This window comes from Lysinibacillus sphaericus (genome assembly GCF_001629735.1).
In the GTDB taxonomy this organism is placed as follows: Bacteria; Bacillota; Bacilli; order Bacillales_A; family Planococcaceae; genus Lysinibacillus; species Lysinibacillus pinottii.
In genome coordinates this window covers 173,015-230,685 of sequence record NZ_CP015224.1, presented here as the reverse complement: position 1 = coordinate 230,685, position 57,671 = coordinate 173,015, and the positions used below count along the sequence as shown (strand labels likewise).

General features: G+C 38.1%; 53 protein-coding genes and 1 other annotated feature (2 of these 54 running past the window's edge). Of the genes, 8 read left to right on the top strand and 45 right to left on the bottom strand.

The features are described 5' to 3' along the window. The 6 genes from A2J09_RS01060 to A2J09_RS01035 all read left to right on the top strand — a co-directional run. Positions 1-355 carry the 3' portion of a methyl-accepting chemotaxis protein gene (locus tag A2J09_RS01060; RefSeq protein WP_012293202.1) on the top strand. Its footprint begins 1,331 nt before the window's first position, so the window shows 355 of its 1,686 coding nt (coding positions 1,332-1,686); its start codon lies beyond the left edge, outside the window; it ends in the stop codon at positions 353-355. Positions 356-1,264: 909 nt separating this feature from the next. Next, positions 1,265-2,923, top strand: coding sequence for a peptide ABC transporter substrate-binding protein (locus A2J09_RS01055; protein WP_012293201.1), 1,659 nt, complete (start codon positions 1,265-1,267; stop codon positions 2,921-2,923). 132 nt (positions 2,924-3,055) lie between these two features. Then, positions 3,056-3,985: an ABC transporter permease gene (locus A2J09_RS01050; RefSeq protein ID WP_031418948.1), complete on the top strand. Its 930-nt coding sequence runs from the start codon at positions 3,056-3,058 to the stop codon at positions 3,983-3,985. Next, positions 3,985-4,905, top strand: coding sequence for an ABC transporter permease (locus tag A2J09_RS01045; protein WP_012293199.1), 921 nt, complete (start codon positions 3,985-3,987; stop codon positions 4,903-4,905). Before A2J09_RS01050 ends, A2J09_RS01045 begins: the two co-directional genes overlap by 1 nt. Positions 4,906-4,918: 13 nt before the next feature. Beyond that, positions 4,919-5,974: an ABC transporter ATP-binding protein gene (locus A2J09_RS01040; RefSeq protein WP_025113882.1), complete on the top strand. Its 1,056-nt coding sequence runs from the start codon at positions 4,919-4,921 to the stop codon at positions 5,972-5,974. Then, positions 5,967-6,893, top strand: a complete 927-nt coding sequence (locus A2J09_RS01035) for an ABC transporter ATP-binding protein (protein WP_012293197.1) — start codon at positions 5,967-5,969, stop codon at positions 6,891-6,893. The genes A2J09_RS01040 and A2J09_RS01035 overlap by 8 nt, the downstream gene beginning before the upstream one ends. A gap of 174 nt (positions 6,894-7,067) precedes the next feature. Here A2J09_RS01035 and A2J09_RS01030 read toward each other — a convergent pair whose 3' ends face one another. From A2J09_RS01030 to A2J09_RS01010, 5 genes are read right to left on the bottom strand one after another with little or no spacing between them, the layout of a single operon-like run. Beyond that, positions 7,068-8,891, bottom strand: a complete 1,824-nt coding sequence (locus tag A2J09_RS01030) for an oligopeptide ABC transporter substrate-binding protein (protein WP_012293196.1) — start codon at positions 8,889-8,891, stop codon at positions 7,068-7,070. A gap of 16 nt (positions 8,892-8,907) precedes the next feature. After that, a complete protein-coding gene (locus A2J09_RS01025; RefSeq protein ID WP_012293195.1) occupies positions 8,908-9,807 on the bottom strand; it encodes an ABC transporter permease in 900 nt (299 codons plus the stop codon). A 36-nt stretch (positions 9,808-9,843) separates the two neighbouring features. Further along, positions 9,844-10,806, bottom strand: coding sequence for an oligopeptide ABC transporter permease (gene opp4B, locus A2J09_RS01020; RefSeq protein ID WP_012293194.1), 963 nt, complete (start codon positions 10,804-10,806; stop codon positions 9,844-9,846). A gap of 1 nt (position 10,807) precedes the next feature. Then, a complete protein-coding gene (locus tag A2J09_RS01015) occupies positions 10,808-11,743 on the bottom strand; it encodes an ATP-binding cassette domain-containing protein (RefSeq protein WP_012293193.1) in 936 nt (311 codons plus the stop codon). After that, entirely contained in the window at positions 11,740-12,753 is a 1,014-nt protein-coding gene (locus A2J09_RS01010; protein WP_012293192.1) for an ABC transporter ATP-binding protein, read from the bottom strand. The genes A2J09_RS01015 and A2J09_RS01010 overlap by 4 nt, the downstream gene beginning before the upstream one ends. Before the next feature lie 744 nt (positions 12,754-13,497). On the opposite strand from A2J09_RS01010, the gene A2J09_RS01005 reads away from it, so the two are divergent. Beyond that, positions 13,498-14,286 (top strand): MBL fold metallo-hydrolase, encoded by a 789-nt coding sequence (locus A2J09_RS01005; protein ID WP_012293191.1) that lies wholly within the window; start codon positions 13,498-13,500, stop codon positions 14,284-14,286. Between the two features lie 73 nt (positions 14,287-14,359). Here A2J09_RS01005 and pyrE read toward each other — a convergent pair whose 3' ends face one another. The 14 genes from pyrE to A2J09_RS00935 all read right to left on the bottom strand — a co-directional run bounded on the left by pyrE (position 14,360) and on the right by A2J09_RS00935 (position 29,612). Further along, entirely contained in the window at positions 14,360-14,989 is a 630-nt protein-coding gene (gene pyrE, locus A2J09_RS01000; protein WP_031418938.1) for an orotate phosphoribosyltransferase, read from the bottom strand. Positions 14,990-14,992: 3 nt separating this feature from the next. Beyond that, entirely contained in the window at positions 14,993-15,697 is a 705-nt protein-coding gene (pyrF, locus tag A2J09_RS00995) for an orotidine-5'-phosphate decarboxylase (protein ID WP_012293189.1), read from the bottom strand. Further along, positions 15,697-16,608: a dihydroorotate dehydrogenase gene (locus A2J09_RS00990; protein ID WP_031418936.1), complete on the bottom strand. Its 912-nt coding sequence runs from the start codon at positions 16,606-16,608 to the stop codon at positions 15,697-15,699. Before A2J09_RS00990 ends, pyrF begins: the two co-directional genes overlap by 1 nt. Next, the gene (locus A2J09_RS00985; RefSeq protein ID WP_012293188.1) at positions 16,605-17,378 is read right to left on the bottom strand and encodes a dihydroorotate dehydrogenase electron transfer subunit; all 774 of its coding nucleotides are present in this window, start codon (positions 17,376-17,378) and stop codon (positions 16,605-16,607) included. The genes A2J09_RS00990 and A2J09_RS00985 overlap by 4 nt, the downstream gene beginning before the upstream one ends. Before the next feature lies 1 nt (position 17,379). Beyond that, positions 17,380-20,577: a carbamoyl-phosphate synthase large subunit gene (carB, locus tag A2J09_RS00980; protein WP_012293187.1), complete on the bottom strand. Its 3,198-nt coding sequence runs from the start codon at positions 20,575-20,577 to the stop codon at positions 17,380-17,382. Further along, the gene (locus tag A2J09_RS00975) at positions 20,570-21,670 is read right to left on the bottom strand and encodes a carbamoyl phosphate synthase small subunit (protein WP_012293186.1); all 1,101 of its coding nucleotides are present in this window, start codon (positions 21,668-21,670) and stop codon (positions 20,570-20,572) included. Before A2J09_RS00975 ends, carB begins: the two co-directional genes overlap by 8 nt. Then, the gene (locus A2J09_RS00970; protein WP_012293185.1) at positions 21,670-22,947 is read right to left on the bottom strand and encodes a dihydroorotase; all 1,278 of its coding nucleotides are present in this window, start codon (positions 22,945-22,947) and stop codon (positions 21,670-21,672) included. Before A2J09_RS00970 ends, A2J09_RS00975 begins: the two co-directional genes overlap by 1 nt. Position 22,948: 1 nt before the next feature. Next, the gene (locus tag A2J09_RS00965) at positions 22,949-23,827 is read right to left on the bottom strand and encodes an aspartate carbamoyltransferase catalytic subunit (RefSeq protein ID WP_036160943.1); all 879 of its coding nucleotides are present in this window, start codon (positions 23,825-23,827) and stop codon (positions 22,949-22,951) included. Positions 23,828-24,019: 192 nt separating this feature from the next. Further along, positions 24,020-25,330, bottom strand: coding sequence for a uracil-xanthine permease family protein (locus A2J09_RS00960; protein ID WP_012293183.1), 1,311 nt, complete (start codon positions 25,328-25,330; stop codon positions 24,020-24,022). Between the two features lie 14 nt (positions 25,331-25,344). After that, positions 25,345-25,893: a bifunctional pyr operon transcriptional regulator/uracil phosphoribosyltransferase PyrR gene (gene pyrR / locus A2J09_RS00955; protein ID WP_031418931.1), complete on the bottom strand. Its 549-nt coding sequence runs from the start codon at positions 25,891-25,893 to the stop codon at positions 25,345-25,347. 241 nt (positions 25,894-26,134) lie between these two features. Next, positions 26,135-27,046: an RluA family pseudouridine synthase gene (locus A2J09_RS00950; protein ID WP_012293181.1), complete on the bottom strand. Its 912-nt coding sequence runs from the start codon at positions 27,044-27,046 to the stop codon at positions 26,135-26,137. Then, positions 27,043-27,522, bottom strand: a complete 480-nt coding sequence (gene lspA, locus A2J09_RS00945) for a signal peptidase II (RefSeq protein ID WP_080695172.1) — start codon at positions 27,520-27,522, stop codon at positions 27,043-27,045. Before lspA ends, A2J09_RS00950 begins: the two co-directional genes overlap by 4 nt. A gap of 163 nt (positions 27,523-27,685) precedes the next feature. Next, a complete protein-coding gene (locus tag A2J09_RS00940; protein WP_012293177.1) occupies positions 27,686-29,254 on the bottom strand; it encodes a sodium/solute symporter in 1,569 nt (522 codons plus the stop codon). A gap of 22 nt (positions 29,255-29,276) precedes the next feature. Beyond that, positions 29,277-29,612 (bottom strand): hypothetical protein, encoded by a 336-nt coding sequence (locus tag A2J09_RS00935; protein ID WP_012293176.1) that lies wholly within the window; start codon positions 29,610-29,612, stop codon positions 29,277-29,279. 202 nt (positions 29,613-29,814) lie between these two features. Here A2J09_RS00935 and A2J09_RS00930 point away from each other — a divergent pair, with 202 nt between their 5' ends. Continuing rightward, positions 29,815-31,020: an AraC family transcriptional regulator gene (locus A2J09_RS00930; protein WP_031418928.1), complete on the top strand. Its 1,206-nt coding sequence runs from the start codon at positions 29,815-29,817 to the stop codon at positions 31,018-31,020. A 111-nt stretch (positions 31,021-31,131) separates the two neighbouring features. Here the strand turns inward: A2J09_RS00930 and ileS are convergent, their stop codons facing one another. The 26 genes from ileS to A2J09_RS00800 form a co-directional block, all read right to left on the bottom strand. Continuing rightward, positions 31,132-33,900 (bottom strand): isoleucine--tRNA ligase, encoded by a 2,769-nt coding sequence (ileS, locus tag A2J09_RS00925; RefSeq protein WP_012293174.1) that lies wholly within the window; start codon positions 33,898-33,900, stop codon positions 31,132-31,134. A gap of 112 nt (positions 33,901-34,012) precedes the next feature. Then, positions 34,013-34,240: a binding site (T-box leader), on the bottom strand. Positions 34,241-34,340: 100 nt separating this feature from the next. After that, positions 34,341-34,865, bottom strand: a complete 525-nt coding sequence (locus tag A2J09_RS00920; protein ID WP_012293173.1) for a DivIVA domain-containing protein — start codon at positions 34,863-34,865, stop codon at positions 34,341-34,343. Positions 34,866-34,960: 95 nt separating this feature from the next. Continuing rightward, positions 34,961-35,749: a YlmH family RNA-binding protein gene (locus tag A2J09_RS00915; protein ID WP_012293172.1), complete on the bottom strand. Its 789-nt coding sequence runs from the start codon at positions 35,747-35,749 to the stop codon at positions 34,961-34,963. Between the two features lie 232 nt (positions 35,750-35,981). After that, positions 35,982-36,263 (bottom strand): YggT family protein, encoded by a 282-nt coding sequence (locus tag A2J09_RS00910; RefSeq protein WP_025113856.1) that lies wholly within the window; start codon positions 36,261-36,263, stop codon positions 35,982-35,984. Positions 36,264-36,283: 20 nt separating this feature from the next. Next, positions 36,284-36,781 (bottom strand): cell division protein SepF, encoded by a 498-nt coding sequence (locus A2J09_RS00905; RefSeq protein ID WP_031418927.1) that lies wholly within the window; start codon positions 36,779-36,781, stop codon positions 36,284-36,286. After that, entirely contained in the window at positions 36,765-37,469 is a 705-nt protein-coding gene (locus A2J09_RS00900; protein WP_031418926.1) for a YggS family pyridoxal phosphate-dependent enzyme, read from the bottom strand. The genes A2J09_RS00905 and A2J09_RS00900 overlap by 17 nt, the downstream gene beginning before the upstream one ends. A gap of 89 nt (positions 37,470-37,558) precedes the next feature. Continuing rightward, positions 37,559-37,795 (bottom strand): PRC-barrel domain-containing protein, encoded by a 237-nt coding sequence (locus tag A2J09_RS00895; RefSeq protein ID WP_031418925.1) that lies wholly within the window; start codon positions 37,793-37,795, stop codon positions 37,559-37,561. Between the two features lie 140 nt (positions 37,796-37,935). Then, positions 37,936-38,709, bottom strand: a complete 774-nt coding sequence (sigG, locus tag A2J09_RS00890; protein ID WP_012293168.1) for an RNA polymerase sporulation sigma factor SigG — start codon at positions 38,707-38,709, stop codon at positions 37,936-37,938. Between the two features lie 114 nt (positions 38,710-38,823). After that, complete coding sequence (gene sigE / locus A2J09_RS00885) at positions 38,824-39,531, bottom strand: RNA polymerase sporulation sigma factor SigE (protein ID WP_025113851.1); 708 nt, start codon at positions 39,529-39,531, stop codon at positions 38,824-38,826. Between the two features lie 13 nt (positions 39,532-39,544). Next, on the bottom strand, positions 39,545-40,378 hold the full coding sequence (locus A2J09_RS00880) for a sigma-E processing peptidase SpoIIGA (protein ID WP_031418923.1): 834 nt from the start codon (positions 40,376-40,378) through the stop codon (positions 39,545-39,547). Between the two features lie 190 nt (positions 40,379-40,568). After that, positions 40,569-41,726 (bottom strand): cell division protein FtsZ, encoded by a 1,158-nt coding sequence (gene ftsZ, locus A2J09_RS00875; RefSeq protein ID WP_031418922.1) that lies wholly within the window; start codon positions 41,724-41,726, stop codon positions 40,569-40,571. A gap of 53 nt (positions 41,727-41,779) precedes the next feature. Further along, positions 41,780-43,063, bottom strand: a complete 1,284-nt coding sequence (gene ftsA / locus A2J09_RS00870) for a cell division protein FtsA (RefSeq protein ID WP_012293163.1) — start codon at positions 43,061-43,063, stop codon at positions 41,780-41,782. A gap of 95 nt (positions 43,064-43,158) precedes the next feature. Beyond that, entirely contained in the window at positions 43,159-43,530 is a 372-nt protein-coding gene (locus tag A2J09_RS00865) for a small basic family protein (RefSeq protein WP_012293162.1), read from the bottom strand. A gap of 3 nt (positions 43,531-43,533) precedes the next feature. Then, positions 43,534-44,253: a DUF881 domain-containing protein gene (locus A2J09_RS00860; RefSeq protein ID WP_031418921.1), complete on the bottom strand. Its 720-nt coding sequence runs from the start codon at positions 44,251-44,253 to the stop codon at positions 43,534-43,536. Between the two features lie 98 nt (positions 44,254-44,351). Beyond that, positions 44,352-45,080 carry a DUF881 domain-containing protein gene (locus A2J09_RS00855; protein WP_031418920.1) on the bottom strand — a complete coding sequence of 243 codons (729 nt, stop codon included), beginning with the start codon at positions 45,078-45,080 and terminating at the stop codon, positions 44,352-44,354. After that, on the bottom strand, positions 45,058-45,891 hold the full coding sequence (locus A2J09_RS00850) for a cell division protein FtsQ/DivIB (RefSeq protein WP_031418919.1): 834 nt from the start codon (positions 45,889-45,891) through the stop codon (positions 45,058-45,060). Before A2J09_RS00850 ends, A2J09_RS00855 begins: the two co-directional genes overlap by 23 nt. Before the next feature lie 20 nt (positions 45,892-45,911). Continuing rightward, on the bottom strand, positions 45,912-46,991 hold the full coding sequence (gene ftsW / locus A2J09_RS00845) for a putative lipid II flippase FtsW (RefSeq protein WP_012293158.1): 1,080 nt from the start codon (positions 46,989-46,991) through the stop codon (positions 45,912-45,914). A gap of 40 nt (positions 46,992-47,031) precedes the next feature. After that, a complete protein-coding gene (murD, locus tag A2J09_RS00840) occupies positions 47,032-48,381 on the bottom strand; it encodes a UDP-N-acetylmuramoyl-L-alanine--D-glutamate ligase (RefSeq protein ID WP_031418918.1) in 1,350 nt (449 codons plus the stop codon). After that, positions 48,381-49,352, bottom strand: a complete 972-nt coding sequence (gene mraY / locus A2J09_RS00835; RefSeq protein WP_036160939.1) for a phospho-N-acetylmuramoyl-pentapeptide-transferase — start codon at positions 49,350-49,352, stop codon at positions 48,381-48,383. Before mraY ends, murD begins: the two co-directional genes overlap by 1 nt. A 125-nt stretch (positions 49,353-49,477) precedes the next feature. Beyond that, complete coding sequence (locus A2J09_RS00830) at positions 49,478-51,394, bottom strand: stage V sporulation protein D (RefSeq protein WP_012293155.1); 1,917 nt, start codon at positions 51,392-51,394, stop codon at positions 49,478-49,480. Positions 51,395-51,451: 57 nt separating this feature from the next. Then, positions 51,452-53,680: a penicillin-binding protein gene (locus tag A2J09_RS00825; protein ID WP_012293154.1), complete on the bottom strand. Its 2,229-nt coding sequence runs from the start codon at positions 53,678-53,680 to the stop codon at positions 51,452-51,454. After that, positions 53,677-54,048: a cell division protein FtsL gene (gene ftsL, locus A2J09_RS00820; RefSeq protein ID WP_012293153.1), complete on the bottom strand. Its 372-nt coding sequence runs from the start codon at positions 54,046-54,048 to the stop codon at positions 53,677-53,679. The genes A2J09_RS00825 and ftsL overlap by 4 nt, the downstream gene beginning before the upstream one ends. Next, positions 54,049-54,999, bottom strand: a complete 951-nt coding sequence (rsmH, locus tag A2J09_RS00815) for a 16S rRNA (cytosine(1402)-N(4))-methyltransferase RsmH (RefSeq protein ID WP_012293152.1) — start codon at positions 54,997-54,999, stop codon at positions 54,049-54,051. 62 nt (positions 55,000-55,061) lie between these two features. Continuing rightward, a complete protein-coding gene (mraZ, locus tag A2J09_RS00810; protein WP_008173894.1) occupies positions 55,062-55,493 on the bottom strand; it encodes a division/cell wall cluster transcriptional repressor MraZ in 432 nt (143 codons plus the stop codon). A gap of 255 nt (positions 55,494-55,748) precedes the next feature. Continuing rightward, a complete protein-coding gene (gene bshC / locus A2J09_RS00805; protein WP_012293150.1) occupies positions 55,749-57,365 on the bottom strand; it encodes a bacillithiol biosynthesis cysteine-adding enzyme BshC in 1,617 nt (538 codons plus the stop codon). Positions 57,366-57,638: 273 nt separating this feature from the next. Next, on the bottom strand, positions 57,639-57,671 hold the end of the coding sequence (locus A2J09_RS00800; RefSeq protein ID WP_031418914.1) for a DUF3397 domain-containing protein. The gene runs 363 nt beyond the window's last position; 33 of the gene's 396 nt are visible here — the last part of the coding sequence; its start codon lies beyond the right edge, outside the window — the gene reads right to left on this strand; it ends in the stop codon at positions 57,639-57,641.

Genomic DNA, 57,671 nt, shown 5'->3' with positions numbered 1-57,671 from the left:
ACAAAATGTAGAAAAAGCTGTTTTAGATGGCCTCCATTCAGTTGCAGATGGTGTCAAAATCATTGGACATGCAGGACAAGCATTTGAGGCAATCGTAAAAGCCATCAATGCAATGACAGACCAAATAGAAGATATATCAGCAACTTCTGAAGAAATTTCAGCTAGCGCAGAACAAGTAGCGGCCTCTGTCGCAGAAATTGCTCACGGCGCTTCGACTAGCTCAGATAGTACTCAAATAGTAGCCGCTGCTAGCAAAGAACAGACCATCACTATGCAACAAATCAATCAGGTTGCCTCGCATCTAAGCGAAAAGTCCTTAGATTTACAGCAACAAATTAATCAGTTTAAACTTTAATGAAGCAAATGGTGCATTCTTTATACTGGAATGCACTATTTTTTATTTATTATGTTATATAAATCTTCAGAACAACAAAGCACACTGCCTCAATCAGGAAATTTATAAAGAACTTAAACATTGAAAAATCAGATTTTTAGTAATTATTTGCATAATCAATCCTCGCCAGTAAGACAAATGACATCCTCAAAAAAACAGTACAAATAAAATGGATTAAATTAGTAAAGAGTGTACAGTAATCAAGGTTTATATAGACTTTATCTTGCATGAATAAAACTTAATCTGAGTGCATATATAATATCTAACTTCTCTCCAAGGAAATTATTTCAATAGAATATATTTGGTATAACTGATTTATCATTTAATCCATTTTTTTCTTAGTATGGGTACATTTTTTCATAGATTAGCTCTATTCTTTCTTTTTCAACTTAATAGATGGATAATCCTAGAAAATTACAAAATAAGTTTCTTATATATCATTAATAGATAGAAATATTCATATTTCGAGATCACAAATTACAAGAAATTACCTGCAAACGAAACTAATTCACTTAGTTTTGCTTAGATTTTCTACAAATCTATTCAATTCCCTCAAAGTATTACATCTATGACTTTTGTATCATTTTTCAAAATTTAATATTATTATCGAAAAAATAGGAATTTTCTATATAGTAAATCATTTTTTTGTTTTTACTCTATTTTTGATATTCAGAATAGATAAATATCAAATTTTTATTATACATACACTCTATTTCATTAGCATGTTAAATCGGAAAAATTTATTATTCTCTTACTTGTCAGATAATACTATATAAATTTGAATCTTTTTTATTTTGTGCACAATGATTTTTTTGGTATATTAAATAGGAGCTTCACAAAAGGCTTAAAAATTGTATAAGGGGGATTCACATGAATAAAAACAAAAAGTTTTTATTACTAACAGTTCTTGCAGTATTTTCTTTAGTACTTGCTGCATGTGGCTTCGGTGGAGATTCGTCTGAAAAATCAAAAGACGATGGAAAAGATTCTGGTTCATCTGAAACAGCTTCAGGTGGCGAATTAAATGTAGTGGTAGCTTCTGAACCACCATCACTTCATCCTGCATTAGCAACAGATACAACTTCTGGAGTTATTCTTACAAATACTTTTGAAGGATTAACAACGCTTGATGCAGACGCTCGTCCCGTTGCAGCTGCAGCTGAAAGCTGGGAAGTTAGCGAAGACTTAAAAACATACACGTTTAAATTACGTGATGCTAAATGGTCAAACGGAGATCCAGTAGTTGCTGGTGACTTCGAATATGCTTGGAAATGGGCATTAAACCCAGACAATCTTTCTGAATATGCTTCAATCCTTTACCCAATTAAAGGTGCTACAGCATACAATAATGGTGAAGGTTCTGCTGATGACGTAGGCGTTAAAGCTGAAGATGAAAAAACATTAGTAGTAACTTTAGAAAACCCAACACCTTACTTTTTAGAATTAACAGCATTCAAAACATACGCACCATTAAACCAAAAAGTAGTTGAAGGTAATGATGAGTGGTATACAGATGCTGGTGAAAACTTTGTAACAAACGGACCATTCACATTAGGTGAGTGGAGACACAACGATACAATCGTATTAAAGAAAAACCCAGAGTACTGGGATGCTGATAAAGTGGCTTTAGACACTGTTAATATCGGTATGGTTGAATCTGAAGCAACAGCAGTAACAATGTTCAAAGGTGGAGAAATTGACTATCTTGGAGCACCATTCCAATCTGTAGCACTTGATGCTATCGATGGATTTAAAGCTGATAAATCTTTAAATATTAATGACCAAGCTTCTGTATATTGGTACAAGCTAAATACAAAAGATAAAATCACTGGAAACGCTAACATTCGTAAAGCATTAGCATTAGCAGTTGATCGTCAAGGTTTAATTGATAATGTTACTAAAGGTGAGCAAAAACCTGCATTAGGTATGGTTCCTACCGCAGTTCATGGTTTTGAAGAAGACCGTGGTTACTACAAAGATAACGATATCGAAGGTGCTAAAGCAGCACTTGAAGCTGGTATGAAAGAACTTGGTATTACAAACCCAGCAGATGTAAAAATTAATCTTTCTTACAACACTAGTGAAGCACACGCTGCTATCGCTCAATTCGTACAAGAAAACTGGACTAAAAACCTAGGAATCACTGTAGGTCTAGATAACTCTGAATGGCAAGTTTACCTAGAAAAACTTAACCAATTAGACTACCAAGTTGGCCGTATGGGCTGGGTTGGTGACTACAACGATGCTTATACATTCTTAGAAATGTATGACACTGCTGCAAACGGTAACAATGATACAGGTTGGGAAAATGCAGAATACAAAAAATTATTAGATCAATCTAATACAGAAGCAGATCCAGCGAAACGTCTTGAGCTTTTAAAACAAGCTGAAGCAATTGCTGTTTCTGAGTTCCCAGTTGTTCCAATTTACTACTACACGAACCTATCTGTAGTACAAGATTATGTGAAAGACATGAAGGCAGACATCCTTGGTAACATCTCTCTTAAAGAGGTTAAAGTAGAGAAATAATCAACAACATTTCGCTTATTTAGCTCTACAGCGAAGAGCTGCCTCGTAGCCCCTACGGCGCGAGTCAGCTCTTTTTAAAATACGAAGGCATATATTTGTCAGACAATTGACAAATAGAAGGAGGAGTTTTATGTGATTAAATATATTTTGAAAAGGCTGATGTATATACTTCTCGCGCTTTTCGTCATCGTAACTGTTACGTTTTTCTTAATGCGTCTCGCTCCTGGTAGTCCTTTTGCGAGTGAACGTAATTTCCCCCCTCAAATCGAGGAGAAGTTAAACGAAACGTATGGATTAAATAACCCTTGGTATATACAATATAAAGATTATTTAATCGATACGGCCACTTTCAATTTCGGTGAGTCAATGAAATATAAAGCGCGTTCTACAAATGATATGATTTCTGAAAGTTTCCCTGTTTCTTTAACATTGGGGATTGAGGCTATGCTATTAGCAATTGGATTCGGTGTTTTAATTGGCGTAGTTTCCGCGCTATATCATAATAAGTTCCCGGATTATTTGGCAACGTCCTTTGCGGTGCTCGGTATATCAGTACCTTCATTTATCTTAGCAGGTTTAATGCAGTATTTCTTAGCCTTTAAGCTTGGTTGGTTCCCTATCAGTGGATGGAAAGGCTTTGTTTATAGTATATTACCAGCCTTTGCAATTGCGCTCTCTCACATGGGCTTTATTGCAAAGTTAACTCGTTCAAGTATGCTTGAACAAAACAATAGTGAATATGTAAAAATGGCTCGTGCGAAAGGTATTGGTAAATGGACAATCGTTTTCCGCCATACATTACGAAATGCCCTACTACCAGTCGTAACGTATATTGGTCCCTTAACAGCTGGGGTTGTTACAGGTAGTTTCATTGTAGAGCAAATTTTCGCTATTCCTGGACTTGGTAAACACTTCGTTCAAAGTATTACAAACCGTGACTATACGGTCATTATGGGTACGACAGTGTTCTATTCCATCATCCTTTTATTTGCGGTATTAATCGTTGATATTCTATATAGTGTGATTGATCCGCGTATTAAACTGAAAGGAGCGAAAAAATAATGACACAGCAACAAATTGAAAAAGATAAGTTTAAAATTGTTGGTGGTAATCATGAAGCAACGGAAAAATTAGCTGACAAATCAGTCTCCTTTTGGAAAGAAGTATTTCTCCGTTTCTCTCATAATAAAATGGCCATTGTTGGGATCATTATTTTAATTATTGTTATTTTAATGGCTATATTCGCACCAATGCTATCTCAATATAAAGCAAGTGATCAGCTAGGTGTTTACAATGCACCACCATCTGCACAATTTTGGTTTGGAACGGATGACCTTGGTCGTGATATTTTCGTTCGTATTTGGGAAGGAGCTCGTATCTCCCTATTTATCGGAATTGCTGCGGCGGTTATTGACTTAATTATCGGTGTTATTTGGGGAAGTATTTCAGGTTTATCAGGCGGTCGCGTTGATAATATTATGATGCGTATTGCTGACGTTTTAACAGCTGTCCCTTACCTTTTAGTAGTAATCGTACTTTTAGTTGTTATGCAACCAGGTTTATTCCCTATGATTATTGCCTTGTCTATCACTGGATGGATTAACATGGCACGTATCGTTCGTGGTGAAGTATTATCTATTAAAAATCAAGAATACGTTCTTGCTGCTCGCACATTAGGTGCAAGTACAGGACATTTAATTATTAAACACTTAGTGCCGAATGCTCTTGGTGCCATTTTAGTAACGATGACTTTAACAATTCCATCTGCTATCTTCACTGAGTCATTCCTAAGTTACCTTGGTCTTGGGGTTCCTGCTCCAACTGCTTCATGGGGTACAATGGCTTCCGACGGTAATAAAGCTATAGCAAATGCACCATGGCGCTTGATTTTCCCAGCAGTATTTATCTCACTAACAATCTTTGCGTTTAACGCTGTTGGTGACGGCTTACGTGATGCTCTAGATCCAAAACTACGTAAATAAGGAGGTGGCCGAAATGAGTAAAACAATTCTAGAAGTAAAAGATTTAAAAATTAACTTTAAAACTTATGCAGGGCTTGTTCATGCTGTACGTGGTGTTAACTTTGATTTAAAGGAAGGTGAAACACTAGCTATAGTTGGTGAATCAGGTTCTGGAAAAAGTGTTACGAGTAATGCGTTAATGAAACTAATTCCACAGCCACCTGGTATTTATGAGTCAGGGCAAATTTTATTTAATGGTCGTGATTTAGTTCCGTTAACTGATAAAGAAATGTCTAAAGTACGCGGAAATGAAATTGCAATGATTTTCCAAGATCCAATGACAAGTTTGAATCCAACTATGAAGGTCGGACGTCAAATAACTGAAGTAATTTTGCAACATAGAAAAGTTTCTAAAGTAGATGCAAAAAAACGTGCCATTGAGCTTTTAACACAGGTAGGTATCCCCTTCCCTGAGAAACGTTATAATCAATACCCACATGAATTTTCAGGTGGTATGCGTCAACGTGTTGTTATTGCGATCGCCCTTGCAGCTGATCCTAAGCTACTGATTGCCGATGAGCCAACAACAGCCCTAGACGTAACTATTCAAGCACAGATTTTAGAGCTAATGAAGGAAATCCAAAAGAACTCGAAAACATCTATCATTTTCATTACACACGATTTAGGTGTTGTAGCGAACATCGCAGATCGTGTAGCCGTAATGTACGCTGGACAAATTGTAGAATATGGTACTGTTAATGATATTTTCTATAATCCAAAGCACCCATACACATGGGGTCTACTAGGTTCCATGCCTGATTTGGATAATGATACAGATGAGTTATTACGCACGATTCCTGGATCACCACCAGATCTTACGAACCCACCTAAAGGGGATGCATTTGCAGCACGTAACGAGTTCGCAATGGCCATTGATTATGAACAAGAACCACCAATGTTCCAAGTAAGTGAAACACATTTTGCAAAAACTTGGTTATTGCATCCTGATGCACCAAAGATTCCTCTTCCTGAAGCGGTTGCTAAACGTATAGAAGGGTATTTAGCAAAGGAGGCACAAGAAAATGACTAAAACTGGTGCTAAAAAAATTCTTGAAATTAAAAACCTAAAGCAGCATTTTGGTTCACCAAGTAATCCAATCAAAGCCGTAGATGGTATTAGCTTCGATGTTTATGAAGGTGAAACACTTGGTCTTGTAGGTGAATCAGGTTGTGGAAAGTCAACAACTGGTCGTTCAATCATTCGATTATATGATATTACAGGTGGCGAGATTGTTTTCGATGGGGAAAATGTTCATGGAAAAAAATCTAAAAATGAGTTAAAGAATTTTAACCGCCAAATGCAAATGATCTTCCAAGATCCTTACGCTTCTTTAAATCCTCGTATGACAGCTGGTGAAATCATTGGTGAAGCCTTTGATATCCATGGCCTTTACAAGGATAAAAATGTACGTCGTGGGAAAATTCAAGAGTTACTTGAAGCTGTAGGTTTAAACAAAGAGCACGCGAATCGATACGCACATGAATTCTCTGGCGGTCAACGTCAACGTATTGGGATTGCCCGTGCACTAAGCTTAGATCCTAAGTTTATCATTGCCGATGAGCCAATCTCTGCGCTTGACGTATCGATCCAAGCTCAGGTTGTTAACTTACTAAAACAACTTCAAAAAGAACGTGGCTTAACATATCTGTTCATTGCCCATGACCTTTCGATGGTAAAATACATCAGTGATCGTATTGCTGTAATGTACCGCGGTAAAATCATGGAAATCGGTAAAGCAGATGACATTTACAATCATCCTGTTCACCCGTATACAAAATCTTTATTATCAGCAATCCCACTTCCTGATCCAATGTCTGAGAAACGTCGTCAACGTATTCCGTACAAGCATACGGAGGTTGACGAAAGTGCATCGTATCATGAAGTAGGCGACCAACACTATGTATATGGAACTGCTGATTTAGTTAAAACTTGGGTTAATAATCGATAAGACTCACTATATATCCATCCATTGGAGCTTTCCAATGGATGGTTTTTTATAATGAATTTTATTAGGAGGTAAATGTCTTTACCCCTTTTACTTTATTTTATGCAATGTAATGCTTCTATTTTTGGAAAAAAGCAGCCTTTCTTCTATCAAGAAAGACTGCTTCTCCGATCCCAATTATTTTATTGGAGCATCTGCTGTTAATTCAATATCTTGAAGTTCTGTAGTATTTCCATATTCCACATTGTAATTTTTCACGCGCTTATTAACAGGAATAACTTCTGTTCTGAAGAAAGTCGGCACTACCATTGCTTTTTCACTCATATATTCTTGCCATGATCGGAAAGCCTTTGTACGTGTATCTTGATCCATAGCCTCTTCTGAGTCAATAGCATCTAATAATTTTGTTAATTCAGGAGATACATAGCGGCTAAAGTTAAATTCAGCACCTTCACCATATAAACCTTTAGGAGACGGGTTTGTTCCAGTTCCCCATGCTGCTTGATACATATCGATTTCTGGATCATCTGCTTGAACTTTATCGTAGAAAGCATTGAATTCAATAAGACGACCTGTTGTCAATTGTACGTCTAACCCCACTTCTTTCCAGTTTTGACGGAAGTATTCAACAATTGCTTCATCTGTTTCTGAACCAGCCATTGAAGCTAAGCGAATAGAGAATTTTTTACCATCTTTATCTTCACGAATACCGTCACCATCAACATCTTTAAAGCCCGCTTTATCTAATAATTCTTTTGCTTTTTCAGGGTCATAATTATAGCCTTCTAATGTTGCATCATAATAGGATGCAAATACTGGTGGAATTAAAGAATTTCCGCGCTCACGTAATCCTTGATAGAATTTTTCTGCAACACCTTCAACATCCATTGCATAGGCAACAGCCTGACGTAATTCAATACTATTCATTTTTGACTTTTCATCAAATACGTTTACTTTATTTGTTGTATCGTATTTTCCTAATTTAAAGCCGATATAAGAATATGATAATTCTGGTCGACCTAATAATGCTAAGTTTTGTAAATCCTTAATACTATCGTACTGATTAGTCGGGTATGATGTAGCCAGATCATATTTCCCTGTTCTTAGTGCTTCCCCAATTGAAGTTGGTGGAACAACCTCAAGTACAACTTTATCCACTTTTGGCTTGCCTTTAAAATAATGTTCGTTTGCTACAAATTGTACAGACTCACCATTTACGACTTTATCAATTTTAAATGCACCAAGTGTTACTGGATTTTTACGTACTGCATCTGAAGCAAGTAAGTCTTTCACTGGAATAGATTCTAATTGATGTTTAGGCTCTGCATATGCCCATAAGCCATCACCAATGGAGTAAATAGCTGGTGATACTTTTTTAAGTTGGATTTTAATACTCTTATCATCGACTTTTGTAATACCAGAAATTGTATCTGCTTTACCATTATGGTATTCTTCTGCACCTACAATGTTTTTAAAATCATCATCATAACGAACACCTGTATAATCTGGGTGACCAATTAGCTCATATGGGAAAATTAAATCATCAGCTGTTAAAGGTGTACCATCTGACCATTTATAATCACCTTGAATTGTGACAGTTGCTGTTTTTGCTTCTACATCAACGTCTAACTTTGCAATACCTTTGTCTGTAACAAGGAAGTTTCCATCTTGTTCAAAAAGCACATTAGACGCAAAGGCTAAAATTTCTGAATCATAAGCATCTTCGTATAGTTCCCAGTTGAAAATACCTTGGAACGGAGAGCTTGTTACAAGTCCTACGCGTAATGTACCACCTTGGATTGCGTCTCCTTCATTTGTTACTTCCATTGGTAATAATGAATCACTAGTACCTTCAGACTCGCCGGATTTTTCTGTTTCACCCGACTTTTCTTTGTTATCAGTTTCTGCGCCTTTTTCAGACCCATTGCCTCCACCACTGCAGGCTGCTAAAACTAGCATGAATGCAAATAAAATGGACAAGAATAACCAATTTTTCTTCATGTGTAAATCCTCCCCTTTATCCTAATCGTTGTTTTGCGTCAGCTGCACGTCTTAACGCTTGACCGACATAATTTATACCAAGCATCAAAACTAAAATTAATAATGATGCGGGCAACCAAATCCACCATTTTGAAGATAATACTACCGGATTTGTTGCATAGCTTACTAATGTCCCTAAGCTAGGTGTGGACGGCGGTAAACCAAAGCCTAAGAACGATAGACCCGTTTCAATACCAACATTCCCTGCAAAGTTTAACGTTAATTCTACTATTAGCAACGAGCTTAAATTTGGTAGTATCCCTTTAAACATAATGGCAAAATCACTAGTCCCCATTGTTTTCGAGGCACTCACATAATCTCTACGCCCTTCGGATAAAGCTTTACTTCGAACGAGGCGTGCAGTGCTTATCCATTGAAAGGCACTTAAAATCAAAATCAACTCAAAAACACCATATTTCGGAATAATTGTAACTAATACAATGATGATCATTAATGTCGGTAATGTCATAAGGAAATCAATGATACGCATAAATAAATTATCGATAAAGCCGCCGTAATAGCCCATTATAATGCCGAGGGCAATCCCTAAGACATTCGCAATAAGGGTAATAGCAACTGCAATTAAAATAGAATTTTTCGCGCCGATAATAAGCTGTCCATACATATCACGACCCGCTTCATCAGCCCCAAGAATATATCCATTAACACCAGGCTCTGTAAAACGCTCTAATAATTTTATTCGTAATATTTCATCCTGATTCATAAATACGGACATAATTAATATTACAATTATAAGCAAAGTAATTCCAATAAATGACAATAACGCTAATTTATCTTTTCTGAATTCACGAATAACGACTTGAATCCCTGTTGGTGGCATATTTTCAACTTTTACTACATCATTTTTTTGCTCCATTTTATTTCACCTCTCCTTATGCGTTCAATGTAACTGTTAGTCTATGCGGATACGTGGATCAACAATGCTCATAATTATATCTGACAATAGACTACCTAATAACGCTAAGAAGCCATAAAGCATAACAAGAGCTGTAATAACACTATAATCACGACTTGTTACGGAATGGATGAATAATTGCCCCATGCCTGGGAAGCCAAAAATTGTCTCTATGAAAATCGAGCCGCCTAATAAGCCTGTAATTGTAAAGCCAAGGAAGGCCGCAATAGGTAATAAAGAGTTACGGAAAATATGTCTTCTGTAGATGATTTTCATTGGTACACCTTTACTACGTGCTGTCTTAACATAATCCTGTGTCTTGGCATCAATAATTTCTGAACGTAAGTATTGAATAATCGTCGTTGTCGCTAAAATGGCATACGTCATTGCAGGTAATATTAAATGATACAAACGATTCCAATAATACTCGAGCGTTCCGGGTTCCACCCCTACATCGACTGTTCCACTCGTCGGAAACCACATTAAACGATATCCAAAGATATATAAGAAAATTAAGCCCAATACAAAAGTTGGTATTGCATAGCTTATAAAGCTATACAGGGTAATCGACTTATCATACAATGTATCCTGCTTACGTCCAGCTATCATTCCTAATGGAATAGCAATTAAATAAACAAGAATGGTGCTAAGTAGGGCAAGCCAAAAAGTGTTTAATGCACGCTCGCCAATCAATGAGGACACTGCAAGTTTATATGTATAGCTTTGTCCAAAATCTCCCTGAAAGGCATTGATCACCCAATGGTAATATTGTACATACCATGGATCATAATAACCCGCTTGAATTCTAAGTTCTTCGATACGTGCAGGGTCTGTTTCTGGTGTAATTAACCCTGTAAAAGGATCACCTGGCATTTGTTTCGCTAAGATAAAAATAATTAAGCTTAGCACAAACATTTGAGGAATCATTAAAACTACTCTTCTAGCAATTGTTTTCCACATTTCACATTCCTCCTGACATTGCAACCATATGTGTGTCTGAAATGGATTTCAGTGGATAGACTTTTCCATGCTCATCATAGTATTTATGTTGCTCTTGTTGATAATTTCCTTCTACCTGTTGTCGAATTAATTTACGCTCATTCCTAGTCTCTGGTTCGATATTCGGAATGGCTGATAAAAGGCGGTTCGTGTATATATGCTGCGGATTCTTATAAATATCATGTCTTGTACCAGTTTCCACAAAGCGTCCTTTGTACATAATAGAAATATGATCACACATATGTTTAACAACGCCTAAATCATGGGAAATGAATAAGTATGTAAGTCCATACTCATTTTGAATATCTTTCATGAAATTCAGTACTTGTGCCTGTACTGATAGATCTAGCGCTGAAACAGGTTCGTCTGCAATAATCATTTTAGGGTTACAAGCAACCGCTCGCGCAATGCCCAGACGTTGCTTTTGGCCACCCGAAAATTCATGGGGATATTTTAGTAAAACATCTTCCGACATCCCAACAATAGCAAGTAGCTCTTTAATACGTTTGCGTTCCTCTTGATCACTGAGCTTCATAAAATTCCGAATAGGCTCTGCTAGAATATCGAGAACACGTTTTCTAGGATTCATACTAGAATGAGAGTCTTGGAAAATCATTTGTATGTCTCTGTTATAGGCAGAATCACGTTTTCTCTGTTGGTTTGTCACATTTTCACCCTCATAAAAAATTTGACCAGAGGTAATCTTTTCTAGACCTATGATTGCTTTTCCTGTTGTTGATTTACCTGATCCTGATTCTCCTACTAGCCCATACGTCTTGCCCTTTTCGAACTCCATTGTTACACCGTCCACTGCATATACGCGATCAACAACGGTATTAAAAAATCCTCCACGTATTGGGTAATGAACACTTAAATCTTTTATTTGCATAAAGCTCATACAGTCCCGCCCCCTTCTTCACCTTCGAAATGAAAGTGTTTCCAGCAGGTACATCTCACAAAATGTCCTGGTGCAATTTCATGTAATTGTGGTTTTGCTTCGTGTGAAGATGCATCAATCCACGGAATACGTCCTGAAAAACGACAACCTTCTCGAGGTAAATTGATTAAAGATGGTACCATCCCTTGAATAACCTCGAGTCTTTCATTTTCGCTATGTGTTTGTGGAATTGAATTTAATAGTGAACGCGTGTAAGGGTGCCTTGGATTATTGAATAATTCCTGAACCGGTGCCTCCTCCACTACTTCACCTGCATACATAACTACAACACGATCAGCCATCTCTGCTACAACGCCTAAATCATGCGTAATGAGAATAATGCCTGTCTCTGTCTCAGTCTGTAATGCTTTTAACAGGTCCAAAATTTGGGCCTGAATGGTAACATCTAATGCTGTTGTTGGTTCATCAGCAATTAATATAGCTGGCTTACATGATAGGGCAATCGCAATCATGACACGCTGACGCATCCCCCCCGATAGCTGATGAGGAAATTGTCTAGCTACGCGTTCTGGATTTGCAATTCCAACTTGATTGAGTAGTTCTAATACTCTTTCACTTCGCTGTTGTTTTGAAAGCTTTGTATGATAGATTAACCCTTCTTCAATTTGTTCGCTTATTCTCATTAAAGGGTTAAGTGCTGATAGTGGGTCCTGAAAAATAAACCCAATGTCATTACCACGTAAGTTATTAAATTGTTGGTCATTCAATTTTGCTAAATTTTGATTATTATAAAAGATATCACCAGTAACCTTTGTATTAACCTCATTGTGCAAACCTACAATAGTAGTCGCTAACGTACTTTTACCACAACCTGATTCTCCAACTATTGCTAATACCTCATTTTTTTGAAGCGAAAGTGAGACATCATCTACAGCAGCGTGGTATGTATCTTTTATGCGAAAACTTGTAGTCAAATTTGTTATTGTTAGTAAGTCTTTTGCTGTATTCAAACAATCTCTCCTCTATAATTCAATATTCTGAAAATACAAACGATACTTTATATCAGAATCATATTTAGTTTTTCTCTCTTCTCCCCTCATTTTTATATTGGCAAGTATGATTTTAATAATTTTTTCGCCTTCAACTCGTCAGTTGCTGATAGAATTATCTGAAAATTAAACTGTGCTATTATTTTAGCTAGAAAACATGTATAAACGCAAGTCCCTTTTTCAAATTATTTCAATCCAGCTTATAAATTTCCACCAGACATCTCCCTCTAAAAAATGCTCGTTTTATATTTTCGTTTTAAGAAATATTTTACTTTATCTTTACAAAGTTATAATTTATACAAAAATAAATTATTCAAATATAACAAAAAAATTCATACCACAAATTTACTTTTACAAATAAAACACAGTTAAACTCAAATAAATGAGTGTTTTATAGCAAAAAATAACAAATTAACTTTTATAGAAAAATTATATTTCACACATTTTTATTTTCAATGAATAATTTTGGACGTTGAAGTGCTAATATTTCAAATTACTTTAAGAAAACAATTTAAAGCTTTTAGTTTATAGCTATCTACCATACTTCTTAATTATTCCTAATTGCCGAATTTTTCTTTAATATTCAATATAGAAATACTATTTAGAATATTTTAAAAGGAAATTACATGATTTTATGTTAAAATTTCCAATGACAAAGTTTTATTATATTATTTTTCATTTCAACATAAGGAAAGGTTGGCTGTCATGGCAAAAATTAATGATGCATGGTTTACTGTAGAGGAAATCAATAATGAAACGTATGCTATAAGTGAATATGGTCATTGGGAAAAGGTGCATTCCTTTTTATTGCTTGGGGAGAAACAAGCTGTTCTTATTGATACAGGTCTTGGGATTGATAATATTCAAAGGATTAGTAAACAATTAACCTCTTTGCCCATTTCTGTGATTACAACACATGTTCATTGGGATCATATTGGCAGTCACGGAGCGTTTGATGATATTTATGTTCATAAAGATGAGGTTGATTGGCTAATCCATGGTATCCCTAAATTATCTATCGAACAGATTAGAACGGATGTTGGCCGTAATATTACGATACCTACACCTAAAACGTTTAATCCTTCGGACTACAAGCCTTTTCAGGGACAGCCTTCTGGTGTTTTAGAAGATGGTGATATTATAGATATAGGGAACCGAAAATTATCTATACTCCACACACCAGGGCATTCTCCTGGCCATATTGCTCTTTTGGATCATAAATATGGCTATTTGTTTACTGGGGACTTACTATATGATCAAGCACCTATTTATGCATTTTTTCCAACTACTAGCCCCGAGGATTTAGTCCAATCTTTAGAAAAAATAGCTAACTTATCTTCGCTTACGAAAATTTTTGGTTCTCATCACACATTAGGTCTTGACCCTTCTATCTTATTAGAGGTAAAAAAGGCAGTTATTACACTTCGAAAAAACAATCTAGTACATTTTGGGACAGGTATACATCGTTTTAATGGCTTTAGTATTCAATTTTAAATACCCTCTCCCTATTTAAATAGGAAGAAAAAAGCTGTTCTACAGGTCAAATAACCAGTAGAACAGCTTTTTATTATAGCTCTCCTGCCTTTAATTTCGCATGCCACTCTTTTAAGAATGGAATATCTTCTTCTCTAATAGCACCTGATTCATTTGCTGCCTCAATCAGATAATCGAAATTAGTTAAGGAGACATATTGGATGCCAGCTTCATCAAATGCTTGTTCAGCTCGTGGAAGATTATATGTGTAGACACAAACAACTCCTAGTACTTCACAGCCTGCTGCACGCAATGCTTCAACTGCTGTAATGGAAGAACCACCAGTAGAAACGATATCCTCCACCACAACTACTTTTTGGCCCGCTGCGTATTTTCCTTCAATTTGATTGCCACGGCCATGTTCTTTCGCTTTAGAGCGTACATAGACCATTGGTAATTCTAAAATATCACTTACCCATGCTGCATGTGGGATACCTGCTGTTGCTGTACCAGCTACTATTTCAGTCGCTCCAAAATGCTCTTTAATTACAGCTGCTAAGCCAGTCGCAAGTTGTTTACGAATAACAGGGTCAGAGATTGTTAAACGTGTATCACAGTAAATAGGTGATTTTATACCAGATGCCCATGTAAATAATTCTGTTGGATTTAATTCTACAGCACCCACCTTTAGCATAGCGTGTGCAATTTCATTCTGTAATGTCATCATTTATGCCTCCCATAATTCACTTACGATTTTATATGCCGCTACTGGATCCTGTGCACCTGTTACAGCACGTCCAACAACGATGAGTGACGAACCTTCACGTTTTGCTCCATCCGGTGTGGCAATACGTTTTTGATCGTGTGCAGCGCCACCGGCTAGACGAATTCCTGGTGTTACCCGAAGAAAATCCTCTCCACACACTTCAGCTATTGCCTTAGCCTCATGTACCGAACAAACGACACCCTGTAAGGCAGCTTGTTTTGTTAGACGTGCATAATGTAGAACAGACTCCTGTAAGGATAAAGCAATTCTTTGCTCCGTCTGCATTTGCTCCTCTGTTGTGGATGTTAATTGTGTTACAGCAATTAATGCTGGACGTTCTTTGCCTACAGGTGTTCCTGCTTCTAGACCCTCTAGGGCAGCCTCCATCATTGGACGTCCACCTGCCGCATGGACATTTACTAAATTCACTCCTAGTTTGGCTAAGCCCTTCATAGCAGAGAATACTGTATTCGGGATATCATGTAGTTTTAAATCAAGGAAAACATCATGACCTAACTCTTTTACTTTGCGTACAATATCAGGCCCTTCTTGCATATATAATTCCATTCCAATTTTCACGAAAAGAGGCTCATGGAAGTGCTTTAAGAAATCGAATACTTCTTTTTCTCCTGGAAAATCTAATGCTAGTATAGGCTTAGTATTCATCAACGATGGCTCCTTCCAATAATATCTGTTATATGTTCTACCTCAAGTGCGTCAAGTTTTGCTGGTAAATCATCAATAATATTTGGGCAAACGAAGTGGTCCACAAAATTTGCAGTTCCTATTGCCACAGCTGAAGCACCTGCCGACATAAAATCAATGACATCCTGTGCTTCTGTCACACCACCCATGCCAATTATCGGAATATTAACAGCCTTGTACACCTCATAAACCATTCGGATGGCAATGGGCTTTACAGCAGGACCCGATAAACCACCTGTGCCATTTGCGATGACTGGTTTCCCTGTCCGCTCATCTAAACGCATACCTACTAAAGTGTTAATCATTGTTATGCCATCCGCGCCACCCGCTTCGACAGCTAAAGCAATGTCTACGATATTTGTTACATTCGGTGATAACTTCACATAAACAGGAACAGTGGATACAGCTTTAACCGCCTTGACAAGCTCACGTGCTGTGTCTGGATCTGTCCCAAATTGAATGCCACCACATTTAACATTTGGACATGAAATATTCAGCTCCAAAGCTTGGACATTAGGTGCTGCTGAAATACGTCTCGCTACTTCTACATAATCTGCAGTCTCTGTTCCAGCCACATTGGCGATAATTGGTACATCATAGCCCTCTAAAAATTTCAATTCCTCATTCATCACTTTTTCAATGCCAGGATTTTGTAGCCCAATTGCATTTAACATCCCTGCTGCTGTTTCAGCCACACGCGGCGTTGGATTACCTGCACGAGTTTCAACTGTTGTTGCTTTAATCATTATTGCCCCTAACTTGGATAGATCGTAAAGCTGTGCATATTCACGTCCAAAACCAAAGCAACCGGAAGCAGGCATAATAGGGTTTTTTAAATCTAAACCTGGTAATTGAATGTTTAAACGACTCATAATGCCACCGTACCTTTCGGGAAAACTGGACCATCAGAGCATACTTTGACATAGTCTTTTGCTATTTGATCGGTTGTTTTGCAGACACATGCAAAACAAGCACCAATACCACAGCCCATACGCTCTTCAAATGATAAATAACCTTCTTTTTCTGGATAGAAGCCTTCAAGTGCTTTTAACATTGGGAGAGGACCGCAAGAATAAAAGACATCAAATTCAGGTGCTCGAGACTCTAACACATTTGTCACAAAGCCTTTTGTCCCTTTAGAGCCGTCAACCGTTACATAATGCGTTTCCCCAAGGGCGCTGAATTCCTCTTCATAGAAGCATACATCTTCCGTTTGAAAGCCAAGCACATGTATTGTTTTAACACCACGTGCGTTTAATTGCTTGGAAAGCTCATGTAGTGGAGGCACTCCGATTCCCCCTCCGACTAGTAGAGCTGTTCCTCCCTCTTTTACTGCATCTACTGGGAAACCATTTCCAATTGGTCCGAGGACATTGACCTGTTGACCTTCACGATTTGTTGCTAATACTTTGGTACCACGACCCTCAGCACGATAAATCATTGTAAATTCATTGTTATCTTTATCTATATTTGCAATACTAATTGGTCGACGTAAAAGCGGCTCCAACGAATCCGACACCTTTACATGGACAAACTGGCCAGGAGTCATATCCTGAACCAGTTCACCATGAAGTGTCAGTTCGAAAATGTTTGTCGCAATTTGCTTTTGGGAGACGACCCTCATTTTCTCTTGACGTATCATATTAGTGTACTACCTCCGCTTTTGGCATTTCTTCTGCTGTAAATGTCATAGATTCAATGACACGTACCATTGCTTCTGCCGTATCTAAAGATGTGAGACAAGGTACGCCATTTTCTACAGACTCACGACGAATTCGGAAACCATCTCGAGCTGGTTGCTTACCTTTTGTTAATGTATTAACGACAAGCTGAGCTTCGCCATTTTGGATTAAATCAATCAGTGTTTGTCCCTTCGCACCAATCTTGCCAACAACATCCGTGCGCACTCCAGCAGCTTCAAATGCTTTTGCTGTTCCCTCAGTAGCTACAATGCGATAGCCTACTGTTGAGAAACGTTTTGCTAATGCGATTGCTTCTTCTTTATCCTTATCAGATACCGTAAACAATACTGTTCCTTCTGTGCGAATTTCCATTCCTGCTGCAACTAAGCCTTTGTAAAGTGCTTTTTCTAATGTTGCATCTTTGCCCATTACTTCCCCAGTAGATTTCATTTCAGGGCCTAATGTTATATCTACACGGCGTAGTTTGGCAAATGAGAACACTGGTACTTTCACAAATACACCTTTTTGCTCAGGGGCTAATCCTGTTGGATAGCCCTGCTCGACAATCGATTTCCCTAGAATTGCTTTCGTTGCAATATTAGCCATAGGGATATTTGTAATTTTACTTAAGAATGGTACTGTACGTGATGAACGTGGGTTCACCTCAATGACATATACCTCACCTTGGGAAATTACATATTGAATGTTCATTAAGCCTACGATTCCAAGACCTTTTGCAAGACGTGTTGTATAATCTACTAATGTATCTTTTTGATACTGTGTTAATTTCTGTGGTGGGTAAACTGATATAGAGTCACCAGAGTGAACCCCTGCGCGCTCAATATGCTCCATAATACCTGGGATTAATACATGTTCTCCATCACAGATAGCATCTACTTCAATTTCCTGCCCTGTTAGATAACGGTCCACTAATACCGGATGATCTGGAGATGCTTCCACTGCGTTCTCCATATAGTGCTGTAATTCTTCTTGGTTGTAAACAATTTCCATTGCACGTCCACCTAGAACATAGGAAGGACGGACAAGTACCGGGAAGCCCAGACGCTCACCAATGGCAAGTGCTTCAACTGTAGAAACCGCTGTTTCACCCTGTGGCTGTGGAATGTTTAAGTCACGTAAAGCCTGTTCGAATTTATCGCGGTTTTCTGCACGGTCGATATCCTCTAGAGAAGTTCCTAGGATTTTCACACCATTTGCAGCTAACTTATCGGCAAGGTTAATCGCAGTTTGACCACCGAATTGAACAACAACTCCAATTGGCTGTTCTAAGTCGATAATATGCATAACATCCTCGATTGTTAATGGCTCGAAGTATAATTTATCGGAAATTGAGAAGTCCGTAGACACTGTTTCTGGATTTGAGTTGATAATGATAGCTTCATAGCCTGCCTCTTGAATGGCCCATACTGAATGGACGGTAGCATAGTCGAATTCTACCCCCTGTCCAATGCGGATAGGTCCTGAACCTAGTACTACTACAGAAGGTTTTTCTGACTTAATGGATTCGTTTTCTTCCTCATATGTGCCGTAGAAGTAAGGTGTTTCAGATTCAAACTCTGCTGCACATGTATCAACCATTTTATAGACAGGAATAATACCTTGCTCTTTACGATATGCGTAGATGGCTTCTTCTGTCGTGTCCCAAAGCTCAGCAATTTTCTTATCTGCAAAGCCTAAACGTTTTGCTGTACGAAGCACTTCTTTATCATTTTTATGGTCAGCTAGCGTTTGTTCCATATCTACAATGTTTTTAAATTTGTTTAAGAAGAATAAGTCAATAGCTGACCATTCATGGATTTGTTCAATTGTCACACCACGGCGTAATGCTTCACCGATGAAGAATAAACGCTCATCCCCAGCCTTGCGGATACGTTTTTCAATCCAAGAATCCGAGTTGTCTTCAGCGTGCTTTAGCTCTAAGTGTACTTGACCTGTTTCAAGTGAACGAACCGCCTTTAACATGGCTTCCTCGAATGTACGGCCTAGTGCCATCACTTCACCAGTAGCTTTCATTTGCGTGCCAAGATTACGCTTTGCTGATTCGAATTTGTCGAATGGCCAGCGTGGGATTTTAGCGACAATATAGTCAAGAGCTGGCTCAAAGCAAGCATAGGTTGATCCTGTTACAGGGTTTTTAATTTCATCTAATGTTAAACCAACTGCAATTTTTGCTGCTAGCTTAGCAATTGGATAGCCTGTTGCTTTAGAAGCTAGCGCAGAAGAACGTGATACACGCGGATTTACTTCAATTACATAGTAGTTGAAGCTATATGGATCAAGTGCTAGTTGGACGTTACAGCCACCTTCAATTTTTAACGCACGAATAATATCTAATGAAATATTACGTAGCATTTGATTTTCACGATCCGAGAGAGTTTGAGTCGGTGCTACTACAATCGAATCCCCCGTGTGAATTCCTACTGGGTCAACATTTTCCATGTTACATACTACAATGGCATTGTCCACTGCATCGCGCATTACTTCATATTCTATCTCTTTATAGCCTGCAATAGATTTTTCTAGTAAACATTGTGTTACTGGTGAATATTTAAGACCGGATGTTACGATTTCCTCTAAATCCTGATCATTGTAGCAAATGCCGCCTCCTGTACCACCAAGCGTAAAGGCTGGACGAACAATAACAGGGTAACCAATTTTGACTACAAATCTTTTCGCTTCGTCTAAGGAATGAATAATATCAGACTCAGGTACTGGAGCACCTAATTCGTACATTAAGTTACGGAATAAATCTCGGTCCTCTGCTTTATGAATAGCATCTAGTTTTGTACCAAGGATTTCTATACCCAGCTCATCTAGAATGCCTGATTTATCTAATTCAATCGCCATGTTAAGACCAGTTTGACCACCAAGTGTTGGCAAAATAGCATCTGGGCGTTCTTTACGTAAAATACGAGATACAAAATCAAGAGAAATCGGTTCGATATAAACTTTGTCCGCAATTTCTGTATCTGTCATAATTGTGGCAGGGTTTGAGTTAATTAAGATAACACGGTAGCCCTCTTCTTTTAATGACAAACAAGCTTGTGTTCCTGCGTAGTCAAATTCTGCTGCTTGCCCGATGACGATTGGGCCTGAGCCGATTACTAAAATTGTTTCAATATCTGTACGTTTAGGCATGTTGTTTCCCCTTCCCTGCTTCTACTTCCATCATTTCAATAAATTCATCAAATAAGTGGTTTGAATCTTCTGGTCCTGGTGATGCTTCTGGATGGTATTGTACCGTAAAAATTGGATATTTTTTATGACGTACCCCTTCACACGTACCATCATTTAAGGCGATATGTGTTAATTCTAGATCAGTATCTTGTAATGATTCGATATCAATAGCGTAGCCGTGATTTTGAGATGTTAAATCTGTACGACCTGTGCGTAAATCTTTTACTGGATGATTGCCACCACGGTGTCCAAACGGTAGTTTAAAGGCTTTCGCTCCACTTGCTAAGGAAAAGATTTGATGACCTAAGCAAATCCCGAACATTGGCACTTTTCCAATTAAGTTACGTACTGTTTCTATTCCCTCTTGGACATCTTCTGGATTCCCTGGTCCGTTTGAGAGCATAATGCCATCTGGATGCCAAGCTAAAATTTGTTCAGCTGATGTATTGTAAGGAACTACTAGTACATCACAATCACGTTTATTTAATTCTCGAAGGATGCCATGTTTCATACCGTAGTCAATTAAGACCACTCGTTTACCTCGACCAGGTGATGGATAGGCTGCTTTTGGCGATACTTCACGTACATGGTGTGTTATAGCTGGTGTCGCTTGCAGTTGCGTCACAACTTCACTCACATTTACCTCTTCATTGGCCGCTGTTAAAATCGCCTTTACTGATCCTTTACTACGAATAATACGTGTTAATTTACGCGTATCAATCCCCTCTATACCCGGGATATCTTTTGATGTTAAATACTCATCTAACGTTAAATCGCAACGGAAGTTAGAAGGCGTTTTAGCAAGTTCGCGTACAACAAATCCACGTATAGCTGGCGTAATGGATTCAAAATCATCTCGGTTAATGCCGTAGTTTCCTACCATTGGATACGTCAATGTAACAATTTGACCATAGAACGAAGGGTCTGAAATAGTTTCTTGATATCCCGTCATACCTGTCGTAAATACAACCTCACCTTGTGAAGCGCGATCACTCCCAAATGCTGTACCTGTAAATACTGTGCCATCCTCTAAAACTAGTAAACGTTTTTTCATTACTCTGCCTCCTGATATACGATATTTCCTTCAAAAATTGTTAGGACCGGCCAACCTTTTGCAACCCAACCGTTAAATGGTGTATTACGTCCTTTTGATACAAAGCCTTCTGCATCAATTGTTTGTTCTTTTTGAATATCTATTAAAATCATATCCGCTGAAGCACCCACTGCTAATGTGCCATAGGGTAGATCAAAAATTTCAGCTGCCTTCACTGACATCCAGTCTATTAATTGTTTTAAAGTCCATTTCCCTGTTTCAACAAATTGTGTATATAGTAGTGGGAAGGCTGTTTCGAAACCTACAATACCAAACGGTGCCCCCACCATACCACAGCATTTTTCTTCCACTGTATGTGGTGCATGGTCTGTTGCAATACAATCGATAGTTCCATCTAGTAGTGCTGCATGCAGTGAATCTTTGTCATCAGCCCCACGCAATGGTGGATTCATTTTCCAGTTTGCATCATCGGATGGAATATCCATTTCTTCGAGTAATAAATGATGCGGACAAACCTCTGCTGTTACACGAATTCCGGCTGCCTTTGCATCTCTTACCGCACGAACAGATTCTTTTGTTGATACGTGACAAACATGGTAGCGTGCACCTGCAGCCTCAGCAAGCAGTACATCTCGTGCAATTTGAACGGATTCGCAAATGGATGGAATCCCCGGAAGATCAAGCTCCTTATTACGCTTTCCTTCATGCATAACCCCATCATAAATTAATGAATTATCCTCGCAATGGGCCACAACTACCATGTCGTGCTTGGCAGCATCCTTCATTTGCTCGTACATGGTTGAAGCAAGCTGAATTCCTACACCATCATCTGAGAACGCTACAGCTCCATATGCTTTTAACTCCTCCACATTTGTTCGAACTTCCCCAGAAATATCCTTTGTTAGTGAACCGTATGGAAGTACTCGAATCACAGCACTTTCTTTAATCAGCCCATTAATAAGCTGCATGTTTTCCACTGAATCTGGTACCGGCTTCGTATTTGGCATGGCACAAATTGTCGTAAAGCCACCCTTTGCTGCAGAGGCAGACCCTGTCGCTATTGTTTCTTTATGTTCAAAGCCTGGCTCTCGTAAATGTGTATGCACATCGACAAACCCTGGTGCTACAATCAAGCCATTTCCTTCAATGACCTCTGCATTTACTACCGTTACCTCTTGGCCAATTGCTGTAATTTTTCCATCTGCCATGGCGATATTGACTGTTTGCAGCTCACCTTGTTCATTTAACATTTGTACATTTCGAAGTACTTTTTTCATGTTATTCTCTCCCCTTTAAAATTGTTTCCACAATTGCCATCCGTGTATAGACTCCATTTCGCACCTGCTCGAAAATTCGAGAGCGTCCACACTCTACAAGCTCAGAAGCAATTTCTACATCACGATTCACTGGTGCTGGATGCATAATAATAGCTGATTCTTTCATTAGCTTTTCTCGTTCTATTGTTAAGCCGTATTCTTGATGGTAGCCTTCTTTCGAAAAGCTTTTATTTACTTTATGACGTTCATGTTGCACACGTAATAGCATAATGACATCGCTAATTTCGATTAGATCATCCCAAGAATGATGCGCTTCAAATCCTCCTGCCCATTCTTCTGGACAAAGGAAGTGCACTTTTGCCCCTAAACGTTGCAATGCATGGGCGTTTGATTTTGCTACTCGACTATGTGAGATATCTCCAACTATCGTAATATTGAGCCCTTCAAAATACCCAAACTCTTTTTTTATTGTATATAGATCCAATAATGATTGGGATGGATGCTGTCCTGCACCGTCCCCTGCATTGATGATTGCTACATTAATACCATTTAGTAGCTCATTATAATATTCATCCTCTGATGCTCGAATAATGACTGCATCTAAACCTATCATTTCTAAAGTTTTGACCGTATCGTACATGGTCTCCCCTTTAGTAACACTCGAAAATCCCGCATCGAAAGGAATGATATGACAGCCAATTTTATGCTCAGCCATTTCGAAGCTTGATTTTGTCCGTGTACTTGGTTCAAAAAATAAGTTGGCAACGTTGTATGTCCGAGATAACGATGATGTTTCACCATTTTCAAAAGCTTGCGCAAGATCTAGGATGTGGTGAATCTCTTCTGTTGTTAAATGTTCCATCGATAATAAGTTCTTCATCATGTGACCCCCATAAGGTTGTGTGTCATGAACGTCTATGTATGACGTTCTTTTCATAAAGTAAAAGCCCCGTTGATGTCATCAACGAGGCATAAGGAGGCGTGACAAACTACAGCAGGGAATCATCCTTACTTTAGCCTATCCACAACTTCCCTTTTTTTGCCTCTCTGGACAATTCATTAAAAGGTACTACTATGAATTTTTATTTTGATTGTATGGTACGGGTTTTTCGGCTTCCTTCTTACCTGGTAATATGGCATTCAATAGGACACCGATGATGGCAGCTAGTGCCATTCCTTCAATACTCAATGATTCTGAAATGACGAACTTTGCACCGCCGATCCCGATGACTAAAATCACTGAAGCAATCACTAGATTACGACTATTTCCAAAATCAATATGATTATCTACAAGCATACGTAAACCACTAGCTGCGATAATACCGAAGAGCAAGATGGACACTCCACCTAATACTGCGGTTGGAATAGTTGCAATCACTGCCATTGCTTTCCCGAAGAATGATAGTAATATGGCTACTATTGCAGCACCTGCTATAACGTACACACTATAAACACGAGTAATTGCTAGAACACCAATATTCTCACCGTAAGTTGTTTTAGGTGGACCACCGATTAATGCACTTACGAATGTGCCAAGTCCATCACCTAGTAGGGAACGGTGTAAACCAGGTTCTTTAATGTAATCACGGTTAACTACTTTCCCTAATACAAGCTGATGACCAATATGTTCAGAAATCGTTACGATCACAATCGGTACCATGACAAGTAGAATTTTTGTTGTGATTTCAAATTCATAATGTACACCTGGTAGCAAGAAGTCCGGCATAGCAAAGAATTTTGCGCTGGCAATCGGTGTATAATCTACAATGTCGACAATCATGGAGTAAATATAACCTACGATTAAGCCCATCAAAATTGGCATTGTACTTAAAATTCCTTTAAAGAAAATCGTGAAGATAATTGCTGTAAAGACTGTGACTAAAGCGGCAGAGAAATGTAAAAAGCTATATTCCCCGTTAACATTCATCGCCATATTCACGGCCGTACCCGATAGTCCAAGTCCAATAACCATAATTACTGGTCCTACTACAATCGGTGGCAAAATTTTCATTATCCACTTATAACCACTTTTCCAAATGATTAAAGATACGATTCCGTACGTGATTCCGACAGCCATTGCGCCAATCATGGCATTTCCAGGGTTTACACTGGAACCATCCTCATTCAAACCACCTGCCGCCAGTAATATTGGAGCAATAAAGGCAAAGGAGGAGCCTAAGTAAGCGGGTACCTGAAATTTTGTAATTAATAGGAAGAATATTGTTGCAATCCCACTTGTTAAAAGGGCAATTGCAGGGCTAAGACCTACTAACTGTGGCACTAAGATTGTTGACCCAAACATGGCAAACATATGCTGGAAGCTTAATGTCACTAGCTGAAGTGGGGTTGGCTTATCCTTAATATCTAATACTGCATTTGACATTTTGTTTCCTCACTTTATTGTTCGTCTTCTTTATAAATAATAACGCCATCTTCTCCATCTACATCTTGTAAATTGACAATGATGCGCTCAGAGCCAGAAGTCGGAACATTTTTCCCCACGTAATCTGCTCTGATTGGTAACTCTCGATGTCCTCTATCAACTAGAACAGCTAATTGAATTTGAGCAGGTCTTCCTAAATCCATGATAGCGTCTAGTGCTGCACGAACTGTTCGTCCTGTATAGAGAACATCATCGACTAAAATAATCTTTTGATTTTTCACTTCATGCTCAATGTCAACTTGCTCAACATGTGCTTGTTCATTTTCATGTTTCGTTGTTAAATCATCTCGGTAAAGTGTAATATCAAGCTCCCCAGTACGAATTGGTTTACCTTCGATTTTTTCAATTCGTTGTGCTAAGCGTTTGGCTAGAAAAGCACCTCGTGTTTTAATGCCAACTAAAATACATTCATCGATTCCTTTGTTGCGTTCAATAATTTCATGAGCAATACGTGTTAATGCTCGTGCCATTGATGGGCCATCTAACAATTCATTTTGAGCCAAATTCGTTTCCCCCTCTCTACAATCTATTGTGAGCATGTGTCCATAAAAAAACCTCTCGAGGCGAATAGCCTGAGAGGGTTGTATACGTGTTTAAAAAGCATGTCGAAAAAAATTTGCAGCACAAATTTTTTGCAACACTATCACATGTCCCTTCTCAGCCTCTCTGGACTGCTATTAAAGGTGAATATTTAATTAGTTTGTTCATTCACTGTCGTTAGTATAGACTTTCTTTGCGTATACGTCAATGCCTATTTCGTAATTCATTTAATAATTGCTCATAATCAGCAGGAAGTGGCGTTTCAAACTCTAAGTATTCACCTGAAGAAGGATGATTGAAGCCTAGCGTTGCTGCATGAAGAACTTGTCCACCAAAATCAATTGTCTTTTTCGGTCCATACTTTGGATCCCCAACAAGCGGGAAACCGATATAATTCATATGCACGCGAATTTGATGTGTTCGTCCTGTTTCTAGACGACATTCTACAAGCGTATAATCACCAAAGCGCTCTACCACATGAAAATGCGTAACAGCATGTTTACCATTATCGACAATAGCCTGCTTCTGACGGTCTTTCTGATCACGACCGATTGGCGCATCAATAGTCCCTTTATCATGTGCAATATGCCCATGTACAAGAGCAATATATTTACGAGTAACAGTTTTATTGACTAACTGATCCACTAACGATTCATGGGCTACATCGTTTTTGGCAACCATTAATAAGCCTGATGTATCTTTATCGATACGATGGACTATACCTGGACGCATAATCCCGTTGATACCCGATAAATCTTTACATTGATACATCAACCCATTTACTAGCGTGCCTGTCATATGCCCTGGTGCTGGATGAACGACCATACCCTTTGGTTTATTCACAACAAGAACATCAGCATCCTCATAAACAATATCAAGTGCTAGGTTTTCTGCGATTACATCAAGTGGTTCAGCTTCTGGTACATCAATAGCAATAACGTCCCCCGCTTTTACCTTATATTTTGCTTTCACAGCATCGCCATTTACCTTGATATTTCCGTCACTAATCCAGTTCCCAATCTGTGTGCGCGACCATTCAGATTGTAAGCTTGAAAGTGCTTTATCAATGCGCTCTCCTTGCTGTTGTTCTTCGATTGTATATGTTACTTCCGTCATTGTTTCACCTGTTTCTTCTCTTTTTTATCTTCCCTAATCAAGCCAATCATTAGTATAACAACAGCAATGGTCAACGCAGCATCTGCCACATTAAAAATTGGGAAATCATACTGAATAATCGGAATTAAAACATCTACAAAATCAACCACTTCTCCTCTAAATAAACGATCGATAAAGTTCCCTATTGCTCCACCAAGTAATAGCATTAAGCCCACTTGAAAAATTGGCTTCCCTTTCGCTTCTTTATGATAAAAATAGACAATGGCACAGATAACGGCAATTGTCACGATGCTAAACAGCCACATTTGCCCTTCTAGCATCCCCCATGCTGCACCTCTATTACGATGTGATAAAATGCCAAACCATGGATCTACTACAGCAATACGTTCACCATACTCCATATTTTTCACAATCAACCACTTTGTCCATTGATCCAATAATACGACAAAGGCAGCCAATCCATAATATTTATACACAAACATTCCTCCGTTCGCTCAACATCTAACCTATTCTACCATATCAGCACCATTCACAATAACTAATATCACATCAAAAATATGGCGATTCCAAATGTCTTGAAAATACAAAAAAGCTATCTCTATCACTTTTCGAGCAATAGAAATAGCCAAATTTATTGTCTTATACTGTTTCAGATTCTTTTGAATGGACTCGCTTCATAAATTCATTGACATCAGCAGGTACCTTTCGATCTAATAGTGACACAATAATAACGGATAAGAAGCCTACAGGAACCGTTACAATTCCTGGAATTTTAAACTGTAAGAAACTCGGTAAAGTTCCTGGTAAAAAAATCATCCACATAGATACGCCAAGTCCAATAAGTAATCCTGCAATGGCTCCTTTCTCTGTCATGCCTCTCCACCAAATCCCTAAAATAAATATTGGCGTAAATGTACTTGCTGCTACTGTAAAGGCGAGCGCCACTAAATGACCGATAGATGCATCCTTAACAAGGAGCCCAAGTGCCCCATATAAAATACCTAATAGTACGATAGCTACTTTTCCAGCAATGACACGCTGTTTTTGCGTAATGTCTTTTTTCATAATGTTCGCATATAAATCATGAGCGAGTGCCCCAGAGCTTGTAATAAAAAGACCTGAAAGATTAGAGAAAATAGCTGCAAATGCCCCCGCAATAACTAAGCCCAGCAACCATTTACCACCTAGAGCTAACGCTGTAGTTGGTATCACCATATTGTTTCCGCCAAGTACAAGATCACGCATAACCTCCTCACTAGCTGTTCCCGAAATGAAAATGGAACGACCAACAACTCCTAAATAAACGGCTAAAAAAAAGAATGTACTAGCAATTCCTATAGCCATCAGGGCAGATTTTCGTGCTGCTTTTGCACTTGGATTCGTATAAAAGCGCAATAAAATATGAGGGAGTCCAATGGTTCCTAAAGCTAAACCAATCGTCATGCTAATCGTTTGCCAAAATGTTGGGAAATAAAAGCCTGTCCCTGTCCAAGCAGCACCATCAAAATTAACTTCATTCCCATCTAAAGCATATGGGGATGTGCCTGAAATAGGACCGCTAAAGGAATTAATAGCTGCAAGAATTTTATCGTAATGCAAACCACTATATACCGCTGCTACTAACATGACAATAAATGCACCAAGACGAATCCATAGCTCCAAGGCTTGGTTAATGGTTGTTCCTTTCATTCCACCAATACCTACATAAAAAATCATGACTACACATGTAAAGATAATGCCAAATTCATAGGAAGTGCCAAAAAACATACTTAAAATTTGAGCAGCACCTAATAGTTGCGGAGCCGCATAAAAGCCTGAAATGGCTAATACTACCGCGACTGCTACTAGTCGTGCACGTTTACTATGAAAACGATACCCCAAAAAATCTGCTACCGTAAATGCACCAAATCGTCTCAAAGGACCCGCTACGAAAATAGCTAATAAGGTTAAACCAATGGAGAAACAAAAAGCGTAATAAGCCCCATCATATCCTAGTTGAAATGTTAAGCCTGCAATCCCAAGGAATGTGGCTGCACTTAAATAATCCCCGCCAATTGCAGAACCATTTGTAAACCACCCAAAGCTTCTTCCTCCTACAAAGAAATCCGATGCTGTTGCATTTCTTTTTGTTAAATACGTAATGTATACAATCGTTCCCATTAATGCAATGGTCATTAACATCTTTGGTTCTAAAAGAGCTTCTATCATTCACTTATCCCCCTTATTTCAACTACTTATTGGCTAGATCATATTTTTTTAGGCGCTTTTCGTACATGGAAGTATGCACATAAGCGATAATAAATGCCATTGCCATCATCACAACTGTTGTCACAAACCAGGTTACCGTCATTCCACCCCACATTTTCTTAAAGGCAAATTCCGGCGCAAACCAATTCATAACTGGGATACTAAAAATCAATATAAAATAAAATACCGATAAGCCTAAACCTGTTGTAAATTCATCTTTCATAATTTTATTTGTCGCCGCATCTAGAGGTGGAAGATCCTTTACATCAATGGTGCCTGCCTCCACATATTCGTAATCATGACTCCCGACTTCTGCCATAGCCAACTCCCCCTTTTTATTTCAGTAAATAATTATCTAAAATTTCAAATTATTATTCACTACAATTATTCTATTCTATTTCAACTTCAATATAGATATAAAATATTGCTGTATTAGTACAAAAAAATGCTATTTTAAGTTAAAATATTTCTATCAATTTTATTCTTAGGAGGCTGGTAGCATTTTAAAGGTGGTATGGTTTATGGAAAGCTCATTGGATAAGCAACAAATGAGAGATTGGTTAGAAGAAGTTTTACCAAACGCTTTAATGGAGTGTAAAGAGCCTAAACCAGAAGATGACACCATTATTGTCTATGAAGTCAATCGGTTATTTGATTGGGTTAAGATTAAGCGACTAAAAAGAAATTATCCTAATAGTATAATTGTCCCAATTGTTACAGAACACCTCACCTACTCGACTGGTATAGCAATTGAATTAGTTTTACCTGCACTTCTCATTAAACCATTACAAAAATCAAAATTTTTACGTATTGTAAAAAAGTTACACACTGCCTATCTGGAAGAAAAGGCTAGTACACTTACCATGCTTGAACTGACACAACAAATATCCCATAACCAAACTTCTCCATTTCGAGAAGCATTTTTAAAACGTCTTATACGCGGTGAGATTGATAATGAACAGGAAATCATTCAATCTGCATCCTTTTTATCGCCTAACTGTATCCCTAATATGGTGTTCTTAATACAGGGCTATATCGATGTCAATGAAAAAAAAGCTCATCCACAAGATGCAAGTAGCCTCATTACAACTGTTATTCAACAGAAATTTGCAGATAAAGCGCCGTTGTCCTTTTTACATTTTGAACGCTATTTGCTTCTTCTTTTGCGAATTCCTAATGACTATAACTCATTCAAACATTGGCCAGAGGGCAAAGCATGTTTATTAGAGGTCATCGAGACACTAAAAAAGGACCATTGTATCCATCTTTTTATGGGGGTTGGAGGTGTATTTCAGGATGCTATGCAAGTGAAGGAATCCTATAGTCAGGCACGAAAAGCTCGTAGAAAACCGCCTATTGATAACATTCATATAAGATATTATGAAGATTTAACGAAGCATCCACAGCTTCAAAAAGCTATTCAATTTATAGAAGAGCATTTTGACGAACAGCTTTCTATAAGTGAAGTTGCGAAATATATAAGCTTTAGCCCAACACATTTTAGCAGGCTATTTAAAAAAGAAACGGGTCGTAATTTTGTTGACTATGTTGCCTTTACACGTATTATCAAGACTTTACCCTTTTTACGAAAGTTTGATTATACGGTCGAAAAAATTTCCTCCACCTGTGGGTTTAATACACCGAATTATTACAGTCTAACCTTTAAAAAATATGTTGGAATATCGCCAACAGACTACCGCAATACGAAGGAAATTTTGTTTAAGTAGGATGTAGTTTTTCAAGAATCTGCAAAAACCACATGAAAAAAGCAAGCCCCCTAAAGGAGACTTGCTTATAAGCTACATAGAATGCAGATTCTTATTATTCACTGATTCCACTTATGCGTAATATTTTTCTACTACTTCTGCACAGCGAGCACATACTGTAGGATGTGCCGCATTCGCACCAACTGTTTCTGAAATAGACCAGCAACGTTCGCACTTCTCACCTGTAGCCTTCTCAACAACAATGGATACATGTTCAAGTACCAAAGCATCTGCTGGTACTTCTTCGATTGTAGCTACCTCAAAAGCAGAAACGATAGATAGTTGTGCAAAGTCAATGTTCGCATCGTTCAATAATGCCACAACATCTTCTTTTGCATATACTGTTACTTTTGCTTCAAGAGATTTACCAATCGTTTTAGCATTACGAGCCTCTTCTAATGCTTTTAAAATATCATCACGTACATCAATGATTTTTTCCCATTTTGCACGAAGATTTTCAAAATTCGCTTGTACATCTTCCTCTGGGAAATCCGTTAATTGAACAGAAGCTTCCTCTACAGTACCTTGAGCATGTAAGTATGACCACATTTCATCTGTAGTATGAGGGATAATTGGTGTCATAATTTTAACTAAAGTCATCAACGTATCATAAATAACTGTTTGCATAGCACGTCGATCTTTATTGTCAGAACCTTCAATGTAAACAACATCTTTTGCAATATCTAAATAGAATGAAGATAGTTCCACTGCTACAAAATTATTCACAACATGATATACAGCAGCGAAATCATAACGATCATATGCAGTACGAACAGTTTTTAAAACATCCTGTAAACGCATATATACATATTGATCCATTTCACGAAGCTCTGCATAGGCTACACGGTCTTTTGTTGGATCGAAATCAGCAATATTGCCATGTAGGAAACGGAAAGTGTTACGAATTTTACGATATACTTCTGATACTTGCTTCAACATATCCATAGAAATTCGCACGTCAGCAGTATAGTCTACAGAAGCAACCCATAGACGAAGAATATCTGCTCCATATTGATCCATTACTTTTTGCGGAATGATGACATTCCCTAAGGATTTACTCATTTTACGACCTTCTCCATCAAGAACGAAACCATGTGTTAAAAGTCCTTTATATGGTGCAAAACCGTTAATAGCTACTGATGTAATAAGAGAAGAGTTAAACCATCCACGGTGTTGGTCTGAGCCTTCTAAATATAAATCAGCAGGGTACTTCATGCCACGTTCTACAAGTACACCTTGGTGTGAAGAACCTGAGTCGAACCATACGTCCATAATATCATTTTCTTTTGTAAATTCACCGTTCGGACTACCTGGATGTGTAAAGCCTTCCGGTAATAATTCTTTTGCTGTTTTTTTGAACCAAATATTTGAGCCATGCTCACGGAATAGTGCTGAAATATGGCTAATTGTTTCAGGTGTAATAATTGGCTCCCCATTTTCAGCGTAGAAAATTGGAATTGGTACACCCCAAGCACGTTGACGAGAAATTACCCAATCTCCTCGGTCACGAATCATATTGTAAAGACGTGTTTCTCCCCAAGCTGGTGTAAATGCAGTTGCTTTAACAGCCTCTAAGAGCTCCCCGCGGAACGCTTCAACAGACGCAAACCATTGCGGTGTGGCACGATAAATAACTGGTTTTTTTGTACGCCAATCATGTGGGTATGAGTGTGAAATAAACCCAAGACTTTCTAATGCATCTACTTCTTTTAGCTTTTCTGTTACTAGTTTATTGGCATCATTATAAAAGACGCCCTCAAACCCAGGTGCTTCATCCGTATAGCAGCCACTATTATCAAGCGGGCTCAGAATGTCTAAACCATATTGCTTACTAATATGATAATCGTCTTCCCCGTGTCCAGGAGCTGTGTGAACACAGCCAGTACCTGCGTCAGCAGTAACATGCTCGCCTACCATTACAAGTGAATCACGATCATAGAAAGGATGTTGAGCGACAATACGATCTAATACTTCACCCTTCACTTCTTGAATAACCTCATACGCTTCCCATTCAAGTGCAGTTGCCACAGTTTCTAATAAATCTTTTGCAATGATGAATTTTTTATTAGCTACTGCAACGACAACATACATAAACTCAGGATTTAAAGAAATCCCTAAGTTTGCTGGTAATGTCCAAGGAGTTGTTGTCCAAATAACAAATTTAGCATCTGCTGGTACAACACCTTTTGCATCTTTAATAGCAAAGCTTACATAAATAGAAGGCGATTTAATATCTTTATATTCAATTTCTGCTTCAGCAAGAGCAGATTCAGAAGACGGAGACCAATATACTGGTTTTAAGCCTTTATAGATATACCCTTTTTCCGCCATCTTTCCGAATACTTCAATTTGGCGAGCTTCAAACTCAGGTTTCAATGTAATATAAGGGTTTTCCCAATTACCACGGATACCTAAACGACGGAATTGATTTCGTTGATTGTCAATTTGCTCATATGCATATTCTTCACAAAGTTGACGGAAAGCTGCTACTGACATTTCTTTACGTTTAACACCTTTATTTGTCAATGCTTGTTCAATAGGTAGACCATGCGTATCCCAACCAGGAATATAATTAACATGGTAGCCAGTCATTGAACGATGACGGGTAATCATATCCTTTAATACTTTATTCAATGCATGCCCAATATGAATATCACCATTTGCATACGGAGGGCCATCATGAAGTACATATTCAGGACGTCCTTCTGTACGCTCCATCTGCAATTTATTAATATCCATTTCATTCCATTTTTCTTGCATTTTCGGCTCATTTGCTGGTAAATTTCCACGCATTGGGAAATCCGTTTTTGGCATTAATAACGTATCTTTGTATTCAACCATAAAAAATCCTCCTTTAATTTACATAAAGCATATCGACACTATTCTCTTACGACAGTTATAGGCTTACTTATCTGAAACGATTCGCGGACAAATAAAAAAAGCCCTCATCCCACTAAGGGACGAGAAGCTTCTACTCGCGGTACCACCCTACTTGTAGCACAATCCATTAGGCTGCACTACCTCTTTCAAGCACATTAACGTCGTGCACCACGAAATAACTTACTTTTTTCAGTTATTTAGCTCGGAAGTGATATTCATTGTTAGTTGCTTGTTTGGGCTTCCACTATCCCCAAATCGCTTCACCACGCCTAACAAATACTGTCTTCGTCTCTGCTTCTATGCATATGTCTGTACAAAATAATTACTATTACAAAGTATATGAAATTCAAACAATCGCGTCAAGTTTCATTTAAATTTGATCATCTCAATGAAAAGTAAAGCTACATATCTTCTGATTCTTGCGCTTCATCTACAGATGCTTGAATCTCTGTTAAATCGATATCATACTGAAGTAAATGATCCCAATCATCCGCATTTAATAAATCGAGCTGAGCTTCGACTAGCATCTTGAAACGATTACGGAAAACTTTTGACTGTTTTTTAAGCTCATCAATTTCAATCGTTACCTTACGCGCTTTCGTTAAAGCATCATTAACGATTCGATCAGCATTTTTCTCTGCCTCTTTGACAATAAGCTTTGCCTCTTTTTGAGAATTTCTTCGCACTTCATCTGCTGCTTCTTGCGCAACAACAATAGACTTCTGTAAGGTCTCTTCTAAAGTGCTAAAATGCCTCGCTTGTTCTAAGGCCATTTCTAGTTGCTTATCAACCTCTTTTTTTTCACGCAACAAAATTTCATAATCTTTAATGATTTGATCTAAAAATTCATTTACTTCATCTTCAGCATAGCCTCTGAAAGCTTTTGTAAACTCCTTATTATGTATATCAATAGGTGATAATGGCATACAATCCTTCTCTCCTTTTCGTGTACATTCGTATTTCCTATTATACAATTCTTCCGACAACTTAGCAGTATAAATTAATGAAATTTACTTTTCTTTTAGCTTTTTTGGGCCAATCGACCGACTTGTAGACGGATTTTATCTTTTTTTGTACGGCCTTCTGTCATAATTATTTTCATACGACCGCTTCCTCTTATCGATAGAATATCCCCTTCTTGTAATTCAAAAGCAACGGCATCACGCTCTGTCCAATTTACACGCACTTTTTTACCTGTAATTAAAGCTTGTGCCTTTTGACGAGACACTTTCAAAACTGTTGCAATAATAACGTCTAGTCGCATGGAGGTAACTGTGTAAGATTCCTCTAACCATTCCTCTTCATTGATAAGGAGAGGCTCCTGTTCTTTAAGAGATTCAACATGTACCTTTACTTTACCAATGCCAGTTAAATGTAGACGCACATATTCAGCCACTTCCTGTGCAACGACAAATTGAATCTGATGGTCATTAACGCGAATATCACCGAACTTACTACGATTTAACCCTAATGATAATAAGGCTCCTAAAACATCTGGATGGCGTAATTGTACAAATTTAACGGGATACTGAAGTGTAAAAGCTGTCAGTTGAAAGTCCTTCTCTGTAGGCTCATAGTAGGCTGGATAAATGAGCATACGTTGTCTCTCTGCTTCATTAAATAGCCCTGCACATAATGTATTCATTGAGTCATCCTGTCCAATAATAGATGTCACTATAAAGCGCTGTCTTGGATCAAGAAAATCAGTCAGCTTAGGTGCATAGCGATCCTCTACCTCCCGCTGCCAGCTTATTACCTGTTCAATAAAAGGTTGCTCATCTTTCCGAAAATGCTGAATCAAGTGCTCCATCTTGTTGTCTCCTCTTTCATCGTCCCTATTTGCTTCAATAATTAGATAAACATAGTATTCCCAATCATTGGTACTTTGACATCATTGCATCAAATTTTTTCTAATTCACTCGAAATGGACCCTTTAAAATTTGTGACATCTGCTTAAAGCTTTAGGGCAACATTTCTTTGTTACGTTTTTTCTATACTCCATATAAATAAAAAACCCCCACTAAAACGTGAGGATTTTATATCTATACGAACATAAGAAATATTTTCTGAATGACTATAACAAGTCCTCTTTCAATAAAATTCAGCATAAAGATCGCCACAATTGGTGAAATATCAATCATACCAAGCGGAGGGATAAACTTTCGGAATATCCCCAAATAAGGCTCACACACTTTTTCAAGCATTCGTCCAATGGCTGAATTTTGAGCGGCAGGCACCCAAGACATTAAGATATATGCAATTAGCATAAACGAATAAATCCTAAATGCTAAAGATACATAACCAAGTATTATAAAAAAAGTCATATAAACTACAATCCTCGCTATTAATTATCGTCTAAAATAAAGTTTGTAATTTCACCAGTTACTTCTACATTATCTGGAGTGCAAAGGAAAATATCTTTCCCGATACGTTGAATATCCCCTGCAAGGGCATAGACTGTGCCACTTAAAAAATCAATAATGCGTTTACCTTGCTCTCGTTCAATACGTTGTAAATTGACGATAGCTGCACGTTTATTTTTTAAATGTTCCGCGATATCTTGTGCTTCTGCATAGACTCTAGGCTCTATTAAGACAACTTTTGCTCCCTTGGAACTCATCGCAGCTTGCAAGCTAACAATATTATTAGGAGTAGCTGTACTTTGCGGCACAATTTCATGGATCGATGCCTTACGTTCTTTAATTGTTTTTTTAGGCTTTACTGAATGAATCGGTTGCTGTTGTTGTACGGGTTGTTGCTGCTGAATAGGAGCTTGCGTGATTTCTTCTTCTAGTTCTTCTTCAAGGTAAAAGAAGTTTTTAATTTTATTTTTCATGCTCATCCTGTTCCCCTCTTTCATTTCCAACAAGAGCCGTTCCGACTCGAACAAAAGTAGCCCCTTCCTCTACCGCAATTTCAAAGTCATTAGACATGCCCATTGATAACTCGGTACAAGGTGCGTGTGCGAATCCTTGCTCGGCTATTTGCTGTTGACATTGTTTTAATTGCTTAAATACAGAACGAATAAGTGCTTCGTCTTCTGTGTTTGGTGCCATGGTCATTAAACCGACAACTTGGACTTTTGTAAAGCTTCTCAATGATTCTACAAAAGGTAATACTTCTTCCATGCTTAAACCATGTTTTGATTCTTCCCCAGAAACGTTTACTTGGATAAAACATTTAACGGGCTTTACTGCTCTTTTTTCAATTTCTTCTGCCAAACTCAAACGATCTAATGAATGTAAAAAATCAATGCTGTTAATCACTTGTTTTACTTTACGTGTTTGTAGGGACCCTATATAATGCCAATTGACATCAGCTTGAATCGCAGATATTTTACGATTTAAGCCTTCCGGTCGGTTTTCTCCTAAATGAGTCAATCCAGCTTCGATAGCTTCTTGCGTTCTTTCTACAGAAACCTCTTTCGTCACAGCTATTATTTGGACATTATTGGCTTCGCGATTGACTCTTGTTTCTGCTGCTGCTATTAAATCATTTAATTTGTTTAAATTTGCTAAGATTTTTGTCACTGTTTTTCCCAACTTTACAACATTAGTTTCTCTTATTGTAACAAGCAATGCTTGATTTATCAATGAATAGCCTGACCTATGTCAGCTATTTAGGAAAGTGCCTTGACTAGAATGACATCCTTGCCAACAACAAGCACATCTTTCATATACACTTTTCTTACAGATTCTTCTCCTTTAAAAAAACCAAGATATTTTCGGGGCTCAGCAATTAAAAATGCTGTTACATAGCCCGTTTCTTTCGATACTTCAGCATCTACCACAAATCCTATAAATCGTCCATTTCCTGCTTCAATTACTTCCTTTTGCTGTAACATTGAGAACCGCAATAAATAACCTCCTCTATCCAGTACTCTTTCACCTAAATTATTTTTCTCTATCACCAAACTTTGCTGTCTCTTTATATTTATGTATCAACTGTTCATTGAATGAAGATAAAATGCGCACCGAATAATTCGATGCGCATTTTTTATTTGTAATCTTTTTGCATTGTTTCAATTGCATTCTTTTCAAGACGTGAAATTTGTGCTTGTGAAATCCCTAATTCCTTAGCGATTTCAGTTTGTGTCTCTCCATAATAAAATCGTTTTGCCACGATCATTTGCTGACGTTCATCTAGTTTCTGCAAGCTTTCCTTTACCGACACGTAGGCAACCCATTGATCTTCTGATACATCATCATCACGTAATTGGTCCATCATATAAACAGCGTCCCCACCATCTGAATAAATGGGCTCTTGTAATGACATTGGGTCTTGAATAGCATCTAAAGCAAATAAAACATCTTCTTTTTTCATGTCAATCATGTCAGCAATTTCTTCAATCGTTGGTTCGCGCAAATTTTCGGTTATCCACTGTTCTTTTGCCTGCATTGCCTTATAGGCAATATCCCTTAAAGAACGAGATACTCGTAATGCATGATGATCACGCAGATGGCGACGAATTTCACCAATGATCATTGGGACAGCATATGTTGAAAATCTTACATTATGCTTTAAATCAAAATGATCAATGGCTTTCATGAGGCCAATACAGCCTACTTGAAATAAATCATCTGCCTGTTCACCTCTATAGGCAAATCTACCAACAATACTTAGCACTAACCTTAAATTGCACATGACAAGCTCTTCTCTGATTTCAGTTTCACCGGCTTGTAAACGAATGAAGAGCTCCTTCATTTCTTCGTGCTTTAAAATTGGCAAAGTCGATGTATCTAAGCCGCAAAGATCTACTTTTGTTCGCATATTCGATTCCTCCGGATGTTATTCTCTGACTAAACCGTGACATCAGTTTGTCCGAGAGAAACAAGAATATGCACAAAAGCTATGACCAATTTTAGGTAGGATAATTTTCCCTTTCTAAGAAATTGGCTGATTTAAATTTTCACGTAAATCTTGAATAATTTTCTTTTCTAAACGGGAAATATATGATTGTGATATCCCTAAATGATCTGCTACTTCTTTTTGCGTCATTTCTACTTTTCCATTGAGACCAAAACGGCATTCCATAATATATCGTTCACGTGCACCTAATAAATTTATGGCATGGAACATATGCTGCCGTTCAATTTTTTTCTCCACATTATCAAGAATAATGTGCTCTTCCGTACCTAAAATATCTGACAGTAATAATTCATTTCCATCTGCATCAGAGTTTAAAGGTTCGTCTAATGATACTTCACCCTTCATACGACTTGTTTTTCGTAAATGCATTAAAATTTCATTTTCAATGCATCGAGATGCGTATGTTGCAAGCTTAATATTTTTATCTGTATTGAACGTTTCAATTGCCTTTATTAATCCGATAGAACCAATGCTGATTAAATCTTCGATTGGCGTTCCCGTATTGTCAAAACGTCTAGCAATATAAACAACAAGACGTAAATTACGTTCAATTAGTGTGTCTCTAGCTCGTAAATCACCTTTCATAAAGGATGCAATGACTGTAACTTCTTCTTCTCGACTTAGTGGCACTGGCAATGAATCATTTCCCCCTATATAGTACGTTTCACGACTACGAAACTTACTCCAAAATTTTTTCAAGCTAGCAAGTAGCCTAAGAAGCAATAGTTCTCCCCCTCTATGAGTTATTTGAAAGCGCTGAAAAATGTAAAATTGCTGCTGTGCTATGTGGAAAATTTTTTGCTTTTTTTGTTAAAACGATATATTCATTCGATTTCACCTGTGAAGGCTCCCCCTTTATCAACCACTCATCAAAGCGAAAACCAAGAACAACGGTTTGTTGTTGTACGGTATTGATATGAATAAATCGAATATAACGCTGATAATCTTCTGAAAACATAGATACATTGTACGGATCTGTTTCTTGCCATTCTACTAATGATTTGCAAAAATCGGCAGGTAAATGTGGGCTTAGAGCTGTATAAGAGACGAAATGAACAGGTTTCCCTGAAAGCGGCTCGATTGCTTGGTTTCCTGTGTCCACAAAAGCTGAAAGTGGTATTATCGAACCAAAGATTTTTAAAGTTGTATCAAATACAAATTGTCCACTTAAACGTTCTAGTTTAACAAAACCCCATTGCTTATAAAATGCAACAAGATTTAAAACTGCTAGTACAAAACAAATCATTATAAAATGGTTGGCAGAAAGATTTTTTAAATAGGGTTGTAGTGCTGTTAGCAATCCGCCGATAACGATCGTTGCTGTTAAAACGATCGGTCCTTGCTTTTGGAAGCTTCGAATCTTAAAGCGAAAAGCTATACCTATGAGCAATATAAAACTAAGTACCGTTGACCACAGCATTTGACCGCCAATTACAGCTACTAAACTACTACAAAATGAACTCATTAATAATCTTGAATTCTTGACCAAAACCCCTGTTACTCTTGCGGTAAACGTGAGTATTGCTAGATTGAAAAGCGTATTAATGAGCACCAGCCATTCTCCATACATAACAGCCGCCTCCTACTTACAAAGTTAGCATGTTACTCCCACAAATATTGTCAAACAATCGCACCATTTCCTTAAAATGTTTTGACAAAATACATGGTTTCCTTACACAAATGAACATCTCGACAACAAAAATAAAAAGCTCGTATTTTACATATGTAAAATACGAGCTTTTTAGAAGTTGTTTTTTCAATTAACCGCGATTTTTGCGATTGCGTAAAAATGCTGGGACTTCAAGCATGTCATCCTGTGCATAATGTTGCTGATTTTGGCGTGGCTGCTCTTGTTGAACATGCACTTCTTGTCGTTGTTCACGAATCGGTGCTTGTTGTTGTGGAGCAGATTGTCTATTTATATTGAGCGATGGTTTTGTTGTATTACGTTGTTGCTGTAAAGCTTCCTCTGAGAAACCAGTTGCGATAACTGTAACAATGATTTCATCTTTAAGGTTTTCATTAATAACAGAACCGAAAATCATATTTACTTCTTCGTCAGATGCAGAAGCTACGATATCTGCCGCTTCTTGTACTTCAAATAAGCTAAGATTAGAGCCACCTGTAATATTCATAAGAACACCTTTAGCACCATCGATAGATGATTCTAGTAATGGACTTGAAATGGCTTTCTTTGCTGCTTCTGAAGCACGGTTTTCACCAGTAGCAATACCGATACCCATTAATGCTGAGCCTTTGTTTGACATAATTGTTTTCACGTCTGCAAAGTCTAAGTTAATAAGACCAGGGGTTGCAATTAAATCTGAAATACCTTGAACACCTTGACGAAGTACGTTATCTGCTTCTCTGAAAGCTTCTAACATTGGTGTTGATTTATCGACAATTTGTAATAGCTTGTCGTTCGGGATAACAATTAGCGTATCCACAGCTTCTTTCATACTACCAATGCCGCCGATAGCTTGTGTTTGACGTTTACGCCCTTCAAACGTAAATGGACGTGTCACAACACCTACTGTTAGTGCTCCTAATTCACGAGCAATTTGTGCAATTACTGGCGCTGCACCCGTACCGGTTCCTCCACCCATACCAGCAGTGACGAATACCATGTCTGCACCACGTAGAACCTCTTCTAATTGCTCGCGGCTCTCTTCAGCAGCCTTTTTCCCTACTTCTGGATTTGCACCTGCACCTAAACCACGCGTCAGTTTCGCTCCAATTTGAAGCCTAACTTCTGCCTTTGATAAATTTAATGCCTGTGAATCAGTGTTAACTGCGATAAAGTCAACACCCTGTACACCATGTTCTATCATTCGATTGACAGCGTTGTTACCGCCGCCACCAACACCTATGACCTTTATTACTGCAAGTTCATCTACATTTGTATCAAATTCTAACATCTCTTTTTCCTCCCACGGTAACTCGACTCTGTATCAATCATTACGCATTCTAGTTAATCAAAAAACTTATCAAATAATTTTTTTGCTTTCCCAATTACGCTTTCTTTTGGTTCTGAAGGTGCAGAATACTCTTGCTTTTTAGGCATAGCTGCTTGAGCTCCTACAGCTGCATATTCAACAGGTTGCGTATTCGTACTTTTACCGTAAAAATCATCTTCTAAATAGGCGTAACGAATAAGTCCAACCGCTGTTGCAAATGAAGGCTCTCTAACGCCAATATAATCGGGTGTATAAATTCTTACACGCGTTTGTAGAATTTGACGCGCTAACTGGGCGATACCTTCAAGTTTAGCAACACCACCCGTTATAACAACGCCACCTGGTAAATCTCTAACACCTAGACGTGCTAACTCGTCAATCACTAATTCTAGTAATTCTTCTAGGCGTGCGCCAATAATTTCTGATATATAGCGTTGACTATATTGATCAGTAGAATCTGTTCCTACAATTGGTACTTCAAAGATTTCATCGTCAGATGCATCATCATAAAAGGCATGTCCAAATTGGTGTTTGATATTTTCAGCTTGTTCTGTTGGTGTCTTTAAGACGATAGAAATATCTTTCGTTATATGATCACCACCAACTGGTATGACACCTGTATGCGTTAGCAATCCCTCTTCAAATACTGCGATTGTAGTAGATCCGCCTCCTATATCGATAAAGGCAGTTCCTTGGTTTTTTTCATCTTCAGTTAATGCAAAGTAGCCTGATGCTAATGGTTGCAAATATATTTCTCGTATACTTAAACCGGCACGCTCAACACAACGAAGTACATTGTGTAAAAGCGTTTTGGATGTCGTTATCATGGTTGCATCCATTTCTAGACGAATGCCAATCATACCACGAGGATCTTTAATTTCATCAAGGTTGTCCACAATAAACTGTCTTGGAATGATGTTAACTAATTCACGTTCAGGAGGTATTGACATGACTTGTGCAGATTCTACCACTCTGTCTAAATCATCATCTGTAATTTCTCTGTTTTCACTATTTACAGCGACAACACCTTTAACTAGCTGTAACATCGTTTGGTTAGCAGGAACGCCTAGAACGACTTCGTGAATTTGATAACCTGTCATTCGTTCGGCTTGTTCTACTGCTTTTCGAATAGATTGAACTGTTGCATCTATATCAACAATTGCTCCTTTTCGAACCCCATTCGATTTTACATTTCCGACGCCAATTACATGTAATTGTCCGTCACTCATTTCACCTATTAATACCTTGATAGAGGAGGATCCAATATCAAGTGAAATGTATAAATCTTGCTGATTCAATTCGCTGCACCTCCTTGAAAAATGCTCTTATTTTCATTCTATTGTAAATTTGGCATAATGTCTAAGCAAATCGAGTATTTTGGTCAATTTTTCTCTTAATCTATGGAAGTTTTTTCTTTCTTGTGACGTTTCTCACCCAACCGTGTTAGTAATATACGCCTAATTATTGCTATATTTTGGAACAAACGTACCCCAAAAGCGAAAATAGCTGCTAAATACAAATCTATCCCTAAATTCACACCTATAAAAGCTAACCCTGCTGCGAGAACTATATTAAAAAAGAATCCTGATACAAAAACTTTATCGTCGTACACTTGCTGTAATTGAGCACGGATACCACCAAATAATGTATCTAAAGCTGCTAAAACAGCTATTGACAGATAATTTTCATACATAGAGGGGATTTGTATATTTGTTAACAAGCCAAGGGCAAGTCCAAATATCAAACCTAAAAATGGTAGCCACATAAATTAATCTCCTTTTTTTACCTCTGCTAAGTAATCATTTGTCAATCGCTGATCAAATGCTGGAATTTGTAATTGATCAATTGGCTCTTCAATCACTAAATTAAAATTATCTAAATAAAATGAATCTATAAACGTTGAGGCTTGAAGCGAATTATACATTTTTTGAGCTGCTTTAAAATCGCTTGTCCCAACATATATATCAAATTTAGGTGTCGACAATGGTACACTATTCACCGTTGTCTTCCCATTTATGTCCCGAATGGCTGTTGTTTGAACAACACGATTGCCATCTATTGAAACACTTGTTGCATCGTTTTTAAACAGCGTATTTAATAATTGGGTTAATAAATCAGGCGATATCTCTTTGATTTCATAACCCATCTCTATTAATTCAGGTGCGGGTTCAATACGAAGTCTGACACCCGGCCCTACCACTTCTGTTAGTCCAGCCTGTTGCTTTAAACGATTCAATGTTTCATGTAAAGCGGCTTGCTGATTTACTTTTTCAGATTGCTCATAGCGATCCACTACTTCATGAAGTGAGCGAATTTCTGCCAGTAATGCGGAATGTCTTTGCTTTTCTTGTGCTAATTCCTCTCTTATTGCCCAAATATCTCGTGTATCTCGCTCTGCTGGTTTTTGTATGGTATTGTATTGTACCGCTATCATCAAACCGATAATAAATAGCACGATCGTTATTCGGGTGTACATATTTCTTCGCAAAATAGCCCCTCCTAGACGTATCGTATGCCCCTCAGAATTCAATGTAAAACTTTCCTAGAGGCTAAAATTAGACTTTAAACATGAAATAGGTCTTGTCCTTAACTTTCTACTTTTACTCTTGGCATTGTAAGTTTTTGATGTTCTTCTAAAGACACTACAATATTGTCATTTAATAATTGATCAACGACACCGCCATTTAAATTTAAAGATGCTATTAAAGTATCGGAATCTCCAACAGCTTCTATCACAAAAGGAGCGGGATGCTGTGTACCATCAATAGTTATTACAGGACCATTACATCGGATATAGGAATTGGCCATGACACGTTGCCCATTAATAGCAATTGCCTGAGCACCCGATATCTTCAGTTCATTCAACAATTTAAAAACATGACTTTCATGAACAATATAGTCATTCGGATTCAAAGATTTTGGATCATAGTCACCATCCTGGAGAGTGATCCTTATTCCTTTTCCCTCACTCTTCAATTCACCAAGTAGAAGCCGTAAATCCTCTGCTTGTTCCACAAGTTCTTTATAATCCTTCTCATTAGAAGCAAATGATTTTTCATACTTTCGAATTTGTTCCTGTAGACTATTTAGCTCATCCGATAGCTCTTTATTACGTTCTTGTTGAGTGATCAATTCCTCACGATAAGAATCTTCTTGCTCAAATAGCTCTGAATTAATCGTGCCTGCTTCCCGGTTATCTTTTGCCTGATTATATGAATAGCCGATAATAAATCCTGTTGTCACACAAACAATCAGTAATTCAAATTGTTTTCTTGAAAAAAAACTTCCTTTGCTATTCATCTTTTTGTTGTTCATCGTCTGTCACTTCCTGGTCAACCATTTCCCCATCTGCATTAGCTTCCATATCGATGCTTATTTTGTTGTACTCCTCGTTAAAAGGGCGATAATAGGAACCGACCTCTAAATCAATCACGCCTTTTTCTAAATTTGCAATTTGTGCAACAATGGAGGGGTAATAATTTAACTTCTCCGCAAGCGTCTGAATAACAGCTCGTACCTCATATCCATCATTCATATAAAGCTTTACCGCGTTCGGATTTGTATCATTACTATTCGTGTTAACCTGAGAAATTAAAGCTAATACTTCTGGTTTTAATTGTGCTAACTGTTCAACAAGTTTTTTGATTGTTTTTTCGCCAGTAATACCAATAAAAACAGGTGCATCAATTGGCGTATCATTTCCTTTTTGTTCAAAACGTTCACCATTTTCAAGCAGTGGATAATAGGTGCCGTCCCCAGCCAAATACGCAACTTTTTTCCACTCTTTCACATCAATCGTTACGCCTCGAAGCCAGTTACGTTTAACATGTGCTTCTTTTACCCATTTATCCTTCAACAGAAGCTTCTCCACATCTTCTATTTTGAAACCCCACATTGATTTACCTAGCGCCAGGGTACTTGTTTCCACATAATGTTCATTATTTGCCAGCTTAGCACCATTGACTGTTATTTTATTGATGTTACTGTATGGAGATTGAAAATAAAGGAGTACTGCTAACACAATAAAGAAAAGTAATATTAGCACGATGAATTTACGATTTGTACGCTTTTTTCGTCGCTTTTTTAGCGTAGGTATACGATCTTCTATATCAATTACTTTCTCCAAAAAGTACTCCTCCTTTATATTTATTTCGCTAATTGATAAATAATACCTATTATTAACCACATTGTGACTAAAGATGTTCCTCCGTAGCTGATAAAAGGCAATGTAACACCCGTTACGGGTACTAAACCTATTACAACAGCTATATTAAGAAACGCTTGCACCATCAGCATTGTGACTAACCCTATAATCGCATAATAGGATGTTCGGCTTTTAGCCTGTACAGCAAATCTATAGCCTGCATAAATTGTCAGTACAAAAAGTGCTAAAATAACGAGACCACCAATCAAGCCGATCTCCTCCAAAATAATAGCGTAAATAAAGTCATTTTGTGGCTCAGGCAAATATAGAAACTTTTGCCGACTTTGTCCAAAACCATGACCAAAAATTCCAGCAGGACCTATCGCCATAAGTGATTGCACTGCTTGGAATCCACTTACTAAGGGATCAGCCCATGGATCGAGGAATGCTTCTATTCGCTTTAGTCGATATGGTGCAGTCGCAATTAGTCCTACTAGTCCAGCTATACCAGCTAACATAATCATGGCATATAGCTTTAACGGGTAGCCAGCGACAAAAAACAATAAAAATACAGCAACAACAAGAATAAATACTGAACCAAAGTCAGGCTGCAACATAATCAAAACAACAGGGATTAGGAGGATTAAAGCATGGCGCCAATTAACAACTGGCGTTCCTGTTTTATGCTGCGCTAAAATATGACTCAGGTAAACAATGACTGTTATTTTCGTTATCTCTGCTGGCTGGATTGTCAATGGACCAATCCCAATCCAGCTTTGCGAGCCATTTCGCACTAGCCCAATACCAGGTATTAACACTAGAACAAGTAAGACTAACGAAAATATATAGGCCATTTTCCAAAAGGACTGCTCTCTCAAAATATTTAATCGAATTGTGATTAAAAATACAATTATGGCTACCACAAAGTATACGCTTTGCTTCATATAAAACGGCATTTTTCCACTATAATGAATGGCACTCCAATAAGTCCCCGCAGAATAGACGAAAATAATGCCGATTACTGATAGCATCAAAGTTGTGACGAGCAATAAGTAGCTTTCTTTCCCTCTCAGTAATGCCATCCTTCCAAGTCAAGTATATTCTAAAATAGTTACAGGCTCATTACAGCTTCATTACAGCATCAATAAAAACATCTCCGCGTATTTCAAAGCTGTCATATTGATCCCAACTTGCACAAGCTGGTGATAGTAAAATAATATCTCCCTCTGCTGACATCGGTGCTGCATAGTGTACAGCGTCTTCCACATTTTGAGCGATTACTGTTTGTTGGACACCACATGATTTTGCAAATTCAACAAAACGTAATCCAGTTTCTCCAAATGCGACGACGCCTTTAACATGATTCATACTAGGTCGAAGCTCCTCAAAAGAATGTCCACGATCTAAACCACCTGCTAACAAAATAACGGGCGCCTGGAATGCATCTAAAGCACTTTTTGTTGCTAAACAGTTCGTTGCTTTGGAGTCATTATAAATCTTTCGACCATTCCATTCGCGTACGAATTGAGTACGGTGTCTCACCCCACCAAAAGTCGCTAAAACCTCTTCCATTTTCCCTTTGTCACAGCCAACTAAAATACAGGCCGCCACTGCTGCTAGGATGTTTTCTAAATTATGCTTACCAGGCAGTGCTATATTTGCTCGGTCCATATACGGATCCCCTTGCCAATAGATCGTTGTATCATCTGCACTGATTCCGTGGACAGTACGCCCATTTGAACTGAACGGAATTTTTTGCGCATTGGATTTTGCCGCATAGCCAACTACAATTGGTTGGTCCGCATTATAAATAAAATAATCACTTTCATCTTGATTACGTGTCACACCAAACTTCGCTTCAGCGTAATTATCAAATGTTCCATGGTAGTCAAGATGGGCATCATAAAGATTTGTAAGTATAGAAATTTTAGGCTTAAATGTTTTAGTCCCCATCAATTGGAAAGATGACAACTCCGTTACAATAACGTTATCTTTACTAGCTTCTTTAGCAACGCCACAAGCAACTGTACCAATATTTCCTGCAATTAATGGATTTTTACTTCCGTTGTTTAACATATCAAATATTAAAGTGGTCGTTGTTGTTTTTCCATTCGAGCCTGTAATACCAATAAATGGCGCGTCACTTATTAAATACGCAAGTTCAATCTCTGTCCATACAGGAATACCGCGCTGTATAGCATCCGCTACAATGCGATTGCTATAAGGTATACCTGGGTTTTTAACGACTAATTCAAAACCTTCATCCAGTAAGTCCTCAGGATGACGACCACAAATTACGGTAATCCCCTTTTGTAATAAACCCTGTGCATCTGGGCTTTCATCAAATGGTTTGGAATCATTGACTGTTACAAAGGCGCCGAGCTCATGTAAAATTTCAGCAGCGGCCACACCGCTTTTCGCTAGGCCTAACACAAGTACTTTTTTATGTTGTAAATCTGTATAGTTTTTCATTAAAACGCCTCCGATAAAACTGCAATCAATGCTACTGCTAGGGCAGTTGACCAGAAGACAAGCACTACCTTCCACTCTGACCAACCTGATAATTCAAAATGGTGATGGATTGGACTCATCTTAAAAATACGCTTTTTACGTAGCTTAAAGCTTCCTACCTGTAAAATAACGGATAATGTTTCGATGACAAAAACCAAGCCAACTAGTAAAAGTAAAAATTCTTCTTTTACTAATACCGATACCATAGCTAATGCCCCACCTAATGCTAATGAACCCGTATCACCCATAAATACTTTTGCTGGATTCGCATTAAATAATAGAAACCCTAATAATGCTCCTGTAACAGCAAATGCAAATAAAGCGATATCTGCTTGGCTTTGGAAGAGTGCGATAACGCCAAAAGCCGCAAAAGCAATCGATGCAGTTCCTGCCACTAGTCCATCCAAACCATCTGTTAAATTCACCGCATTGGAGAACCCTACTAACCAAAAGATTAAAAAGGCAACATAGAATACACCAAGATCAACTGTCCAATCTGTAAATGGAATAGCGAGCGTTGTATCAAAAGATCCAACATACAGTAGAAAATATGCAAGGATGGCGATAACAATTTGACCAATTAATTTTTGAAGAGAGGTTAACCCTAAATTCCTTTTAAATACAACCTTCAAACCATCATCCAATAAACCTATTAAGCCAAATCCTGCTAATACTAATAAAAGTACTACGGTCTGTGTCGTTAATAAATCTAAAAAGCTTCCTACACCAACAGTTGTTAGGACGATAGAAATTAAGAAAATTATACCGCCCATTGTTGGTGTACCAGCTTTTTTCATATGTGATTTCGGTCCCTCTTCACGAATACTTTGCCCAAACTTTAGGCGTCGAAGAAGTGGAATACTAATTGGTGCCAGGATAACTGTTACTATAAAAGCAAGAGCTAAAATGGTAAGTGTTGTTGCGAGTTTCATTGAAAAATCTCCTTTAAATCTTGTTTCACTTTCTTCGTTAGGAAAAAAGCATAAACTTTCATTTATTTATTACTACCCTTCATAATAATAGTGGTTCTTTCCCATTTTTTAAAGGTAAAGTTATTTCAGTTCTCCAAATATAAATGAATGGTACCATCTTGTTTGATAACACTATCCACTTCAGGTAATTGGTTACCAATTTTAGTCCCTTCTCCATGCCATTCTATACGAAATGGATAAAACTGCTTGGCAATATCATCCTTTGTCTGACCAATAAAATTTGGTACCTTCACAGTAATCGGATCACCATATCGATAATCCTTTTCAAGCTGTTCCTTTGATTTTTCAATACCTACAAACGGTGCAACATCCTCTATTATTTGCCCAACAATAGGTGCTGCTACAACACCGCCAAACTGCGTCGTCTTTTTAGGGTTGTCGACTGCTACATAGACGACAATTTGCGGATTGTCAGCTGGCGCAAAGCCAATAAATGATACGATATATTCCCCACTCTTGTAACGGCCGTTTTCAACCTTTTGCGCGGTTCCTGTTTTACCGCCAATTCGTAAACCATCTCTAAAGGCTTGTCGACCTGAACCATTTGCTACAACTGACTCCAATGCGCCCCGAACCTTTGCAGAAGTCTCCTCACGAATCACCTGATTTTTGACAACAGGTTCAGTTTCCTGTATGACATCCCCTGTATTTGGATTAAATACTTTTTTCACAACATAAGGCGTATATAGCTTGCCTCCATTTATAGCTGCTGCTACCGCTTGAACTTGCTGAATTGGAGTTACCGCTACCCCTTGCCCAAATGAGGTTGTAGCCTGTTCAACGGGTCCGAAGGCTTCCTTAGAAAATAAAATTCCTGAGGCTTCACCAGCAATATTGGAACCAGTCTTTTGACCAAAGCCAAAATCTTTAATATATTGCAATAGTCGCTCGTTTCCTAACCGCTGCCCTAATTCAACAAAGCCTGGGTTACAGGAATTCTCCACAACTTCTAAGAAGGTTTCATGTCCATGCCCTTCACGCTTCCAACAACGTAGTCTTGCCCCAGCAACCATTGTATACCCTGGATCATAAAATGTATCATGCTCTAAATCCACTAAATTTTCTTCCAATGCAGCGCTCAAGGTAATAATTTTGAAAGTAGAACCTGGCTCATATGTCATCCATACAGGTAAATTTCGATTATAAATCGTTGGTTCGACTAATTGATATTCAGCCGGATTAAAAGTTGGATAAGAGGCTAATGCTAAAATTTCACCATTATTTGGATTCATAGCAATGGCCAATGCTTGGTCCGCTTCATAGCGCTTCATAGCCTGTGACAATTCACGCTCAACGACCTGCTGGACATCGACATCAATCGTTAGCTCAATAGTTGCTCCATCCTCACCAGCTTTCCAAGCACTCGCGACATTTGGTAGATTATTGCCTTTTGCATCTGTAAAGAGGCGAATTGCAGAAGAATTAGCCTGTAAAAACTTATCATATTCGTATTCAATACCAGCTAAACCTTGTGCATCATAGCCTGTAAATCCTAAAAATCGAGATAAAAGTGTCCCATATGGATAATCTCTAGAGTAGTCGACACCACTATATAGTCCTTCAATTTGTAAGCCTTGTAATTCAACTGCTTTTTCATAGGGGATATTTTTTCCCTCAGGCGCTAGCTTTACTAAATAGGCTTTTTTCTTCATCTTCTCTAACAGTTTCTCTTTATCCACTTCCAAAACTTGCGCAATTTTTTCAGCGGCCCCTTCAATATCTTTACTTTGAGAGGGCATAAAATATAAAGTTGGTGCAAGCTTATTAGTTACAATACTCTCCCCATCTCGATCAGTAATATGCCCTCGTTCATTAGCAAACGGTATTTCTCGGTCCCAGTTCTCTTCTGCCTTCGATGTCAGTTCTTTTTGATCTAACACTTGCAAAAAGAACAGCCTAATCACTATCGCCACTGCTGCACACATAAACAACACATATAAAATACGTAAACGCTTTTTAGAATGGATAGAAATCCACTTCATTCGACATCACACCTTGTTTTTTACAACGTATGAAATAAAGTGGACTTCTATTCAGTATTATTCATCCTCTACTTGTTCAATTTCACCCTCAGAGGCAGCTTCTACATCTTGCACAAAACTTTCAGCAGGTGTTTTGAGCTTAACAACAATCGGCGAACTATCCGTTATAACAGTCCCTGGAGATACACTTTGACTCGCTACAAAGCCCTCACCGAAAATCTCCATCTCTACCCCTGTCATGGATTTGAATACAAGTAAATTTCTTAATGACCAATTCGTAAAGTCTGGCAATATGATATCGCCATCTGTCTTTAAAAATACATAACTACCTTTTACTAGTTGTTTTGTATCTTTAGGATATTGATCTATGATTTTACCCCCGCTACCAACAATAACAGGCTGCAATCCATTGTTTCCTAGCTCTACTTCAATCGCTTCAGCACTTTGACCTGTATAATCCTTCATATCTACCTTATCCACATGCTGTACATCATCCGGATTAATATTAAGGTGCTTTAAGCTATTTAACATCACAGGATTAAACACTTTAGATACTGGCACTGATCCAAGCTCATTATTTAACTTAGGTTTTTTCACTGAGACATACATAATGAGCTGAGGATCATCAACGGGAGCCATTCCTAAAAATGAATATAGGAATTGGTTAGCGCCCCAAGCATACGTACCATCTGCTCTCGGAATTTGCGCTGTCCCTGTCTTCCCTGCAACCTCGTAATCCTCTAATATAAAATCCTTTGCCGTACCAAATTCTGATGTCAGTGTAGAAGCAAGGATTTCTCGTACTTGTTTCGCTGTATCTGCTTTGATTGGCTGTCCTTTTTCAACAGGTTCATGATTTTGAATAACCTTCCCTGTTGATGAATCAACAATGCGGTCAATTACATAGGGCTGCATCATCTTGCCATCATTCGCAATAGCAGTCATCGCTTGGATTAACTGTATAGGTGTTACGGTTGACCCTTGCCCATATGTTGTTGTCACTCGTTGGATTGGGTATTGAGATAATATTGTACCTGCCGCTTCATTTGGTAAATCAATTCCTGTTTTGTGGCCGAAACCAAAGCGGTCTAAATATTCCACAAAGACATCATCGCCAATCAATTTTAATAAGTGGGCCATGGCCGTATTCGAAGAGCGTTGGAATCCCACTAAATAGCTAATTTGTCCCCATCCAACCTGATTATGGTCTCGAATTGTTCGGTCATGTACTGTATAAGAGCCAGATTGGTATTTTGCATTCGGAGCCCACGTATTTGTATCAATCGCTGAAGCGAGCGTGAATGTTTTCATCGTTGAACCAGGCTCAATTGTCTCCTCAATTACCTCGTTCAGCCATTTCATATTTTGGCTTTCGCGTGTTTCAGGATTGAACGTAGGACGTTGGGACATCGCTAATATTTTCCCTGTTTTGGGGTCTGCTACAACCGCAGTCATAGATTCCGGATTGTATTCCTTTTCAACCTTTGACATTGCTTCCTCTAAAAAGCTTTGGATGGTTTTATCGAGGGTTAAATAAATGTCATCCCCATTTTTAGCAGGCGTCACCATCTTCTCGCTGTTGGGTAATAAATAGCTGAAAGCATCTGTTTCATATTTGATTTTCCCGTCGACGCCTGTCAGTTCTTTATCATACGTATATTCTAGGCCCATTTCGCCTTTTGTTGTAACAGTCCCGTCCTCGTTATCCTTCTTCAGTGCATAGCCAATTAAATGGGAGGCAAAGACACCATTTGGATAATATCGTTTTAAGTCGCTAACAAATAGAATCCCTGGTAATTTTTCTTCCTTTATTTTACTCATAACCTCGTGACTAATACCGCGTCCTGAACTACCAAACTCTACTTGATATAATGGTTTCCCATCGCTTCTATAGCGATTATTTAGCTTTTTAAGAATTTCGTCTTCTTTTCCTTGCATGGCTGGAATATACTTCGCTAAAACTTGAGCCGTTTTTTCAGCATCTACAACATGCCTCGGTTTCTTTGAATCCGTTGTAGCTGCTTCACTTACGACAGCTACTAGGCGATAGCTTAACGTATCCTCTGCAATCACTTGACCGTTTTGGTCATAAATCTTTCCTCGGTTTGCTGTGATAACACTTTCCTTACCATACTTAGCAGCTGCTCTTGCTGCAAGCTCCTGTCCTTCTACTTGCCCTGTCGCCTGAATGTTCACCATTCTTGTGAATAATAGAAAAAAGAGCCCTCCATAAAAAATCAATAATAGAAAGGCTCCCCATTGGAATCGAAATCTCTTTTTTTTCATTCTCCCGGCACTACCTTTACATTTTTCTCATTTTGAGTTAAACCGAGTTCTTTCGCTTTTTTCCATATGTTTTCGTATGTAGAAAGTTCACTTACACGAACCGTTAAGTCAACATTCTGTTTTGCAATCTCATCTGCTTCTGATTCGATGTTTTGAATGTCCATGTTTGTAGTTTGAATAGCTGCTTGTTTATTTAATACCAGGATACCTAATACAGCAATAATGCTAACTAAAACAATTAGCATTGTCTTCTCAAACTTCTGGTTCGTTTTTTTACGACGTATGATAGTGGGTTGTGGACTAGGTGGTGTTATCGGTTGTTGCACTTGTTGATGTTGGTGCTGTTGCCTTACACGTACGGCTGCCATTTACTCACGCCCTTTGTCGTTAATTTTCTCCACCACTCTAAGCTTTGCTGAACGCGCCCGATTATTCACTTCTAATTCTTCATCTGAAGGAACAATTGGCTTTCGTGTAATAAGCTTTAAAGTTGGCTTCATGTCATCGGGAATTACAGGTAAATTTGGTGGTAATTCCGGTAATGATGACGCTTCCTTAAAGATTGTCTTGCATAGGCGGTCCTCCAATGAATGGAACGTAATGACACTAATGCGTCCACCTACGTTAATCATATCAATCGCATCGACTAATGAATCCTCTGCCGCGCCTAACTCGTCATTGACAGCAATTCTTATTGCTTGGAAAATGCGCTTTGCTGGATGCCCACCTTTTCGGCGTGCCGCTGCTGGAATACCCTCTTTAATAAGTTCTACAAGTTGTCCAGTTGTTTCAATCGGTGCTGATTTGCGCGCCTCTTCAATTTTACGAGCAACTTGCTTTGAAAACTTTTCTTCCCCATAACGGAAAAAAATACGTACTAAATCCTCATAAGCCCATTGATTGACAACTTCAAAAGCTGTAAGTGTTGCCGTTTGATCCATGCGCATATCTAGTGGTGCATCATGGTGATAGCTAAAGCCTCGCTCTGGTGTATCTAACTGAGGTGAAGATACGCCTAAGTCATATAAAATGCCGTCTACTTGTTCAAAACCATGAGCCAATAATTCTTCTTTTAAATACCGGAAATTCGAGTGGATAAACGTGACACGCTCAATATAGGGCGCTAATCGAATTTTCGCATTTTCAATAGCCGTCATATCTTGATCAAAACAAATTAATCGGCCTTTATCTGATAATTGCTGTACTAAATATTCACTATGGCCTGCACCACCTAACGTACAGTCCACATATACACCATCAGGATCGATGTTCAACCCATCAACAGTTTCTTTTAATAACACGGTTGTATGATCGAACATACCACTCGCTCCTTTCAGGCCTTAACCTCATGTCAACTTTGCATTGACATGCCTATCAAAAGTTAAAAATCAAAGCCAATCATATTTTCTGCAATTTCATTAAAAGATTGTTCAGACTCGCTGAAGTAAGCTTCCCATGCATCCTTAGCCCAAATCTCAATTCGATTTGAAACCCCCAACACTACACATTCCTTAACCAGATGTGCATGTTGCATAAGAGTAGCTGGAATATTGATTCGCCCCTGCTTGTCTATTTCTACCTCTGTTGCTCCAGAAAAGAAAAACCTTGCAAATGCACGTGTATCCTTTTTGGTCATCGGTAAATCTTTTAACTTTTCTTCGAGTTTTCGCCATTCATTCATAGGATAGCCAAATAGACAGTTATCGAGACCTCTTGTGACAACAAACGCTTCGCCTAAAGCTTCACGAAATTTTGCCGGCACGATTAATCGCCCTTTTGCATCAACGGAGTGTTGATATTCTCCCATGAACATACTACTCACCCCACTTTATTAAATAATGTACCACATCCCCCCACTTTCCTCCACTTTTTTTAAAAAAAACTTGACATTTTATCTCTTAATATGCAATTAGACCTTGATAGGAATTTTTGATATATGCTAAATGACATAAAGAAAGAGCTATCCTTAGTAGGATAGCTCTCTATATACGATTTTTATAGACATTATTCATCAAATCCCTATTGTATCAAAAAACTACATAGGTATAAAGAACTTGATACTTAGGTTTTATAAATAAAGTAAATAGTGGTGTTTGCCAATACTATAGTTTTGCTTTAACATTTCAGCAATCAACATAGGTCCAAACTCATTAAAATATTGATACGGATTATACGTTCTTTCCTGGAAGCCCTCATTTGGATACAACTCATTTTGTAGCGTCGTAAATTTGCGTATAGTAGTCTCATGCTTATCGAGTACAGTTTGTTCAATTTTTTGCTGAAGGTAATCAAATTGTTTTGCATGATTTTCTTGATTCTTCACAAGGATTTTATCTAAAGTTAAATGTTGTTCCTCTAAATACGATGCAAGCTCACTGTACTTTTCTGCTAATAACTGCTCCATAGCCTGAATTTGGCGTTTAGCTTCAATATCTTGCACATCATGAATAAAACGCTCTTTCATTTCTAAGGCTTTGCCATTCCAAACATCTGTAACAGACAATTGATGTTCACGTAATAATTGTTCTACATGACGCGTCACAATCGTCATATGAAGGCGTGGAGCAAAAATAGGCATTTGTAGGTCTAGCACAGAAAATGCACTCTTTAATGTTGCCCAATAAGCTAATTCACCTGGACCACCGACGAATGCTAGTACAGGGAACGTCATTTCCTGCATTAATGGGCGAGACACTACATTATTACTCAAACGCTCTGGATATTTTTCAGCAATCTCTAATAGCTCTTCTCGAGTAAATTTAAGGTTTGCTGCTAAATTAATAAATAGATCATTTTTTCTTTCTAAAAGATGACGTTCTCCATCCTCTACATAGAATAAATTAGCTGCTTCTCGTGTGGCCAAAATAGGTTTTCCGTAGCCCGTTCGCTCTAGTTGCTCTTCCTTTTCTGTTACGACTCTAGCAATTTCTTCACTATGCTGAATGATATGCGTAAAATTGGTACTTTCATATTGACGGAAATTATAATCCGCTGCATCAATTAACAGTAACCCTTCATCTTTAAATAATTGGTTCATTAACCGCGCAAAGAAATCAGTAAATGTCTCACTTTCGTTCAGCACATCTACTAATTGTTTAATAAGCGCCTCTGTATACTCTGTTTCCCCAATATCCCTAACAACGGTATGGATGAATTGTGTCATTGACTCTTTATTGAGCATTGTTGCAGAAGCCATTGTTTTACGTCTAGAGCGCTCACTGTATGCACGTTTTTTTAATAGCTCACCATGCACCGTATAGGTATGATTAATTTCTTCCAAATCATGATCTTCTCCAGCTATCCAAAAAACAGGTACCACAGATCTTTGAAGCTTCACACTTTGCTCTTTTGCTAACACAATCACTGAAATCGCTTTATGAACGGAGTAAAGAGGGCCAGTTAAGATACCTGCTTGTTGGCCACCAATTATGACCATAGCTCCCTGTTCTAATTGTTGTAAATGCTCATTCGCTTTTTGTGATAGCCCTAGCGGCTCCATAAATTGACGGATGATGGCTGTCAGCTCTTTTTGATCTCTGGCATGTTGTGCTAAATGCTTCGCTCTTTTCTCAAAAGCCTGATCATTAAATTCGTATTCAAAAAACTGATGAATGGCAGTATTTGGCGACCAGTAATCGGCTAGCACATTATTTTTTATAGGTACTTGGATAGACTCCAGTTTCATTTAACATAAGCTCCTCTACTCACTCAATCATTAATTTACTTATAACGAGAAATTGATTCCTCACATATTATGCACATGATGCAGTAAATGTTTTAGCCCATATTGCATTTCTCCCACCATATATATAGCACTGTGCAATATTACTGAACTATTCTTCTAGCTCTGGGCTTTATGGCCTTTAATCAGTTTCCCATCCATAAAGAATGATTTTTTATATCTACTTTATAATGCTATTATTTTAACCCTTATAGCTCCAACTTGAAAAGAAAATGCTTAGACAACCCGAAAATAGTCTACAAGGGACTG

Bases quoted from the DNA above. Each gene is read 5' to 3' on its own strand.
- A2J09_RS00880 (WP_031418923.1), bottom strand. From the start codon at position 40,378: ATGTATGGAGAATGGCTGGTGCTCATTAATACGCTTTTCAATCTAGCA.
- A2J09_RS00910 (WP_025113856.1), bottom strand. From the start codon at position 36,263: ATGACTTTTTTTATAATACTTGGTTATGTATCTTTAGCATTTAGGATT.
- A2J09_RS01030 (WP_012293196.1), bottom strand. From the start codon at position 8,891: ATGAAGAAAAATTGGTTATTCTTGTCCATTTTATTTGCATTCATGCTA.
- sigG (WP_012293168.1), bottom strand. From the start codon at position 38,709: ATGCGAACAAAAGTAGATCTTTGCGGCTTAGATACATCGACTTTGCCA.
- mraZ (WP_008173894.1), bottom strand. From the start codon at position 55,493: ATGTTCATGGGAGAATATCAACACTCCGTTGATGCAAAAGGGCGATTA.
- carB (WP_012293187.1), bottom strand. From the start codon at position 20,577: ATGCCTAAACGTACAGATATTGAAACAATTTTAGTAATCGGCTCAGGC.
- pyrE (WP_031418938.1), bottom strand. From the start codon at position 14,989: ATGACATTACAGAATGAAATTGCACACGCTATGCTAAAGGTGGGTGCT.
- A2J09_RS01040 (WP_025113882.1), top strand. From the start codon at position 4,919: ATGAGTAAAACAATTCTAGAAGTAAAAGATTTAAAAATTAACTTTAAA.
- A2J09_RS00830 (WP_012293155.1), bottom strand. From the start codon at position 51,394: ATGAAGTGGATTTCTATCCATTCTAAAAAGCGTTTACGTATTTTATAT.
- A2J09_RS00985 (WP_012293188.1), bottom strand. From the start codon at position 17,378: ATGATACGTCAAGAGAAAATGAGGGTCGTCTCCCAAAAGCAAATTGCG.
- A2J09_RS00935 (WP_012293176.1), bottom strand. From the start codon at position 29,612: ATGGCAGAAGTCGGGAGTCATGATTACGAATATGTGGAGGCAGGCACC.
- ftsL (WP_012293153.1), bottom strand. From the start codon at position 54,048: ATGGCAGCCGTACGTGTAAGGCAACAGCACCAACATCAACAAGTGCAA.
- A2J09_RS01005 (WP_012293191.1), top strand. From the start codon at position 13,498: ATGGCAAAAATTAATGATGCATGGTTTACTGTAGAGGAAATCAATAAT.
- murD (WP_031418918.1), bottom strand. From the start codon at position 48,381: ATGAAAAACTATACAGATTTACAACATAAAAAAGTACTTGTGTTAGGC.
- A2J09_RS00915 (WP_012293172.1), bottom strand. From the start codon at position 35,749: ATGGAGCACTTGATTCAGCATTTTCGGAAAGATGAGCAACCTTTTATT.
- A2J09_RS00940 (WP_012293177.1), bottom strand. From the start codon at position 29,254: ATGATAGAAGCTCTTTTAGAACCAAAGATGTTAATGACCATTGCATTA.
- pyrF (WP_012293189.1), bottom strand. From the start codon at position 15,697: ATGAATACTAAGCCTATACTAGCATTAGATTTTCCAGGAGAAAAAGAA.
- A2J09_RS00920 (WP_012293173.1), bottom strand. From the start codon at position 34,865: ATGCCATTATCACCTATTGATATACATAATAAGGAGTTTACAAAAGCT.
- A2J09_RS01025 (WP_012293195.1), bottom strand. From the start codon at position 9,807: ATGGAGCAAAAAAATGATGTAGTAAAAGTTGAAAATATGCCACCAACA.
- ileS (WP_012293174.1), bottom strand. From the start codon at position 33,900: ATGGTTGAATACAAAGATACGTTATTAATGCCAAAAACGGATTTCCCA.
- A2J09_RS00965 (WP_036160943.1), bottom strand. From the start codon at position 23,827: ATGAAGAACTTATTATCGATGGAACATTTAACAACAGAAGAGATTCAC.
- mraY (WP_036160939.1), bottom strand. From the start codon at position 49,352: ATGAAACTCGCAACAACACTTACCATTTTAGCTCTTGCTTTTATAGTA.
- A2J09_RS01035 (WP_012293197.1), top strand. From the start codon at position 5,967: ATGACTAAAACTGGTGCTAAAAAAATTCTTGAAATTAAAAACCTAAAG.
- A2J09_RS01015 (WP_012293193.1), bottom strand. From the start codon at position 11,743: ATGAGCTTTATGCAAATAAAAGATTTAAGTGTTCATTACCCAATACGT.
- A2J09_RS01045 (WP_012293199.1), top strand. From the start codon at position 3,985: ATGACACAGCAACAAATTGAAAAAGATAAGTTTAAAATTGTTGGTGGT.
- A2J09_RS00990 (WP_031418936.1), bottom strand. From the start codon at position 16,608: ATGAGTCGTTTAAACATTCAATTACCAGGTTTAGATTTAAAAAACCCT.
- A2J09_RS00930 (WP_031418928.1), top strand. From the start codon at position 29,815: ATGGAAAGCTCATTGGATAAGCAACAAATGAGAGATTGGTTAGAAGAA.
- ftsZ (WP_031418922.1), bottom strand. From the start codon at position 41,726: ATGTTAGAATTTGATACAAATGTAGATGAACTTGCAGTAATAAAGGTC.
- A2J09_RS00825 (WP_012293154.1), bottom strand. From the start codon at position 53,680: ATGAAAAAAAAGAGATTTCGATTCCAATGGGGAGCCTTTCTATTATTG.
- A2J09_RS00975 (WP_012293186.1), bottom strand. From the start codon at position 21,670: ATGAAAAAACGTTTACTAGTTTTAGAGGATGGCACAGTATTTACAGGT.
- ftsW (WP_012293158.1), bottom strand. From the start codon at position 46,991: ATGGCATTACTGAGAGGGAAAGAAAGCTACTTATTGCTCGTCACAACT.
- A2J09_RS01055 (WP_012293201.1), top strand. From the start codon at position 1,265: ATGAATAAAAACAAAAAGTTTTTATTACTAACAGTTCTTGCAGTATTT.
- A2J09_RS00960 (WP_012293183.1), bottom strand. From the start codon at position 25,330: ATGTCAAATGCAGTATTAGATATTAAGGATAAGCCAACCCCACTTCAG.
- A2J09_RS00950 (WP_012293181.1), bottom strand. From the start codon at position 27,046: ATGACGGAAGTAACATATACAATCGAAGAACAACAGCAAGGAGAGCGC.
- A2J09_RS00905 (WP_031418927.1), bottom strand. From the start codon at position 36,781: ATGAGCATGAAAAATAAAATTAAAAACTTCTTTTACCTTGAAGAAGAA.
- bshC (WP_012293150.1), bottom strand. From the start codon at position 57,365: ATGAAACTGGAGTCTATCCAAGTACCTATAAAAAATAATGTGCTAGCC.
- A2J09_RS00970 (WP_012293185.1), bottom strand. From the start codon at position 22,947: ATGAAAAAAGTACTTCGAAATGTACAAATGTTAAATGAACAAGGTGAG.
- opp4B (WP_012293194.1), bottom strand. From the start codon at position 10,806: ATGTGGAAAACAATTGCTAGAAGAGTAGTTTTAATGATTCCTCAAATG.
- A2J09_RS00865 (WP_012293162.1), bottom strand. From the start codon at position 43,530: ATGTGGCTACCATTTTTAGGTTTGATATTTGGACTTGCCCTTGGCTTG.
- A2J09_RS00855 (WP_031418920.1), bottom strand. From the start codon at position 45,080: ATGAACAACAAAAAGATGAATAGCAAAGGAAGTTTTTTTTCAAGAAAA.
- rsmH (WP_012293152.1), bottom strand. From the start codon at position 54,999: ATGTTCGATCATACAACCGTGTTATTAAAAGAAACTGTTGATGGGTTG.